This is a genomic window from Stenotrophomonas sp. SKA14 (genome assembly GCF_000158575.1).
GTDB classification, from domain to species: Bacteria; Pseudomonadota; Gammaproteobacteria; order Xanthomonadales; family Xanthomonadaceae; genus Stenotrophomonas; species Stenotrophomonas forensis.
In genome coordinates, this window is sequence record NZ_DS999412.1 from 2,454,321 (window position 1) to 2,511,991 (window position 57,671).

47 protein-coding genes (1 of these 47 only partly in view) are annotated in these 57,671 nt (G+C 64.7%); 34 read left to right on the top strand and 13 right to left on the bottom strand.

What is annotated here, in order from left to right; all coding sequences use genetic code 11:
* Positions 1 to 35 precede the first annotated feature (35 nt).
* The gene (locus tag SSKA14_RS11215) at positions 36 to 932 is read right to left on the bottom strand and encodes a LysR family transcriptional regulator (protein WP_008267144.1); all 897 of its coding nucleotides are present in this window, start codon (positions 930 to 932) and stop codon (positions 36 to 38) included.
* 105 nt (positions 933 to 1,037) lie between these two features.
* Here SSKA14_RS11215 and SSKA14_RS11220 point away from each other — a divergent pair, with 105 nt between their 5' ends.
* From SSKA14_RS11220 to SSKA14_RS11230, 3 genes are all read left to right on the top strand, one after another.
* The gene (locus SSKA14_RS11220) at positions 1,038 to 2,393 is read left to right on the top strand and encodes an MFS transporter (RefSeq protein ID WP_008265332.1); all 1,356 of its coding nucleotides are present in this window, start codon (positions 1,038 to 1,040) and stop codon (positions 2,391 to 2,393) included.
* Between the two features lie 2 nt (positions 2,394 to 2,395).
* Positions 2,396 to 2,779, top strand: a complete 384-nt coding sequence (locus SSKA14_RS11225) for a DUF4440 domain-containing protein (protein WP_008265212.1) — start codon at positions 2,396 to 2,398, stop codon at positions 2,777 to 2,779.
* A gap of 199 nt (positions 2,780 to 2,978) precedes the next feature.
* A complete protein-coding gene (locus tag SSKA14_RS11230) occupies positions 2,979 to 4,889 on the top strand; it encodes a CocE/NonD family hydrolase (RefSeq protein ID WP_008266754.1) in 1,911 nt (636 codons plus the stop codon).
* A 449-nt stretch (positions 4,890 to 5,338) separates the two neighbouring features.
* Here SSKA14_RS11230 and SSKA14_RS11235 read toward each other — a convergent pair whose 3' ends face one another.
* Positions 5,339 to 6,292, bottom strand: coding sequence for an AraC family transcriptional regulator (locus SSKA14_RS11235; protein ID WP_008266239.1), 954 nt, complete (start codon positions 6,290 to 6,292; stop codon positions 5,339 to 5,341).
* Positions 6,293 to 6,738: 446 nt separating this feature from the next.
* On the opposite strand from SSKA14_RS11235, the gene SSKA14_RS11240 reads away from it, so the two are divergent.
* The 7 genes from SSKA14_RS11240 (at position 6,739) to SSKA14_RS11270 (ending at position 14,609) form a co-directional block, all read left to right on the top strand.
* On the top strand, positions 6,739 to 7,497 hold the full coding sequence (locus SSKA14_RS11240) for an SDR family NAD(P)-dependent oxidoreductase (RefSeq protein WP_040007489.1): 759 nt from the start codon (positions 6,739 to 6,741) through the stop codon (positions 7,495 to 7,497).
* A gap of 122 nt (positions 7,498 to 7,619) precedes the next feature.
* Positions 7,620 to 8,072: an MgtC/SapB family protein gene (locus SSKA14_RS11245; RefSeq protein WP_008265586.1), complete on the top strand. Its 453-nt coding sequence runs from the start codon at positions 7,620 to 7,622 to the stop codon at positions 8,070 to 8,072.
* Between the two features lie 224 nt (positions 8,073 to 8,296).
* Positions 8,297 to 9,955, top strand: a complete 1,659-nt coding sequence (gene lldP, locus SSKA14_RS11250) for an L-lactate permease (protein ID WP_008266436.1) — start codon at positions 8,297 to 8,299, stop codon at positions 9,953 to 9,955.
* Positions 9,956 to 10,008: 53 nt separating this feature from the next.
* Entirely contained in the window at positions 10,009 to 10,773 is a 765-nt protein-coding gene (lldR, locus tag SSKA14_RS11255; RefSeq protein WP_008264563.1) for a transcriptional regulator LldR, read from the top strand.
* Between the two features lie 4 nt (positions 10,774 to 10,777).
* The gene (gene lldD / locus SSKA14_RS11260) at positions 10,778 to 11,917 is read left to right on the top strand and encodes an FMN-dependent L-lactate dehydrogenase LldD (RefSeq protein ID WP_008264550.1); all 1,140 of its coding nucleotides are present in this window, start codon (positions 10,778 to 10,780) and stop codon (positions 11,915 to 11,917) included.
* Positions 11,914 to 13,614 (top strand): D-lactate dehydrogenase, encoded by a 1,701-nt coding sequence (gene dld, locus SSKA14_RS11265; protein WP_008266294.1) that lies wholly within the window; start codon positions 11,914 to 11,916, stop codon positions 13,612 to 13,614. Before lldD ends, dld begins: the two co-directional genes overlap by 4 nt.
* Before the next feature lie 125 nt (positions 13,615 to 13,739).
* Positions 13,740 to 14,609 carry a hypothetical protein gene (locus SSKA14_RS11270; protein WP_008266055.1) on the top strand — a complete coding sequence of 290 codons (870 nt, stop codon included), beginning with the start codon at positions 13,740 to 13,742 and terminating at the stop codon, positions 14,607 to 14,609.
* 98 nt (positions 14,610 to 14,707) lie between these two features.
* On the opposite strand, the gene SSKA14_RS11275 is transcribed toward SSKA14_RS11270, so the two are convergent.
* From SSKA14_RS11275 to tssJ, 7 genes are all read right to left on the bottom strand, one after another.
* Positions 14,708 to 15,004, bottom strand: coding sequence for an I78 family peptidase inhibitor (locus SSKA14_RS11275; RefSeq protein ID WP_040009575.1), 297 nt, complete (start codon positions 15,002 to 15,004; stop codon positions 14,708 to 14,710).
* Positions 15,005 to 15,425: 421 nt separating this feature from the next.
* A complete protein-coding gene (locus SSKA14_RS11280; protein WP_040007493.1) occupies positions 15,426 to 15,992 on the bottom strand; it encodes a hypothetical protein in 567 nt (188 codons plus the stop codon).
* 2 nt (positions 15,993 to 15,994) lie between these two features.
* Positions 15,995 to 17,791 carry a peptidoglycan-binding protein gene (locus SSKA14_RS11285; protein WP_040007495.1) on the bottom strand — a complete coding sequence of 599 codons (1,797 nt, stop codon included), beginning with the start codon at positions 17,789 to 17,791 and terminating at the stop codon, positions 15,995 to 15,997.
* A gap of 9 nt (positions 17,792 to 17,800) precedes the next feature.
* On the bottom strand, positions 17,801 to 20,719 hold the full coding sequence (gene tssI / locus SSKA14_RS11290; RefSeq protein ID WP_008264661.1) for a type VI secretion system tip protein TssI/VgrG: 2,919 nt from the start codon (positions 20,717 to 20,719) through the stop codon (positions 17,801 to 17,803).
* A 10-nt stretch (positions 20,720 to 20,729) separates the two neighbouring features.
* Positions 20,730 to 21,524 carry a type IVB secretion system protein IcmH/DotU gene (icmH, locus tag SSKA14_RS11295; protein WP_006465477.1) on the bottom strand — a complete coding sequence of 265 codons (795 nt, stop codon included), beginning with the start codon at positions 21,522 to 21,524 and terminating at the stop codon, positions 20,730 to 20,732.
* Entirely contained in the window at positions 21,521 to 22,855 is a 1,335-nt protein-coding gene (tssK, locus tag SSKA14_RS11300) for a type VI secretion system baseplate subunit TssK (protein WP_008265165.1), read from the bottom strand. Before tssK ends, icmH begins: the two co-directional genes overlap by 4 nt.
* A 216-nt stretch (positions 22,856 to 23,071) precedes the next feature.
* Positions 23,072 to 23,695: a type VI secretion system lipoprotein TssJ gene (gene tssJ / locus SSKA14_RS11305; RefSeq protein WP_040007499.1), complete on the bottom strand. Its 624-nt coding sequence runs from the start codon at positions 23,693 to 23,695 to the stop codon at positions 23,072 to 23,074.
* Between the two features lie 253 nt (positions 23,696 to 23,948).
* Between tssJ and SSKA14_RS11310 the strand changes: the two genes are divergently transcribed.
* The 14 genes from SSKA14_RS11310 to SSKA14_RS11375 all read left to right on the top strand — a co-directional run bounded on the left by SSKA14_RS11310 (position 23,949) and on the right by SSKA14_RS11375 (position 42,881).
* Positions 23,949 to 24,557, top strand: coding sequence for a tetratricopeptide repeat protein (locus tag SSKA14_RS11310; RefSeq protein ID WP_232281380.1), 609 nt, complete (start codon positions 23,949 to 23,951; stop codon positions 24,555 to 24,557).
* A gap of 30 nt (positions 24,558 to 24,587) precedes the next feature.
* Positions 24,588 to 25,088 (top strand): type VI secretion system contractile sheath small subunit, encoded by a 501-nt coding sequence (gene tssB / locus SSKA14_RS11315; RefSeq protein ID WP_006465402.1) that lies wholly within the window; start codon positions 24,588 to 24,590, stop codon positions 25,086 to 25,088.
* A gap of 3 nt (positions 25,089 to 25,091) precedes the next feature.
* The gene (tssC, locus tag SSKA14_RS11320; RefSeq protein ID WP_040007501.1) at positions 25,092 to 26,582 is read left to right on the top strand and encodes a type VI secretion system contractile sheath large subunit; all 1,491 of its coding nucleotides are present in this window, start codon (positions 25,092 to 25,094) and stop codon (positions 26,580 to 26,582) included.
* Positions 26,583 to 26,728: 146 nt separating this feature from the next.
* Entirely contained in the window at positions 26,729 to 27,226 is a 498-nt protein-coding gene (locus SSKA14_RS11325; protein ID WP_006465355.1) for a type VI secretion system tube protein Hcp, read from the top strand.
* A 126-nt stretch (positions 27,227 to 27,352) separates the two neighbouring features.
* Positions 27,353 to 27,841: a type VI secretion system baseplate subunit TssE gene (gene tssE / locus SSKA14_RS11330; RefSeq protein ID WP_006465264.1), complete on the top strand. Its 489-nt coding sequence runs from the start codon at positions 27,353 to 27,355 to the stop codon at positions 27,839 to 27,841.
* Positions 27,841 to 29,676 (top strand): type VI secretion system baseplate subunit TssF, encoded by a 1,836-nt coding sequence (gene tssF, locus SSKA14_RS11335; RefSeq protein WP_008268648.1) that lies wholly within the window; start codon positions 27,841 to 27,843, stop codon positions 29,674 to 29,676. The genes tssE and tssF overlap by 1 nt, the downstream gene beginning before the upstream one ends.
* Positions 29,640 to 30,731, top strand: coding sequence for a type VI secretion system baseplate subunit TssG (gene tssG / locus SSKA14_RS11340; protein ID WP_006465179.1), 1,092 nt, complete (start codon positions 29,640 to 29,642; stop codon positions 30,729 to 30,731). The genes tssF and tssG overlap by 37 nt, the downstream gene beginning before the upstream one ends.
* A gap of 66 nt (positions 30,732 to 30,797) precedes the next feature.
* Positions 30,798 to 33,551 (top strand): type VI secretion system ATPase TssH, encoded by a 2,754-nt coding sequence (gene tssH / locus SSKA14_RS11345; RefSeq protein WP_008266876.1) that lies wholly within the window; start codon positions 30,798 to 30,800, stop codon positions 33,549 to 33,551.
* A 23-nt stretch (positions 33,552 to 33,574) separates the two neighbouring features.
* On the top strand, positions 33,575 to 33,925 hold the full coding sequence (locus SSKA14_RS11350) for a hypothetical protein (protein ID WP_008268344.1): 351 nt from the start codon (positions 33,575 to 33,577) through the stop codon (positions 33,923 to 33,925).
* 119 nt (positions 33,926 to 34,044) lie between these two features.
* Positions 34,045 to 36,786 (top strand): type VI secretion system Vgr family protein, encoded by a 2,742-nt coding sequence (locus tag SSKA14_RS11355; protein WP_008264638.1) that lies wholly within the window; start codon positions 34,045 to 34,047, stop codon positions 36,784 to 36,786.
* A gap of 3 nt (positions 36,787 to 36,789) precedes the next feature.
* Positions 36,790 to 37,641, top strand: a complete 852-nt coding sequence (locus tag SSKA14_RS23385) for a DUF4123 domain-containing protein (RefSeq protein WP_008268340.1) — start codon at positions 36,790 to 36,792, stop codon at positions 37,639 to 37,641.
* Positions 37,634 to 40,375, top strand: coding sequence for a T6SS effector BTH_I2691 family protein (locus tag SSKA14_RS11365; protein ID WP_008268645.1), 2,742 nt, complete (start codon positions 37,634 to 37,636; stop codon positions 40,373 to 40,375). The genes SSKA14_RS23385 and SSKA14_RS11365 overlap by 8 nt, the downstream gene beginning before the upstream one ends.
* A gap of 3 nt (positions 40,376 to 40,378) precedes the next feature.
* Positions 40,379 to 41,428: a DUF6708 domain-containing protein gene (locus SSKA14_RS23805; protein WP_157635936.1), complete on the top strand. Its 1,050-nt coding sequence runs from the start codon at positions 40,379 to 40,381 to the stop codon at positions 41,426 to 41,428.
* 613 nt (positions 41,429 to 42,041) lie between these two features.
* Positions 42,042 to 42,881, top strand: a complete 840-nt coding sequence (locus SSKA14_RS11375) for a DUF6708 domain-containing protein (protein ID WP_157635937.1) — start codon at positions 42,042 to 42,044, stop codon at positions 42,879 to 42,881.
* Positions 42,882 to 43,032: 151 nt separating this feature from the next.
* On the opposite strand, the gene SSKA14_RS11380 is transcribed toward SSKA14_RS11375, so the two are convergent.
* Positions 43,033 to 43,230, bottom strand: a complete 198-nt coding sequence (locus SSKA14_RS11380; protein WP_040007510.1) for a hypothetical protein — start codon at positions 43,228 to 43,230, stop codon at positions 43,033 to 43,035.
* Positions 43,231 to 43,283: 53 nt separating this feature from the next.
* Complete coding sequence (locus SSKA14_RS11385) at positions 43,284 to 44,333, bottom strand: hypothetical protein (protein WP_040007512.1); 1,050 nt, start codon at positions 44,331 to 44,333, stop codon at positions 43,284 to 43,286.
* Positions 44,334 to 44,400: 67 nt separating this feature from the next.
* Between SSKA14_RS11385 and SSKA14_RS23810 the strand changes: the two genes are divergently transcribed.
* The 3 genes from SSKA14_RS23810 (at position 44,401) to SSKA14_RS11395 (ending at position 46,675) form a co-directional block, all read left to right on the top strand.
* Entirely contained in the window at positions 44,401 to 44,544 is a 144-nt protein-coding gene (locus SSKA14_RS23810) for a hypothetical protein (protein WP_008266683.1), read from the top strand.
* Positions 44,545 to 44,578: 34 nt separating this feature from the next.
* Positions 44,579 to 45,625, top strand: a complete 1,047-nt coding sequence (locus SSKA14_RS23040) for a DUF6708 domain-containing protein (RefSeq protein ID WP_050413367.1) — start codon at positions 44,579 to 44,581, stop codon at positions 45,623 to 45,625.
* Between the two features lie 108 nt (positions 45,626 to 45,733).
* Positions 45,734 to 46,675 carry a DUF6708 domain-containing protein gene (locus tag SSKA14_RS11395; RefSeq protein WP_050413368.1) on the top strand — a complete coding sequence of 314 codons (942 nt, stop codon included), beginning with the start codon at positions 45,734 to 45,736 and terminating at the stop codon, positions 46,673 to 46,675.
* 39 nt (positions 46,676 to 46,714) lie between these two features.
* On the opposite strand, the gene SSKA14_RS11400 is transcribed toward SSKA14_RS11395, so the two are convergent.
* A complete protein-coding gene (locus SSKA14_RS11400) occupies positions 46,715 to 47,476 on the bottom strand; it encodes a hypothetical protein (protein WP_008268684.1) in 762 nt (253 codons plus the stop codon).
* Between the two features lie 197 nt (positions 47,477 to 47,673).
* Between SSKA14_RS11400 and SSKA14_RS11405 the strand changes: the two genes are divergently transcribed.
* From SSKA14_RS11405 to SSKA14_RS11430, 6 genes are all read left to right on the top strand, one after another.
* Positions 47,674 to 48,555 (top strand): M15 family metallopeptidase, encoded by an 882-nt coding sequence (locus tag SSKA14_RS11405; RefSeq protein ID WP_232281381.1) that lies wholly within the window; start codon positions 47,674 to 47,676, stop codon positions 48,553 to 48,555.
* Positions 48,556 to 48,657: 102 nt separating this feature from the next.
* Positions 48,658 to 48,918: a PAAR domain-containing protein gene (locus SSKA14_RS11410; protein WP_006451293.1), complete on the top strand. Its 261-nt coding sequence runs from the start codon at positions 48,658 to 48,660 to the stop codon at positions 48,916 to 48,918.
* 42 nt (positions 48,919 to 48,960) lie between these two features.
* Positions 48,961 to 50,397 carry a hypothetical protein gene (locus SSKA14_RS11415; protein ID WP_008265424.1) on the top strand — a complete coding sequence of 479 codons (1,437 nt, stop codon included), beginning with the start codon at positions 48,961 to 48,963 and terminating at the stop codon, positions 50,395 to 50,397.
* Positions 50,398 to 50,412: 15 nt separating this feature from the next.
* A complete protein-coding gene (gene tssM, locus SSKA14_RS11420) occupies positions 50,413 to 54,120 on the top strand; it encodes a type VI secretion system membrane subunit TssM (protein ID WP_008267670.1) in 3,708 nt (1,235 codons plus the stop codon).
* Positions 54,117 to 55,100 carry a type VI secretion system-associated protein TagF gene (gene tagF, locus SSKA14_RS11425; RefSeq protein WP_006451227.1) on the top strand — a complete coding sequence of 328 codons (984 nt, stop codon included), beginning with the start codon at positions 54,117 to 54,119 and terminating at the stop codon, positions 55,098 to 55,100. Before tssM ends, tagF begins: the two co-directional genes overlap by 4 nt.
* A gap of 2 nt (positions 55,101 to 55,102) precedes the next feature.
* On the top strand, positions 55,103 to 55,882 hold the full coding sequence (locus SSKA14_RS11430) for an OmpA family protein (protein WP_040007518.1): 780 nt from the start codon (positions 55,103 to 55,105) through the stop codon (positions 55,880 to 55,882).
* A 45-nt stretch (positions 55,883 to 55,927) separates the two neighbouring features.
* On the opposite strand, the gene tssA is transcribed toward SSKA14_RS11430, so the two are convergent.
* The gene (gene tssA, locus SSKA14_RS11435; protein WP_008267731.1) at positions 55,928 to 56,986 is read right to left on the bottom strand and encodes a type VI secretion system protein TssA; all 1,059 of its coding nucleotides are present in this window, start codon (positions 56,984 to 56,986) and stop codon (positions 55,928 to 55,930) included.
* A gap of 234 nt (positions 56,987 to 57,220) precedes the next feature.
* On the opposite strand from tssA, the gene SSKA14_RS11440 reads away from it, so the two are divergent.
* Positions 57,221 to 57,671: the start of a type VI secretion system Vgr family protein gene (locus SSKA14_RS11440; protein ID WP_050413369.1), read on the top strand. It continues 2,333 nt past the right edge of the window; the window shows 451 of its 2,784 coding nt (coding positions 1-451); the start codon lies at positions 57,221 to 57,223; the stop codon falls past the right edge of the window.

Consider the following 57,671-nt stretch of genomic DNA (forward strand, 5'->3'; position numbering starts at 1 on the left):
GCCATAAACGACTTGATTCCCTCCGTCCCCTTTTTTCATGCGGCGAACCAGTCGCGCAGGAAATCGATCAGCTGGCGGACCTTCGGCGAGGGCTGGGTGCTGTGTGGATAGACCGCGTACACGCTCTGCTGTGGGAAACGGTGGTGGCGCAGTACTGGCCGCAGCCGGTCCTGGGCCAAGTCGTCCTCGATCAGCCAGTGGGGAAGAACGGTGACCCCGGCACCGGCCACGGCGAAGGCGCGCAGGCTGCTGGCGCCATCCACACGTACCACTGCATTGGCCGGATTGGTGGCAAACAGCGCATCGCTTCCGTCCGGCGTGATCACCGGTACATCGGCCAGCCGTGGGTAGCCCAGGCGCGGCAGCATGCCGAGCTGCACCGGATCGTCCGCGGCATCAGCGGACGACAGGCGCGCCAGCAGCGAAGGTGCTGCCACCGCGCAGAGCGGGTGCTGTTCCAGCTCGCTGGCATGCAGGCCAGAGTCGGGCAGGCGGCCAAGACGAATCGCCAGATCAAAACGCTCGGGAATGAGGTCAGCCGGTGCCGGCGAGGTCGACAGATGCAGTTGCAGGGCCGGGTGGCGCGCGCGGAACGCCTCCAGTGCCGGGATCAGGCGCAGCTGTGCGTACTCCGGTGTGGTGGTCAGGCGCAGTACGCCCTGCAGTTGGTGCTGGTCGCGGCGCGCGGCATCGATCGCCGCCTGTGCAGCATCCAGTGCCTGCACGCAGTGCTGCAGGAACTGTTCACCGGCCTCGGTAAGGGCCAGGTGACGGGTGCTGCGCAACAGCAGGGTCACGCCCAGCTCCTGTTCCAGCCGCTTCAGGTTGAAGCTGACCACCGCGCGGCTCAGGCCGAGGCGGTCGGCCGCCGCGGTCAGGCTGCCGGCCTCGACCACAGCACGGAAGATGTCGAAGCGATCGAGGCTGACCATAGGCGTCAATTGTCAAAACAGATTTGACAGTGTTGCAGCTGTCGTCGTGTTTTTCCAACAACGCCTGCCGGGCATGCTGGCCGCTTCCCTGCTGGAGCGCCGTCGATGCCGTCCCCCCGCCTGCGCCATGAGGCGATCTTCCTGTTGGTGTTCGCCCTGGACCTGGTCAACATGTTCATTGCCACGGTGGCCTATCCGGCATTGGCGGCCGAGCTGCATGCCGACGTCGGTACCCTGGCCTGGGTCGGCACTGCCTACATGCTGGGCCTGAGCGTGGTGATCCCGTTGGCGCCATGGCTGGCCGCACGCTGTGGCGAGCGCCGCCTGCTGCTGGTGGCACTGCTGCTGTTCGCGATCGCCGCTGCGCTGGCTGGAGCCGCGCCGGGCATCGGTTGGCTGCTGGGGTGGCGTCTGCTGCAGGGGCTGGCCGGTGGCCTGCTGATTCCGGTGGCACAGGCGGCAGCGTACCGGCAGTGCACGCCCGACCAACGTGGCGCGCTGACCCGGCGCATCCTGCTGGTGGCGTTGCTGGTGCCGGCACTGGCGCCGGCGCTGGGCGGGCTGCTGGTGCAGTGGCTGTCCTGGCGCGGTGTGCTCTGGGCCAGCCTGCCGCTGGCAGTCATGGCGATTGGGCTGGTGCTGGCGTGGATGCCGGCCGACGTCCGTCGTACTGCGCCGCGCCTGCAGGCCCATGCGCTGTCCACCGCGATGACGGCGCTGGCGGCGCTGCTGCTGGCGTTGACCTGGCTGGGCGAACCCGGTCATCGTCTTGCCGGCAGCGGCTTGCTGATGGTCGCGGTGGTGCTTGCCGTCGTCCACCTGCGGCATGCACGTCGGCAGCCGCAGCCCCTGCTGCGCTGGTCGCTGCTGTCGCATCGCGGCCTGCGCCTGGCGATGCTGGTATATCTGGCGGTGCCGGGCGTGTTCATCGGCAGCCAGCTGGTCAGCACCCTGCAACTGCACCAGGCCGGTTACAGCGCCGCACGCATCGGCGCGCTGATGCTGCCGTGGGCGCTGGCCTCGGCCATTGCGATCACCGCCAGCAAGCGCTTGCTGGCCCGCTTCGGACCGGCCGCAGTGCTGCGTGCCGGCATGTTCCTGCAGGCCAGTGGCCTGCTGGCGATGGCGCTGTCGCCACAACCGGCGTTTGCGCTGGCCGGGCTGCTGTTCGCGCTGATGGGTGCTGGCGGCAGCCTGTGCAGCAGCACCGCGCAGACACTGGCCTTCCATGGGGTCGAGGGCGAAGCGCTGGGCGATGCCAGTGCGCTCTGGAATCTCAACCGCCAGCTCAGCTTCTGCCTGGGTACCGCCGCGCTCGCGCTGCTGCTGGCACTGGCCATGCAGTGGCTGCCGGTCCGCGCCACTGGCGTGGCGCTGGGCCTGGCCGCCGTACTGACCCTGCTGCCGATGCTGCTGTTGCGTCGGCCGAAGCAGCTTCTTCTTCCACACTCCGGGAATTGATGATGGATACCACCGCAGAACATGAAATCCACCACCTGCACGACAAACTGCAGGCCTGGTTCCGTGCCGAGGCCGGCATCGACGCACTGGATGATCTGATGGCGCATTTCTGCGCGGACTTCAGCATGGTCGGTATCGCCGGCCGTCGGCTGGACCGGCATGCCGTGCAGGCATTGTTCGCGGGTGCCCATGGCGCACGGGCAGGGCTGAAGATTTCCATCGAAGCCGTGCAGGCGGTGGAGGCGCCTTCACCGCTGGCGGTGCTGCGCTATCGCGAAGGGCATTCGATCGATGGCGGCGCACCCGCATGGCGGGAGTCGCTGGCGGTACTGCGGCAGGAGCAGGGGCGCTGGTGCTGGCTGGCGCTGCATGAGGTGGCCGCCTGATCGGTAGTGCCGGCCGCTGGCCGGCAACCGCGTACCGGCCCCAGGATCATGACCTTGCCGGCCAGCGGCCGGCACTATCGGGCGACGGCACATGTGCCATCAGTCCTGCCCGTATCCACCGCAGAATGCAAAGCCCGCCCACACTTCACGGCACATGGCAGGAGTAGGCTTGAGGCTTTCCTGCCGGAAGGGGTTGTCCATGCGTGTGCAAGCCGTTGCTGTAGCCATCGCCCTTTGCCTGTCCAGCAGCGTGCTGGCTGCCGATACCCCGCCGATGACCCCGGACATCAGCGGCAAGCCCTTCGTGGCGCCGGATGTCGGCCGCGACTACGACAAGCGCGTGGTGATGGTGCCGATGCGCGATGGCACCAAGCTGTACACGGTGATCGTGGTGCCCAAGGGTGCCCACAACGCGCCGATCCTGCTGACCCGCACGCCCTACGATGCCGCTGGCCGCGCCAACCGCAGCGATTCGCCGCGCATGCGCGACCTGCTGCCGCAGGGCGACGAGGTGTTCGTCGATGGCGGCTACATCCGCGTGTTCCAGGACATCCGTGGCAAGTACGGCTCCGAGGGGGATTACGTGATGACCCGGCCGCTGCGCGGGCCATTGAACAACACCAAGGTCGATCATTCCACCGACGCCTGGGACACCATCGACTGGCTGGTGAAGCACGTGCCGGAGAGCAACGGCAAGGTCGGCATGCTCGGTTCGTCGTATGAAGGCTTCACCGTGGTGATGGCGCTGACCGACCCGCACCCGGCGCTGAAGGTGGCCGCGCCGCAGAGCCCGATGGTGGATGGCTGGATGGGTGACGACTGGCTCAACTACGGCGCGTTCCGCCAGGTCAACTTCAACTACTTTGCGATGCAGACCGAGAAGCGCGGCAAGGGTACGCCGCTGCCCAGCCTCGGTTACGACGACTACAGCACTTTCCTGCGCATCGGTTCGGCCGGTGACTACGCGCGTTTCACCGGCGTGGACCAGCTGACCTGGTGGAAGAAGCTGGTCGAGCACCCGGCCTATGACGCCTTCTGGCAGGGCCAGGCGCTGGACGCGGTGATGGCCAGGACGCCGTTGAAGGTGCCCACCATGTGGCTGCAGGGCCTGTGGGACCAGGAAGACATGTGGGGCGCCAACCACGCCTACCAGGCGATGGAAGAACGCGACAGTGGCAACAACCGCAATTACCTGGTGATGGGCCCATGGCGGCACAGCCAGGTGAACTACAGCGGCAGCGAACTGGGCGCGCTGAAGTTCGATGGCGATACCGCGCTGCAGTTCCGCCGTGATGTGCTCAAGCCGTTCTTCGACCAGTATCTGGTGGACGGTGCAGCGAAGGCCGACACGCCGCCGGTGTTGATCTACAACACCGGCGAAAACCACTGGGACCGCTTGAAGGGCTGGCCGCGCAGCTGCGACAAGGGCTGTGCCGCCAGCAGCAAGCCGATGTACCTGCGCGCCGGCGGCAAGCTGGCGTTCCAGGCGCCGGCGGCAGGCGAGGGCGACTTCGAGGAATACGTGTCCGATCCGGCCAAGCCGGTGCCGTTCGTGCCGCGACCGGTGCGTTTCGGAGACCGTGACATGTGGACCACCTGGCTGGTCAAGGACCAGCGCTTCGTCGATGGCCGCCCGGACGTGCTGACCTTCATCACCGAACCGCTGACCGCGCCGCTGCGCATCGGCGGCGCGCCGGTGGTGCACCTGCAGGCATCGACCAGTGGCACCGACAGCGACTGGGTGGTGAAGCTGATCGACGTGTATCCGGACCAGGAAGCGTCGACGCCGGAGATGGGCGGCTATGAGCTGCCGGTATCGCTGGCGATCTTCCGCGGCCGTTACCGTGAGGGCTTCAGCGATCCGAAGCCGCTGGCCGCCAACCAGGTGCTGCCGTACCGATTCGATCTGCCCAACGCCAACCACACGTTCCAGAAGGGGCACCGGGTGATGGTGCAGGTGCAGTCCAGCCTGTTCCCGCTGTACGACCGCAACCCGCAGACCTACGTGCCGAACATCTACCTGGCAAAGCCGGGCGACTACCAGAAGGCCACGCAGCGGGTCTGGCACAGCGCCGCGCAGGCCAGCTACATCGATCTGCCGGTGTACTGAGGTTGATGAGGTACGCCGGGCACGCGATGCCCGGCGGCCGCGGTAGTGCCGGCCGCTGGCCGGCGTCGACGCTGATGCCAAAGCGTGTCGACCAAGGTCGACACCTACCAACACGGGGCCATGGCGCATTGGCCGTGGTCGCATGATGGCGGTAGTGCCGGCCGCTGGCCGGCATCGACGCTGATGCCAAAGCGTGTCGACCAAGGTCGACACCTACCAAAGCGGAGCCATGGCGCGTGGGTCGTGGTCGCATGATGCGGGTAGTGCCGGCCGATGGCCGGCATCTACGCTGATGCCAAAGCGTGTCGACCAAGGTCGACACCTACCAACGCGGGGCCATGGCGCGTTGGTCGTGGTCGCATGATGGCGGTAGTGCCGGCCGCTGGCCGGCATCTACGCTGATGCCAAAGCGTGTCGACCATGGTCGACACCTACCGAGGCAGAAGCTGCTACCCGACCTTTGACGGGCCGGTACGCCAGCGGCTGGGTACCAGACCGAAGCGCTTGCGGAATGCGGCGGCGAAGTTGCTGGGATGGCGATAGCCACTGGCGGCCGCAGCCTGCTCGACGGTCCAGCCGTCTTCGCGCAGGCCCTGTTCGGCGTGGCGCATGCGCTGCTCGTGCAGGTAGTCGAACACCGAGCAGCCGTACTGCTGGGCGAAATGGCGGCGCAGCGAGCTCGGGCTCATGCAGGCCAGCTGCGCCAGTTCAAGCAGGCTGTGGGCGTGGCTGGGATCATCGTGCAGGTAGGCGCGCACACGCTCCAGGCGCTCGCGCTGTCCCGCGCGCAGCGTGCGCACGTGGTCGGTCTGTAGATCCTCGGCCTGGAGGCCGACGGCCAGCAGCTGCAGGGCCACGCCCTCGCGCCACAGCGCATCGATGCCGTCCTGCCAGGGACTGTCGAACAGCTGGCCCAGCACCGGCAGCAGGGTGTGCGGAATCGCCCAGTGGCGGCACTCCAGGTGGGTGTTGAGCGCAGTCTGCAGTTGTGGCAGCTGGAACAGGTCTGGATCGATCTCGGCCGGCACCATCACGCTGACGCCGCGCATGCGCGTCTCGCCCGGATGTGCGCCGGTCATCTCGACCTGCTCGCGATGGTGCGCGGTCATCGCGGTGCCGGCACGCAGAGTGAAGCCCGCGCGTCGTGGCATGCGGACGTCGACCTGGCCCTGCAGCATCACGCGGATGGCCAGCCCCGGGCTCTGCTGGGCGGTGGCCACGTACGGGAAACGATTATGCACGTCGGACGCGATCAGGCTCATGCCGCCGCGCAGGAACTGCTCGTTGACCTCGCCGTGGCCGGCCCACTGGTCGTCGCGCAGGTGTTCCGGATCGGCGCGGTAATCAAAGCCGTGGCGGTGGCCGACGCGGCGGTAATCGGCAAAAGTGAAGTATCGGGACATTGCTCGGCACGTACGCAGGAGGTGGACGCTGGCAGTGCCTGGCCCATGCGCTCTGCGATGCAGATGCACGTCCGGTCGTGGCCTGTGCAGACCCGCTGCGATGCGGTGGCGACGGCATGCCGGATGGCTGGGGAAACGCCAGATTGGAATTCGTGTGTCGAAGAAACTGGAAACGTTTCCTATTGTCGCGCTGATTCATCTGCATTTGATTTCGAGATGGTCAAAACGATTGATCAATACGGCCAAGTTGGTTGTTGCACAGAACATACGGCGGCGTTTTGCATGCAAATCCATACGCAGATCCATACATCAACTTGAGTTGAGGTTTTATGGGTGGAACGATCGTTCGTGGACGCACTGTCTGCCGGGTCATCACAGGCAACGTCGTAGCGTGAGGGTTCAACAGCGGCCAGCCGCATCGATACCCCCACAGATGGAGAATGCAGATGATTGATTACCAGCTCACCGGCAAGACCGCGATCGTGACCGGAGGTGTATCCGGCATCGGTCTGGCAGTCGCACAGACCCTGGCTGCGTCCGGTGCGCGTATTTCAGTCTGGGATCTGAAACAGGACGCGGTGGATGCGACGGTGGCGCAACTGCAGGGCAGCGGTACGCAGGCGATCGGCATTGCGCTGGACGTGACCGATGATGCTGCCGTCGAGGCGGCCGTGCAGCGCACGGTGAAGGAACTGGGCGGCCTGCATGTGGCGGTCAACAACGCCGGTATCGGTGGACCGGCCGCCAGCAGCGGTGACTATCCGATCGATGGCTGGCAGCGCGTGATCGATGTCAACCTGACCAGCGTATTCCTGTGCCAGCGTGCGCAGATCCAGGCGATGCGTACAGCGGGTACCGGTGGCAGCATCATCAACATGGCGTCGATCCTGGGCCAGGTGGGCTATGCCGGTTCCACCGCGTATGTCGCGGCCAAGCACGGCGTGGTCGGGCTGACCCAGACCGCCGCCTGGGAACATGCGGGCGACGGTATCCGTGTCAATGCGGTCGGTCCGGGGTTCATCAGCACGCCGCTGCTGGAGAAGATGGACCCGAAGGTGCGCGCCACGCTGGAAGCACGGCACGCGCTGAAGCGGCTGGGCACGGCCGAGGAAGTCGCGGCGCTGGTAGCCTGGCTGGCCAGCGACGATGCCTCGTTCGCGACCGGCACCTATTACGCCATCGACGGTGGCTACCTGGCGCAATGATGGATTGATCGCCGATGGCGCCGGGCGCGGCCTGGCGCCACCGGGTGAACGAGCCGTGGTGCTGCCTTCACCCCCGTCCCACGCTGTGCACGCAACGCTGCCGGAAACACCCGGAGGCGGCGATGGAACTCACCCAGGATGTCTCGATCCTGCTGCGCGTGGGCGCGGCAATGCTGTTTGGTGGCGTGCTCGGCGTCGAGCGCGAAATGGGCAAGCATGCCGCGGGCCTGCGCACGCACATGCTGATTGCTGGCGCCGCTGCGCTGATCGTCGGCCTCGGTGATTCGGTGGCCGAGCATTTCCAGCAGGAGCGCTACCGCGATCTGCTGCAGGTTGATCCGGTGCGACTGATTGAAGCGGTGGTGGCCTGCGTCGGTTTCGTTGCGGCCGGCACCATCCTGCGCGGTTCGCGCGAGGACCAGGTCAGCGGATTGACCACTGCCAGTTCACTGATCATGGCCGCCGCCATCGGCATTGCCGTGGGGATCGGCAAGTATGTGATCGCGATCGGGGTCAGCGTGCTGTGCGTGCTGGTGCTGGCGGTGATGCGGCGGTTGGAGAGGCGGATTTCGTAGGGAATACGGGGTTGCCGGTCAGCGGGCGGCACTACCACAGTCATTCATAATGGTATGACCAATATGGCGACTAGCCCTATGGTCTAATAGGCTCTCCGCCGGGATGGCGGTTAAATCCGCTGCACGTGGCCTGATCGAAATTATTATTGGTAAGACCAATAATCGACAGCCTCGGCGACCCACCGCTTGCGGTGGAGCACATCCCGCCCCAGTCGAGAGCCTTCATGCAGCCCTGGCAACACCTGTACGACCCCGCCGGCAACCTGTGGTTGTCCAGCCTGATCGCGCTGCTGCCGATCGCGTTCTTCTTCATCGCCCTGGCCGTATTGCGGATGAAGGGCTGGCTCGCCGGCACGATCACCGTGGCCATCGCGCTGGGCGTGGCGCTGCTGTTCTATCGCATGCCGCTGACCCAGGCGTTGGGCGCAGCCGGCTTCGGCTTCGTCTACGGCCTGTGGCCTATCGCCTGGATCATCATCGGCGCGGTGTTCCTGTACAAAGTCTCGGTCAAGACCGGGCAGTTCGACATCATCCGTGCCTCGATCCTGTCGGTCACCGAGGACCAGCGCCTGCAGATGCTGATGGTCGGCTTCGCCTTCGGCGCCTTCCTGGAAGGTGCGGCCGGCTTCGGCGCGCCGGTGGCGATCACCGCGGCGCTGCTGGTCGGGCTGGGCTTCAAGCCGCTGTATGCCGCCGGCCTGTGCCTGATCGTCAACACTGCGCCAGTGGCATTCGGTGCGATGGGGATTCCGATCATCGTGGCCGGGCAGGTCACCGGCCTGGATGCCTTCGAGATCGGCCAGATGGCCGGGCGCCAGCTGCCGTTCCTTACGATCATCGTGCTGTTCTGGATCATGGCGATCATGGATGGCTGGCGCGGCATCAGGGAAACCTGGCCCGCAGTGCTGGTGGCCGGGGGCTCGTTCGCCATCGCGCAGTACCTGACCTCCAACTTCATTGGCCCGGAACTGCCGGACATCACCGCCTCGCTGGCATCGCTGGTGTGCCTGACCCTGTTCCTGCGTCGCTGGAAGCCGGTGCGGATCTTCCGCTTCGATACCGAAACCAGCGCCGAGGCGGCCGCACAGGCGCTGGAGGCACCGCGCTACAGCGTCGGCCAGATCGCCAAAGCCTGGTCGCCGTTCCTGATCCTCACCGCGATGGTTACGCTGTGGAGCATCAAACCGTTCAAGTCGCTGTTCGCGGCGGGCGGCCCGCTGGAGAACTGGGTGTTGAAGATCCCGGTGCCGGGCCTGGACCAGATGGTGCAGAAGATGCCACCGATCGTGGACGCGCCGCTCAGCTACGAGGCGATCTACAAGTTCGACTGGTTCTCGGCCACCGGTACCTCGATCATCCTCGCTGCGGTGATCGCCATCATCGCGCTGCGCATGCCGGCCCGTTCGGCGCTGCAGACCTTCGGTGAGACAGTGCGTGAGCTGCGCATGCCGATCTACTCGATCGGCATGGTGCTGGCCTTCGCCTTCATCGCCAACTACTCGGGCCTGTCGGCCACGCTGGCCCTGGCCCTGGCACACACCGGTGATGCGTTCCCGTTCTTCTCGCCGTTCCTTGGCTGGCTGGGGGTGTTCCTGACCGGCTCGGACACTTCGTCCAATGCCTTGTTCTCGGCACTGCAGGCCACCACCGCACAGCAGATCGGCGTGTCCGAGGTGCTGCTGGTGGCGGCCAACACCACCGGTGGCGTGACCGGCAAGATGATCTCGCCGCAGTCGATCGCCATTGCCTGTGCCGCGGTCGGCCTGGCCGGCAAGGAATCGGACCTGTTCCGTTTCACGGTCAAGCACAGCCTGATCTTCACCACGATGGTCGGCCTGATCACCCTGGCCCAGGCCTACTGGCTGACCTGGATGATTCCCTGAGCCATGCACGGTCGGCCGACCACCCGCTGCGCGCTTCGGGCCACAATGGCGCCATGAGCACGCAACGCATTTCGGACAAGGTGGCCGCGCAGCTGCGCGGCCTGGTGCAGGAACAGCGGCTGCAGCCGGGTGACCGGCTGCCGGCCGAGCGCGCCCTGGCGGTGCAGCTGGGTGTCTCGCGTACTGCATTGCGCGAGGCCATCGCACAGTTGGCCAGCCAGGGCCTGTTGACGGCGCGGGTCGGTGGCGGCACCTATGTGGCCGAACCGGCGGCGCGGGCGCGGCAGGCACTGGATGAACCGCTGGCACCGTACCTGCCGCTGTTCCAGGGTGACCCGGAATACCGCTTCGACGTGCTGGAGATCCGCCACGCACTGGAAGGTGCCACCGCCTGGCACGCCGCGCTGCGCGCCACTGACGAGGACCGCACGCGCATCGCGCAGGCGTTCCAGACCATGATGGATGCGCACGGCAAGGACGATCCCACCGGCGAAGCGGAGGCCGACGCGGCGTTCCACCTGTCCATCGCCGAGGCCTCGCACAACCTGGTGCTGCTGCAGGTGATGCGCGGCCTGTTCGAACTGCTGCAGACCAACATCTCGCAGAGCCGCGAGAAGCTCTACACCTCGGCGAGAACCTTCTCGCCACTGTCCGACCAGCACCGCGAGATGATGGACGCGGTCCTGGCCGGCGATCCCGAACGCGCGCGCGCCGCCGCGCATGCCCACCTCGAGTTCGTGCACACCACGCTGCGCACGCTTGATGACAACGAAGCCCGGCGTGCGCGGGCCTCGCGTCTACCTTCCCCACACGGTTGACCCCATGATCATCTCCGCCTCCACCGATTACCGTGCCGCAGCGCAACGCCGGCTGCCGCCGTTCCTGTTCCACTACATCGATGGTGGCGCGTATGCCGAGCACACGCTGAAGCGCAACGTTTCCGACCTGTCCGACATCGCGCTGCGCCAGCGCATCCTGCGCAACATGTCCGACCTGAGCCTGGAAACCGAACTGTTCGGCGAAAAACTGGCGATGCCGGTGGCGCTGGCGCCGGTTGGCCTGACCGGCATGTATGCCCGGCGCGGCGAAGTGCAGGCGGCGCGCGCGGCAGACAGCCGCGGCATCCCGTTCACCCTGTCCACCGTGTCGGTGTGCCCGATCGAGGAAGTGGCGCCGGCCATCCAGCGGCCGATGTGGTTCCAGCTGTATGTGCTGCGCGACCGCGGTTTCATGCGCAACGCGCTGGAGCGCGCGCAGGCTGCAGGCGTGACCACCCTGGTGTTCACCGTGGACATGCCGGTACCGGGCGCGCGCTACCGTGACGCGCACTCCGGCATGAGCGGACCGAACGCCTCGCTGCGCCGTATCGGCCAGGCCATCACCCATCCGCACTGGGCCTGGGACGTCGGCCTGCTGGGTCGCCCGCACGATCTCGGCAACATCTCCACGTATCGCGGCAACCCGACCGGGCTGGAGGACTACATCGGCTGGCTCGGCAGCAATTTCGATCCGTCCATTTCCTGGAAGGACCTGGAGTGGATCCGCGAGTTCTGGAAGGGCCCGATGCTGATCAAGGGCATCCTTGATCCGGATGATGCACGTGATGCGGTGAAGTTCGGCGCCGATGGCATCGTGGTCTCCAACCACGGTGGCCGCCAGCTGGACGGCGTGCTGTCCACCGCACGCGCACTGCCGGCCATTGCCGATGCGGTGCAGGGCGACCTGAAGATCCTCGCCGATTCCGGCATCCGCACCGGCCTGGACGTGGTGCGCATGCTGGCGCTGGGTGCGGACACCGTGCTGCTGGGCCGTGCCTTCGTCTATGCACTGGCTGCGCAGGGCGAAGCCGGGGTGGCCAACCTGCTGGACCTGATCGCCAAGGAGATGCGCGTGGCGATGACACTGACCGGTGCGCGCCGTATCGCCGACATCGGCCGCGACTCGCTGGTCAGCCTGCCGTGAGTGGCCACGATGCCGTGCTGGCGCAGTTGCGCGATGCGGTCGGCAGCCGGCATGTACTGACCGGTGACAAGGCCACGCGCCGCTTCCGCCGCGGATACCGTTTCGGCGACGGCCCGGTGCTGGCGGTGGTGCGGCCGGGCACGTTGCTGGAACTGTGGCACGTGCTGCAGGCGGCGGTGCAGGGCGGGGCGGCGATCATCCTGCAGGCGGCCAACACCGGCCTGACCGGCGGCTCGACCCCGGATGGCGACGATTATGGGCGTCCGATCGTGCTGGTCAGCACGCTGCGCCTGACCGGCATCCAGCTGTTGAACGGCGGCCGGCAGGTGCTGTGCCTGCCCGGCGCGACGCTGGATCGGCTGGAACAGACGCTGGCGCCGCTCGGCCGCGAGCCACATTCGGTGATCGGCTCGTCGTGCATCGGCGCGTCGGTGCTGGGCGGCATCTGCAACAACTCCGGCGGCGCGCTGGTGCGTCGCGGCCCGGCCTATACCGAACTGGCTCTGTATGCGCAGGTCGATGCACAGGGCCAGCTGCAGCTGGTCAACCATCTGGGCATCACATTGGGCGATACGCCTGAGCAGATTCTGCAGCGCCTGCAGGCCGGTGACTATACGGCCGCCGACGTCGGCGATGGCGATGGTCGCGCCGCGTCCGATCCGCGCTATGCCGAGGAAGTGCGCCGGGTCGATGCCGATACCCCGGCGCGCTTCAATGCCGACCCCAGTCGCCACTTCGAGGCCGCAGGATCTGCCGGCAAGCTGGCGGTGTTTGCGGTGCGCCTGGATAGCTTCGAGAAGGAGGCCGCCGAAGTCTTCTACATCGGCAGCAACCGCACCGACAGCCTCAGCGCGATCCGGCGCCAGCTGCTGACCGGCTTCGAGCGCCTGCCGATTGCCGGTGAGTACATCCACCGCGACGCCTATGACATCGGTGAGCGCTACGGCAAGGACAGCTTCCTGCTGATCGACCGTCTCGGCACTGCCCGCGTGCCGGCTGCCTTCGCGCTGAAGAGCCGTGTCGATGGCTGGTTCGAGCGGCTGGGCCTGCGCGGGGTCACCGACCGGGTGATGCAGGTGCTGACCGGCCTGCTGCCCTCGCACCTGCCACAGCGCATGGGCGAGTTCCGCCAGCGCTATGAACATCATCTGCTGCTGAAGGTGTCCGCGCAGGACGCTGCGCAGACCGAGGCTTGGTTGCGCGACTTCTTCGCAGGCCATGAAGGCGGCTATTTCCACTGCACGGCGGAGGAGGGCCGCAAGGCGTTCCTGCATCGCTTCGCGGTGGCCGGTGCCGCGGTGCGCTACCGCGAGGTGCACCGCGAGCAGGTGCAGGACATCGTGGCGCTGGACATCGCCCTGCGCCGTGATGACGCCGACTGGTTCGAGCAGTTGCCCGCCGATATCGATGACCGCCTGCTGCACAAGCTGTACTACGGTCATTTCCTGTGCCACGTGTTCCACCAGGACTACATCGCGCGCAAGGGTGAAGACCCGATGGCGATCGAGCATGCGATGTGGGCGCTGCTGGACCAGCGCGGCGCCGAGTACCCGGCCGAGCACAACGTCGGCCACCTGTACCCGGCCAAGCCGGCGCTGGCCGGGTTCTACAAGCAGCTGGACCCGAGCAATACCTTCAACCCTGGCATCGGCCAGACGTCGAAGGCGAAGGGGTGGGGTGGTTGCGATTGCGGCTAGACAACCGATCCAGGTAGCGTCGAGCTTGCTCGACGGCCTCTTTTGCCGGATTACATGCAGTCGAGCAAGTGCGACTCTACGGGGTAGCCGTTACCATCGGGGTTCCACACGCAGGAGCCACCCCGATGCCCATCACCGTAGCGCGCAGCGTGTTGTGTACCGCATGGCTGGCCACGCCGCTTCTGGCGCTGGCCCAGGGCTCGATCCTGCCGCAGCAGCGAGATGCGGCAGGCAACGTGATGGAGCCGCTGGGACAGGTGCTGGACGCGGCAGGGGTGCGTCATTGCACCGCCGATGGCGCATGGTGCGTGCGCGTGCAGCCGGTGGCCAACGATGGCGATCGGCCCACAACACTGGAGGTGTCGGAGCGGGGAGCCGCGAAGGGCGACCCGCATGTCTACCACGTCAGCATCGACGTGCCGCAGGAAAGCGAACTGAAGCTGTGGCCATGGATCGTGCGCCTGGCCCCCGGTGTGGGTAGCGATGCGATGGTGACCGACGCGCAGCAGCGCGCCCGCCAGAACGTACTGGTAGGGGGCATCGTCTCCTTCAGCAGCATGTATTCCGGCGGCGGTGCCGATGCGTCCACGCTGCAGTTGGCACGCGTGCGCCACCTGCAGGACGACATCCAGGTGGATGACGATGTACTGACCGTTCCGTGGCAGGGCAATGCGTCGATCCGGGCCTGTTTCAGCGAACAGGATGCGAGGCAACGGGCCGGGGCCTTCCATGATGAGTACAGTTTCTCGGCGAAACTGGGACTGGACCCGGTCGCGCAGGCCATGCCGGTGCTGCGCTACCAGACCGTGGCCACACGATTCCCTGCCGGCGCCTCGCGCTTCGAGGATTCACTGGCCAAGGGCCCGCTGAAGAAGAAAGACCTGCGCACCGAGCAGGACCCGGCGTGCAGTTACACACGTCTGTTCCGCTTCAGCGAAGGCATGTTCCATCCGGACCAGGCGCTGCCGGATTGCGCAGGCTATACCGAACCCTGAGCCCGGTAGAGCCGAGCCTGCGCTCGGCTGGCTTTCCGTGCAGCCTGAGCGGAGAGCAGTCGAGCATGGCTCGACTCTACAGAAGCCCGTGGCAGGGTTTACTCGCAGCGTGCGGCCGTGATGATGTTGTCCTTGTCCATGTAGACCCGCAGGCGGTCCGGGCGGATGTCCTTGGTGGTGATGGTGCTCGGGCCGATCGGATTGACCAGCCCGGCGCCGCTCTCACGCGACAGCCGACGCAGGTTTTCTTCGTTGCCTGGCTGGCCTACCGCCCAGCCCAGCTGACTGGCGTCGCAGCGGCCCGTTCCCTTTACTTCCGGACCGGGGGTGCTGACACAGGCCGACAGCAGCAGGGGCGCGGCAAGGGCGGCAACGGCGAGACGGGTGATGCTGATTCGGGTCATTGGAACGGCTCCAGGTGGGGCATGATGGCGCCACCATAGCACCGTGCCCATGGCGACGGCATGCGTTGGATCAAGCCGCAGGATTCATGGTAAGCAGGCGCTGTCGGGATCCAGGTATTCCGGCCCGCGAGAGCGGCCGTTAGCCCGCTCGAAGTGCAACGCAATCGTCTCCCGACTGTCCGGGCAGTCACGCGATGCCTCCAGCAGGCGCACACAGGTTCCATCCGCGCGCTCCGCGAGCGCCAATTCATAACCCAGGATTTCGCAGGTACCCCTGCGGATGCCTGTGCGCAACTTGACCGATCAGCTGTGACGGCAATTGCGGGGAGGGGTGTACACCGGGTTCTTTGTTTTCTGGCGTGGACAATGTCCCGCTTCCCGCTGCGTGCCGTGAGCACGCAGCGTACTTCGGTCAGTCGCCTTGAGCCTGGCAGGCCGCGGCCAGATTCAGGCCTGCAGGTCCACGATACCGTGCTGCCTTGCTATCGAAGGTCAGCCGGATCTTCTCGGTACGGACTGCACCACCGTGGCCCTGCGGGCAATTCCGCGTCGCTTCCAGTTCAGGCCACACGGCATGGGGCATGGCAGGTGCTGACAATGTCGTGAACTTTCCTTCCAGAAGACGGATGTAGGTTCCGTCCTTGCATTGGGCCAGGACCAGCTTGTCGGTCACGTCGATGTCGCCGTAACTGCTGCCGAAGTAGGTCAGGATGGCATCCTTCCGGCCATCCTTGTTCAGATCCGGTGTGTCGCTCAACGACGTTTTCCCTTGCTGACCGCTATAGGGGCAGCCTTCATCATCGCCGGGCGGGCAGGCGCTGACGTGCTTTCCTTCCAGAGGCAGCAGTTCGATCCGATCGTCAATGGACACTGCTGCGCAGGCGCGGTCCAGGACGTCGGCGACAGGCTGCTTGGCCGCGCAGGAGGTAGCCAGGCAAAGACCGGCCAGCAGCGGCGCGGCGCGAAGGACGTAAGGCATCGTCATATTCCCGTGGTATCGAAATGAAAGGAGCCGCGGCCATCGCGCAAGGCGCCCAACTCATTGTTGAGGGTGTAGTTGCGGCCGTTGCGCCCGGCATAGGTCGGCCAGTTGGCGAGGCGATCCTGCGTGTCGTTGACGGAAAGTGCGTCAGTGAGCAACTGCGCGGTGATCGCCTGCTCGTGTGCGTTGGTCCATTGCGCCGGTGCCGTCGACCAATTCAACTGGGCATGGCCGTTGATGGCACGGGTCAACGAATCCCTGACGCGGGCGCCGGTCACGTGGCCCGGACGGAAGATATGCCACCGAAGCAGGATCGCGACGGATTTCTCCGATGTGTAGATATCGCCCAGCGTGCCGTTGATATGGACGGCACCCACATTGACCGTGATAGGGGCTGAACGGATATCGCGGATACGGAAGCGCACCATATCCCACATCGCCTGCTGGAAGTTCGCGCAGGTGCGACCGATCATGGCCAAGCGATAGAACCAGTGCCAGGTCTTGAAATAGTTTGCTTCCAGGGTCGCCCGGTCGACCATGGGTAGCTGCGCCAGACCAGTGGCCGCCTGTGCAGGTTGCGTCTGTTCGTCGTGATGGCGGATCCAGCCCACGTACTTCCGGCCCGTACGGTCCCAGAGCGGCCCTGTGTTGACGCCTGCCCAGGCCGTCGCCGGATAAAGACCCAGATTCCCAAGATAGCGCTGGTAGTCGGCTTGATTGCGGTGCAGGAAGTAGGCCAGGAAGCCAGGCAGCTCGCCATTGTCGTAGCCGCCGGCAGGCATCAGGCCCATGGTCCAATGGCACGGGCCGAGAGAGACCAGAGCGTCATCGTAGGCATTGATGCTGTCGAACATGCCCATGCATTCCTGCTCGGCCGTGGCACGCACAACACGATAGGTGGACGCTGCGGCGCCGTTGGGTGTGGCGGCCAGGATTGCCGTGGTGGTCGCTGGACCGATCAAGCGTTCCGGCGTCATTTCCGCTTCGGCCCACGTATGGTTGGGCACTTCGCTCATCGGGCCGCCATAGGTCATGAACCGCGCGTAGCTGCCCAGCGACTGGTACTGATCATCACGGCGACCGTTGGGAAGCGTGTAGTGTCCGGTGAAGTCCCTGCTGAACATCCGGACGCGCGCGACCACCCGGTTGGAGGCATTGCGCACGGTGCCCTGCGTGATCTCGTCGAAGTTCCAGATGTTGATGCCATTGGTATACGGCGTAGTGCGCTGGTTGTTGCCGGTGGCAACCTGCCATGCCTCGATGACCACCGGGCAACGATAGTTGTTGCGCAACCAGTGTTCCATCGCTGTGCGCGTATTGGCGTTCATCACGCCGCTGATCGGGCCGGTGTAGCGCGATCCGTTGGCGACCCGGTCCAACGAGGCGACGTGATAGCTTTCCGGTGGATTGGAATTGGGGCGCAGTCCCAGTGCCATCACTTCCGGTGCGGTCAAGCCTGCCTGGGGTTGCCAGCCGTGCAGCCGTCCCTGGTTCAGTTGGGCGGCATTGGCCATGCTGGCATAGATCTGGAACTCTCGTACCGCCCACTCGGTGCCCCGGCCGAATCCGCCATCAGGTGTGCCGACGAACATGAAGCCCAGCGTGCGCAGGTCCTGCTGGAGCTGGCGTACGTGCTGCGGGATCGCCAGCGTCGCGCCGCCCTGGTTCTGCGGTGTCTGTGCGTTCGCAGGCGTGGGCGGGGGCGGGTTGTCGACGCCACCCCAGCGAGGCGGCCTGTTGTTCGCAGGCGTGCCATCGTGGTCGCCTCGTCGAAGATTGTGATTGCCGTAGATCATGCATCCGTCCTAGATGTCGTGGTCTTTGCCCAGCGAGGTGACGCCGGGAAGGCTGGGTGTATTGAGCCCAACCAGCTCACGTGCCTGGTGGAAGCGCTGCATGGCCATGCGGCTGAGCTGGCCGAAGTCGCCGTCGACCGCGCCATCGTAGAATCCAAGGTTCTTCAGGCGCGACTGCAACCCGGTGTGCTCGTCCGTCTGCTTCTGTGCGGCAAGATCGAGTGTCCATTCCCAGGGGTGGTTGTCGGCGCCGAACGGAAACACCTTCAGCTTGGCCTGCTTCGCGCCTTCGGGCATCTCATGCATCAGGCTGCCATCGGAGCCCAGCTCGCCTTCGAAGCGTTGCCCGCCGATGTCCAGTGTGTAGGGTTTGCCGGCCAGTCCTTGCAGCCCGAACTGCTCGACCAGGCGCAGCCCGAACTGCTGCGGTACCAGCTGCGTGCCTCGCGGAAGGTGCTCGGGAATGGCGGGGTTGGTATCGGCCCCCATGAACGGATGCTCGCCCGCCTTGACCTTGAACTCGCCCGGGCAGCTGAAGGTGATGTTGCCGCCCTCCAGCGTGATCGCACTGCTGCCGGCCTGCAGCACCACCTTGGTCTGCGCCAGCACGTCGATGCGCTCGTCGGTGGCGGTGATGGTCAGCGCCTGCTCGCTCAGCAGCTCCAGCTCGCCATCGTTGGCCTGCAGGCTGACCGGCCCCTGCGCGGCGATCACCCGCAGCGGGCCGCTCTGTGCGAACAGCGAAACATGCTCGCCGGACACGGTGGCGAGGGTCTCGCCGGCGCTGACGTGCAGGTCCTGCTGCACGGTCATCTGCAGGTTCTGCCCGGCATAGGCCACGGCGCTGGCCGCGGTGGTCCAGGCCACGTGGTGCGGCGCTTCGGCCAGCAGCAGCGGCGTGCCCAGCCGTTCCACCGGCTGCTCGCCGGGGCTGCGGCCGTCGCTGCCGGGCTTCATCGCGCTCTGCCCGTTCACGTCGCCGGTGTAGCGGCCCTGCGCCTGCGGGTCGATCTGCTCGCGCAGTTGCTTGGTGCGCTCAAATTCGGCCAGGCCCGGCACCTGCTGCTGGGCCAGGGTCTGCTGCATCTGTTCCAGGCTGCGTTCGGCGCCTTTGAGCTGCGCCACCACGCTGGCGTTGTCCATCACCGTGGATGCCGCGCGCTCCTGCAGGCTGGCCGACAGCAGCAGGCCTTCGCCGGCATGCACGTTGCCCCAGCCCTGCGTGGCCAGTTCGAAACCTTCGCCGCGCAGCGCGCCGCGGGCGGTGTCCTGATGTGCGATCAGGTAGCCCAGTTCCAGCCGGCTGTCGGCCAGCGAGCTGTGCAGGCGGGTGCGCAGCTGGCCCGGCGTATCGTCCATCACCCATTGCTGGGTGCCACTGCCGTCATGGGCCTGGGTGTGCAGGCCACTGAGCACGCCGGGATGGCGCGCGTTCTCGTCGATGCCACCACCGAAGGGTGGGGCGACCTCGCCGTTGTACAGCTGGCCGGTGATGCGCGGCTGGTCGATGTCGCCGTGCAGGAATTCGACCAGCACCTCGCTGCCCACGCGGGGCAGGAAGCTGGTGCCCCAGTTCGGGCCGGCCACCCATTCGGCCACGGCCACCCAGCTGCCGCTGGTGTGGTCGCCGGGGGCATGGCCGGGCTGGGCGCTGCCGGTGTCGGTCAGGCCACCGGGGTTGGGCGTGCTGCCGCGCTGCCAGCCGAACTGGATGCGCACCTGGTGCTCGCGGTTGGGGGTCACCGCCGCGTTGGCGATGCCGACCACGCGCGCGGTCTGCGGGCCGTGCAGGGTGGGCCGGTCCTGCGGCAGAGCGCGCAGCGGCACGCCACTGCCGGTGGCGATGAAGCTGTTGCGGTAGGCACCGCGCTCCAGTGCCGGGCTGCCCAGCAGCTCGGCGATGCCCTGGTCCAGGTTGTTCAGGGCCACGTGCTGCACCGCCAGCAGCTGGAAGGCCTGGCCTTCGTGCTGCGGATGCTGGGCCAGGCTGAAGGTGCTGCCGGCGGTCAGCTGGCGCTCGCTGCCGCTGCCGCTGTAGAGCACCTGGCCGACGCGCAGCGCATCCAGCCGCGCCTGCGCTTCGGCATCGGCCCAGCCGGACTGCGCGAAACGGCCGGCGCGCGGCTGCACATAGACCTCCAGCGCCGGCAGGCTGCCAGCGTCGGCACTGGACTGCGCGGCCACGGCACCGACCTGCTCGCTGTGCCAGCTGGCCACGGTGCTGGCGTTGGGCACCAGCTGCTGGCGCTCGGCGAAGGCGGTAATGCCATCGCGGGCCTCGGCCATGTCGGCGCGATGGAAGCGGAACGTGCCGCGGTCAGGCAGCTCGGCCCCCGGCTCGAACACCACCAGCGTGTGCGCAGCCTCATCGCCCTGCGCCTGCTCGATGCGCCAGGCCAGGCCGGCTTCGGCCAGCAGGCGGGTGACGAAGGCCCAGTCGGTCTCGCGGTACTGGGTGGTGATCGCACGGACCGGCAGTTCGGCCTGCACGTCGAAGCGGAACACTGCCTGCGGGTAGTCGGTGAAGATCTGTTCGCAGATGGCGCGGGTGTCCTGGTCCTGGAAGATCACTGCGTTGCGGCGCAGCCGCAGCAGCGCGGTCCACGGCTCCAGGATCAGCCGGTAGCGGGCCAGGCCGCCGTCGCTGCCCAGTTGCGCCGCCTCGGTGCACAGCCCGTGCCACTGCCGCAGCGCGCCGTCGGCCTGGCGCAGCTGCAGGGTCAGCGGCTGCTCCAGCCAGGATTTCAGTTCCAGGAAGGCGTCGGTGGCCAGGCAGTCGATCTGCAGGCGGTTGTCGCCGCAGACCGACTCGGTGCCTTCGAAGCGTTCGACGACCAGGCCTTCCTCGGGCCCCTTCAGCTGGATCAGGCGTTCGCGGTGCGACAGCGAGGCGAGGGATGCGAGCAGTGCGGAGCTTGGGATGTCCATATCATCAGGCTCATGGCAAGGTGATCGTGATGTGCGCGGTGCGTTCGGGCATCTGCACCACGTCGTTGTAGGCGGCCAGCTGCTGGCGCGTCTCGTGGCCCAGATAGGTGCGCATGCCGAAGAAGGCGACGATGCCAAAACAGCCGACCACCACCGCCGGCAGCCACAACGGCACCACGCGGCGCAGGCTGTGGCGCACATTGTCCGGCGGCAGCGCGTGAGGTGCGAAACCGTGGCGCTTGCCCTTCAGGTAGACGATCTCATCGCCCAGGCGGGCGGTCAGGTAGCCCAGCTTCTCGGTGCCTTCCAGCCGGTACTTGCCTTCGAAGCCCATCAGCAGGCAGTAGTGGTAGACCTCCAGCGAGGGCAGGCGCGCGGCGCCCTGTCGGCGCAGCTCTTCCAGGCGGTCGAAGAAATGCTCGCCGGCCAGGTGCTCACCGAACAGGCGCAGCTGCAGCGGGTTGCGTTCCCAGGTCTCGTGCAACGGCGAGGGCTGTGACAGGATCGCCTCGTCCACGGCAGCGCAGAATGCGTACTTGGCAGCGTAGACATCCTCGGACGCCACGCCCAGGCGCATCGCATTGCGCTCCACGCCATCGAGGAACTTCTGCACCGTCTGCACGAAGCTCTCCGCATCATGCGGCAGCTGCCCGCGCTTGAGCAGCAACAGCAGGTAGAAACCGTCGGACATCAGATCCTGCAGGCTCTGCGGGTTGGCGGCCTGCGGTGTGGGATTGGCCATCGCGCCATTGGCGGTCAGCGACGGCATCGGGCCCGGGGTCGGGGGCAGGGGGGAATTCATCATGAGGTCACCGCCACAAGTTCCATCTTCAGCTCGGCAATGCCGGCCGGCACGTAGATCATCACCGACTGCGACTTGAGCATGCGCTCATACAGCGCGCCGCGCGCGTCCAGTTCGAAGTAGTGGCTGCCAGGGCGCACCGGGATCGCAGCAGGCACCTGCGCGGCATGGGTCAGCTTCACGCCCGGCAACGCAGACAGCACGCACTTCTCCACATCATCCGGGGCGCCGACCTTGAATCGCACCGGCACGCTCTGGATCAGTTCCTGTGCCGGCAGCGACGCCGACACCGACAGGTAGAACGAGGCGTTGCCATCGATGCGCTGCGAGTCCAGCCGGCCCAGGTGGTAGGACGGCTTGATCTCGTTGAGCGCGATCTTGAAGTAGCGCGTGGAAATCACCGTATCCAGCAGTGCGCGCACGATCTCCAGCAGCTTGCGGAACGAGGCTTCCGGCTGATCGTGGCGATACACCGGCAGGTCGCCCAGCTGGTAGGCATTGGAGAAGGTGAGCAGTGCGCCTGCCATGCGCAGCAGTTCCTGGTGCAGGCGCTCGGGATGCAGCTGCGGATGATGCAGCAGATGCGCCAGCGCACTGAACGAGCTGTTGATGGTGTGCAGCAGCCAGAACGAGGCGATATCGCCGGAGCGGAACTCGATGATGTTCTGCGAGGTCTGCCGATGCAGGCCATACAGTGCGTCCACCTTGGCCTGCAGCGCGTCGAGCACCGCGCGCAGTTCGCGGTGCAGGAACGGCGAGGCCTGCAGCTGCGCGCACGGCGGAATGAACTCGTCGTCCAGCTCGAAGCCGCCGCTGGAGGTGCGCCGCACGCGTGCCACCGGCACGGTGGCGTAGGCATCGCGCGGCTGATCATCGGTCAGCAGCTTCACAGCCTTGCTGAGGAAGGCCAGTTCGGCCTCCACCGCGTCGGTGAACAGGTCCTGGGTGTCACGATTGGCCTGGCGGTAGCGGGCCAGCGCGGTGCCCTCGGCATCGGCGCAGTTGGCGCCGTCATCGCGCAGCAGTGGCAATGCCAGGTAGACCACGGTGGACTGCACGCCCGGCGGCAGATCCTGCAGCGACACCGCATCGGGCAGGCTGTCATGGGCCGGCGCGTCGTAGGTCTCGCCATCGGGAAACACGGCCGAGAGGTCGAGTGGGCGCAGCGTGCCGCCCGACAGCGCATGGGGATCGAAACGCACCCGGCGCGCACCCCAGGCATACGGATGCAGGGTCTGCGAAAGATCCTGCAGCCGCGCTTCGTGATAGGCGTCCTGACGCTGGAAATGCTGAGGGCGCAGGAACAATCCTTCACCCCAGAGAACCTTCGACATCCTGCTTACATAAGCCACGTTCAATCCTTGGAAATAGCTCGAAAATATCGTCCGCGAGGGCCGATCCCGCCATTCTCACCTTCCGCTGTGGCGAGAATCCCTATCCAGCAATGTGAAAGTGTGAGTTGGATCTCACATTAGACGCGCGGCGGCAAACGTTGCGTCAGGGGATACTATCGCATCGGCGAAATCGAGTGCCAGAATTCCGGCGCGGGATTACTTCGCACCCGCACAGCGGATCGATGCAAGACTGCCTGGATCGCCGGAAATCCGTGTCAACAAGGCCTTGCTGTCACTGGTCAGTGCACAGGCATGGATACCGATGGTGACGCCGTCCTGTGGGAGAGTCTTGCCCTTTGTGTCGAAGGCCAGTCGCCAGCGATTCTCGGCCGGGGCGCGGAACAGGGCGACCACCCCAAGCACTGCACTTCCTTCACTCAACTGCTCGGACAATTCCTGCCGGGCACCGGGGGTCAGTACGACTTCGTTGACCGACAGCAGGTCCGCACCCAGGGCCGCCTGCTCGCCGGCCTGGTCCAGGAAGGCGTTGAAGGGGGCCTGTTCGAAGCGTTGCAGGCTGCGCAGGTGGTAGATCTTGACCACCGCGGCAGTGGCCCGCTTGTCATTGCCGGCATTGAGGTTGCTGCCGGCGTACAGGCGAAGCGGGATGGTCGGGGGCGCCTGGGGCTTTTCCTCACGGATGCCGACCGCCTGCAGGGTCTTGTCCATCGCTTTACCCAACTTGCTGTCGCTTGCGCAACCTGCCAGGGAGCCGGACATAATCAGGGAGAAAATCGTGACGGAGATCACGCGGCGGAATCGGAAAAGTTGCGCATTCATGTGCAGTCGGCGGGCTCGGAGTGCGGGGTAAAAGGTGCGCGTATATGCGTTTTTGCTCGCGAATATCACATCGGGATGTGAAGAGTGTGTCTATCGGATTCGCCATATTCTTGACGAAATTCACTATACCGGCGCGTATTCGCGAATGTACACTGCCGCCGACAGGGGCAGGAATCCCGTGTGTTGTATCGGCGGAGATTCGGCTTCCTTTAGGAACTAATTTCGACGAGGGATCACTATGGAAGTGAAGGCAATGGGGAAGGCTGTGTACCGGCCGATGTTCGCGCTGATGATGTTCTCGGGCCTGGCGGCCTGCGCATCGGCACCGAAGAAGGCCGAGGTCGTGCCGTTCGAAACCACGCTGAGCAACGCGGAGGCGCAGGTCACCGCTGGCGGTGCCGATGCCGCGATCAGTGCGTTCGAAGTGGCGGCCAAGGCCGACCCGACGCGCAAGGAGCCGTGGGTGCGCATCGCACAGCTGCAGTTCGATCAGGGCCAGTACGCCCGCGCGATCGTCGCGGCGGAAGAGGTGCTTCAGCGCGACCCCAATGATCTGGTGGCCGATGGCGTGATCACCGTTGCCGGTTTCCGCGTTGCCAACCAGTCGCTCACCCGCCTGCAGGGACGTGGTGCACTGGCGTCGGACACCGCACGCAAGGAAGCACAGACGCTGGCCACCACCCTGCGCAACACCATGGGTGACGCGATTCTCGATCCGACGCCCAAGCCCAAGCCGCGCAGCCGCGCCCGCGCAGGTCGTGCCGTCGCACCGGCCGCCAACGCGCAGCCCGCCGCCACGCAGCCGGCCAAGCCCGCTGCCCGCTCGAACACCTCCGATCCGTTCCAGAACATCGGCAACTGATCCGGAACCGGCCCCAGTCAGGAGACACTCATGGCCAAGAAGGAAAGCATCCAGAAGCGGCTGCAGAAGATCCGCCCGCCGCGCGTCCAGCTCACCTACGATGTGGAGAAGGGTGACGCGATCGAGCAGAAGGAACTGCCGTTCGTGGTCGGCGTGATGGGCGATTTCAGTGGCAACCCGGAGCAGCCGCTGCCGAAGGTGAAGGATCGCAAGTTCGTCAACGTCGATCTGGACAACTTCGATGAAGTGATGGAAGGCATCGCGCCGCGCGCGGTGTATCGCGTGCCGAACAGGATCAGCGACGAAGGTGGCGAGTTCGGCGTCGAGCTGAAGTTCAATTCGATCGAGGATTTCCGCCCCGAATCGGTGGTGGAGCAGATCGAGCCGTTGCGCCGGTTGCTCGAGTCCCGTACCAAGCTGGCTGATCTTCGCAACAAGCTGGCTGGCAACGAGAAGCTGGAAGACCTGCTGACCGATGTGCTCAACAACACCGAGCAGCTGAAGAAGCTCGGCGTGACCAAGGAGGACTGACCCATGTCAGCTGAAGCCAGCCAGTTGGCCGCCCAGGCCGTCGAAACCGAAGAGGTGGGCCTGCTCGACCAGATCGTCGAGAAGAGCAAGGTCGCCAAGTCCAAGACCGAGCATGATCGCGCCAAGGACATCATCGCCGCCCTGGCGAAGGAAGTCCTCGACGGCACCGTGGTGGTCTCCGACAACCTCAACCTGACCCTTGACGCACGCATCGCCGAGATCGACCGGATCATTTCCGAGCAGCTCAGCGCGGTCATGCATGCCGAGCCGTTCCAGAAGCTGGAAGGCAGCTGGCGGGGCCTGCATTACCTGTGCCAGCAGACCTCCACTGGCCCGAACATGAAGATCAAGGTCTTCAATTCGCCGCAGAAGGACCTGGTCAAGGACTTCAAGTCGGCCATCGACTTCGACCAGAGCGCGTTGTTCAAGAAGGTCTACGAGGAAGAATTCGGCACCTTCGGCGGTGCACCGTTCGGCGCACTGATCGGTGACTACTTCCTGGGCCGCCAGCCGGAGGACATGTACTTCATCGAGCAGATGTCGCACGTGGCCGCAGCGGCGCATGCGCCGTTCATTTCCGCCGCCGGCGAAGGCATGTTCGGCCTGGAAACGTTCACCGACCTGGGCAAGCCGCGTGACCTGGCCAAGGTGTTCGACACCGTCGAGTACGCCAAGTGGAAGTCGTTCCGCGAGAGCGAGGACAGCCGCTACGTGGGCTTGACCATGCCGCGCTTCCTCGGCCGCCTGCCGTACAACCCGAAGGACGGCACCACGGTCGAGGGGTTCAACTTCGTCGAAGAGATCGAAGCAGCCGACCACAGCAAGTTTCTGTGGTGCAACACCGCCTACGCGATGGGCGCGCGCCTGACCCAGGCGTTCGAGAGCTTCGGCTGGTGCGCGGCCATCCGCGGCGTGGAGGGCGGTGGCCTGGTCGAAGACCTGCCGACCCATACCTTCCGCACCGACGATGGTGAAGTGGCGCTGAAGTGCCCGACCGAAGTGGCGATCACCGATCGTCGTGAAAAAGAGCTCAGTGACCTCGGCTTCATGCCGCTGGTGCACTGCAAGAATACCGACTACGCCGCGTTCTTCGGCGCACAGTCGGCGCAGAAGCCGAAGAAGTACAACACCGATTCGGCCAATGCCAACGCGATCCTGTCTGCACAGCTGCAGTACATCTTCGCGGTCTCGCGCATCGCCCATTACCTCAAGGCGATGATGCGCGAGAAGATCGGCAGCTTCGCTTCGGCGGGCAACGTCGAGGAATTCCTGAACCGTTGGATCGCCCAGTACGTGCTGCTGGACGACAACGCGTCGCAGGAAGCCAAGGCGCAGTTCCCGCTGCGTGAAGCCTCTGTGCAGGTTTCGGAGGTGCCGGGCAAGCCCGGTGTCTACCGCGCGGTGGCCTTCATCAGGCCGCATTTCCAGCTCGATGAGCTGTCTGTTTCGTTGCGTCTGGTCGCCGAACTGCCGGCGTCCGCGAAAAAGTCGTAACGATTTGCTTCAACTGAAGCGTCCAGGGGAGTCCGCTCCCCGGATTGCAGTGACGCTTATTTCAAGAGGGCGTAGCCCCCCTTAACCGCCAGGCCCGCGCCTGGCACATCAAATCTCACGGAAGAACGGAATTTAGGAGACCAGATATGCAGCACGCTTTCCTCTCGATTGACACCATCAAGGGCGAGTCGCACGACGACAAGCACAAGGACTGGATCGAAATCCAGTCGTTCTCGCAGGACCTGTTGCAGCCGCGTTCGGCCACCGCGTCGACCTCCGGCGGCACCACCGCAGCCCGCGTGAACCTGTCCCCGATCGAAATCACCAAGTCGATCGACCTCGCTTCCACGGCCCTCAACCAGGCCGCCTCCAACGGCACCACCTTCCCGAAGGCGCAGATCCAGTTCATGCGCGCCGACAAGGACGGCAACGCGATCAATTACTACACGGTCGAGCTGCTGAACGTGCTGGTCCACCGCGTCACCACCACGGTGGACAAGGAAGGCATGCCCCAGGAAGTTGTTCAGTTGAGCTTCGGCGCCATCAAGTGGACTTACCAGCAGCAGAAGCCGGAAGGCGGAGTTGGTGGCAAGACCGTCGCGCAGTGGAGTGCAACCAAGAACATCCCGAACTACACCGTGTGATGTTGTGTCGCTGCGATGGCGCCTCGTGCGCCATCGCAGTCTGATCGCCGGGCAAGGCCAGGAACGGCCTTGCCTTTGATGCACCGCTGCCGCCCGCACGGATGCCGAACCTGAGTGGATCGACCAATGAAGGGACTCGAACCCAGCCTGCTGGAAAAACTGTTCGACGACGCCCCCAAGCAGACGGGCGCCGGGCCGGTCTTCAAGTCCGTCTCGCTGGAGCAGTACAAGGAATCCATCGCCCGCGACCTGGAGGGGCTGTTGAACTCGCGCGCCGCGTTCCAGGAAGGCGACATGAAGGAATTCCCCAATTGCCGGCAATCGCTGCTGACCTACGGGTTGGCGGACTTCTCCGCGATGAGCCTGGCCAACGCCTACGATCGTGCTGCCATCTGCCGCTCGCTGGAGCAGGCCGTGGCGCGCCATGAGCGCCGCCTGCGCAACGTCAACGTCCATCTGGATGCGGGCAACCAGTTTGCCGGCGGGCTGCATTTCACCATCCATGCGCTGCTCGACCTGGAGCCTGCGCGCGAGCCGGTCAGCTTCGATGCGATGCTGCAACCCTCGACCCTGCAGTACCAGGTCACCCGCGCACGTCGCACGCAGGCCGCCTGATGCAGGACCTGCTGCCTTACTACGAACGCGAGCTGGGCTACCTCCGCCGTTACGGGCGCGAGTTCGCCGAGCGCTACCCGAAGATCGCCGGTCGCCTGCAGCTCTCCGCCGAGGGCAGCCAGGACCCGCATGTCGAGCGCCTGATCGAGGCCTTCGCGCTGCTCAGTGCGCGCGTATCCAAGCGCATCGAGGATGACTATCCCGAGTTCACCGACGCACTGCTGGATGTGCTCTATCCGCACTATCTGCGGCCGTTCCCCTCCTGCTCGATCGCCCATTTCGATACCGAAGGGGTGGCCTCCAAGCTGAGCGCGCCGGTACGCGTGCCGCGTGGAACCGCCGTCCAGAGTCGTCCGGTCCGGGGCGTGCCCTGCGATTTCCGTACGGCCTACGATGTGGTGCTGGCGCCGGTCGGCGTGCAGCAGGTGGTCTATCGCAGCGTCGCCGATGCGCCAATGGCGACGACCCTGCCGGCCGGAACCGGTGGCCAGATCTCGATGGGCTTCCAGCTGCTGTCCGATCAGCTGGGTTTTCACCAGCTGGGTACCGATCGCCTGCGCCTGTTCCTCGATGGCGAGCCGTCGGTACGGGCTGCGCTACGCGATGCCCTGATGCTTGGCGTGAAGGCGGCCTACGTCGAATCCGATGGCGACGGACGCTGGCGGCGCCTGGACAGCGTGCCGTTGAGCCCGGTCGGGTTCGCCGACGATGAGGCCCTGATCGACTTTCCGGCGCGCTCGCACCCGGCCTATCGGCTGTTGACCGAACTGTTCGCCTATCCCGAGAAATTCGGCTTTGTCGACCTGCACCTGCCGTCGGTGACGGCGGGTGCGAGCCGACGCTTCACCCTTCACCTGGTGCTGCACGCCCAGGGCCAGGATCGGGGCAATGCGATGGTCCTGGAGGAGCTGGGCGCACACAACGTGCGCCTTGGCTGCACGCCCATCGTCAATCTGTTCCGCACCAGCGGCGAGCCGATCCGTGTCACCCATCGTACGGTGAACTACCCGGTGCTGGCGGATGCACGCCGCGCGTTCGCCTATGAAGTGCATTCAATCGACTCGGTGCACCGCATCCGGCAGACGCCGCAGGGCGAGCTGATCCAGGCATTCCGGCCGTTCTATTCGCTGCATCATGGCGAAGACCCCGAGCGCACCGGCCAGTACTGGGTGGCGCGGCGGGACGAAGACATCGCGCGGCAGAGCCCGGGTTTCGAAACCGAGATCAGCTTTGTTGACCTGTCGTTCAATCCGGTACTGCCGCAGACTGATACGGTCAGCCTGGAGCTGACCTGCAGCAATCGCGACCTGCCCAACCAGCTGGCGTTCGGCGTCGCCGGAGGCGACCTGACCATCGAGGGCGGCAGCCCGGCCAAGGCGATCAGCCTGCTGCGCAAGCCGACCAAGCCGCTGCGATTCCGCCATGGCCGCAACGCACAGTGGCGCCTGATCTCGCACCTGTCGTTGAACCAGCTGTCGCTCACTGCCAGCGGGCTTCCGGCACTGAAGGAGATGCTGCGCCTGTACGACCTGTCCGGCAGCAATGTGTCGGCCCGCCAGATTGACGGCATCCTCGAACTGCAACAGACGCCGGTGACCACCTGGATGCACGGCCGCCAGTTCGCCTCGGTGGTGCGTGGCCTGGAAATCCGCTTGACCATCAATGAGGCCCATTTCGTGGGAACCGGCGTGGCCGCCTTCGCCCAGGTGATGGACCACTTCTTTGCACTCTACGTGCATGCCAACAGCTTTACCCGACTGGTGCTGGTATCCGGCGACAGCGGAGAGGAGATCGTCCGATGCCCAGCGCGCAGCGGCGAATCGATCCTGGCGTAGCCCAGCAGCTGCTGGCCGAACCACACCGCTTCGAGTTCTTCCAGGCGGTGCGCCTGCTTGAACAGGTGTTCCAGCGCCAGGGCGTCAAGCCCGGCCAGGCGGTGCCGATGCGCGTGCGCTTCCGCAACTCGCTGTCGCTGGGGTTTCCGGCCACCGAGTTGTCGGCCGAGGGCGAGGTGTATTCGCTCAAGGGTGAGCGGCTGTTGGACCGCGAGGCCGTGGAACAGGCGCTGCATGGCGAGGAGCTCGCCGAGGTCCACCTGACGCCGCAGTTCATGGGCTTGCTGGGGACGGCCGGTGCACTGCCCCTGCACTACACCGAAACCCTGCAGCTGCGCGAGCTCTACCAGCGCGACCGGACCGCGCGGGCGTTCCTGGACATCTTCTCCACCCGTGCGGTGTCACTGCATTACGCCGCCTGGAAGAAACATCGCCTGGCGCTGCAGTACGAGCTGGACCGCCGTGAGCGCTTCCTGCCGCTGGTGCTGTCGTTGCTGGGCATGGGCATGAGCGAGCTGCGCGACCGCTTGCACGAGGGCGACGGCGAGATCTTTGACCAGGCGGTGGCCTATTACGCCGGCGCGGTGCGGCAACGACCGGTCTCGGCGGCGCTGATGCAGCGCGTGCTGTCGGACTATTTCCAGGTACCACTGCACCTGGAGCAGTTCGTGGGCGCGTGGTACCGGGTGCCGCCGGGGCAGGCGACCCGCCTGGGCCAGGCCAATGCGGTGCTGGGTGCCAGTGCGCTGGCCGGTGATCGGGTGTGGCAGCGCGACCTGCGCCTGCGCCTGCGCATCGGGCCGCTGCGCCGCGACCAGTTCGATGCGTTCCTGCCGGGTGGCAGTGCCGCCGAAGCGCTGTCCAAATGGCTGTCGCTGCTGACCGGCGGCATTCTTGAGTATGAAGTTCGCCTGGTGCTGCGCGCCGAGGATGTGCAGGGCAGCGCACTCGGTAGCGCAGGGAGCGTCCGCCTGGGCTGGGACAGCTACCTGTGCACCCGGCCGCAGGATACCTCGCGTGAGGACACCACCTATGGCATCCACACATTGCAATGACACTGCGCCGATGGCGTCCGCGCCATCGGCCCCCGAACGGTTCCAGCAAGGAGTGCGCGTTTCCGCATGAGCATCAACCTCAAGACCCTGATCAGCAAACTGGACGACACCTGCCGGCAGGCCGCCGAACGGGCGGCGAACCTGTGCATGGCACGCGGCAACTACGAGGTGGACCTGGAACACCTGTTCCTGGCCCTGCTGGAACAGCCGCAGAGCGATTTCGTGTTGATAGCACGGCGCAGCGGCATCCTGCCCGAGTCGCTGGAACGCGATCTCAACGATGAGATCAGCCAGTTCAAGACCGGCAACAGCCGCACTCCGGTGTTCTCCCAGCACATTCCCAAGCTGTTCGAGCATGCCTGGCTGATCGCCTCGCTTGACTCGGAAACCACCCGCATCCGCAGCGGCCATCTGCTGCTGGCCCTGCTGACCGAACCCGACCTGGCGCAGCTGGCTTACCGGGGCTCCAAGCTCTTCGTGCGCTTCAAGCGCGACGAGCTCAAGCACGACTTCGCCAAGCTCACCGAGGGCTCGCAGGAAGCGGTGCAGACCGTGCGCTTCGCCGATGCCTCCGCCGCCGGTGAAGCGGGCGAGGACGAGGGCGCGGTACCGGGCGAGGCCAAGGGCGGCCTGTCCAAGACGCCGGCCCTGGACCAGTTCACCACCAACCTGACCCAGCGGGCGCGCGATGGAAAAATCGACCCGGTGATCGGCCGCGATGGCGAGATCCGCCAGGTGATCGACATCCTGATGCGCCGCCGCCAGAACAATCCGATCCTTACCGGCGAGGCCGGCGTCGGCAAGACCGCCGTGGTCGAGGGGCTGGCCCGCCGCATCGCCGACAAGGACGTGCCGGACGTGCTGCAGGGTGTGGAGCTGCACACTTTGGACATGGGCCTGCTGCAGGCTGGCGCCAGCGTCAAGGGCGAATTCGAGAATCGCCTGAAGAACGTGATCGACGAGGTCAAGAAGAGCCCGCATCCGATCATCCTGTTCATCGACGAAGCGCACACCATGATCGGTGCCGGCGGTACCGCCGGCCAGAACGATGCAGCCAACCTTCTGAAGCCGGCACTGGCTCGCGGCGAGCTGCGCACCATCGCCGCCACCACCTGGGGCGAGTACAAGAAGTACTTCGAGAAGGACGCCGCGCTGGCGCGCCGCTTCCAGGTGGTGAAGGTCGAGGAACCGAGCGAGGCGCTGGCTGCGGCGATGTTGCGTGGCATGGTCGGGCTGATGGAGGCGCACTTCAACATCCGCGTGCTGGATGAGGCGGTGACCGAAGCAGTGCGCCTGTCGCACCGCTACATCAGCGGCCGCCAGCTGCCGGACAAGGCAGTCAGCGTGCTCGACACCGCGTGTGCGAAGGTCGCGCTGGGGCAGAGCGCCACTCCGGCGATCATCGAAGACACCCGCAAGCATCTGGACCGGCTGCAGGCGGAGATTTCCGCACTTCAGCGCGAGACGGCCGGTGGCAGCGACCAGCATGGCGAACGCCTGGCTGAACTGCATGCACAACAGGCCGAAGCGCAGGCCGTGCTGACCAGCAACGAAGAGCGCCTGGGCCGCGAACGTGACCTGGCCGGCCGCATCGCCGTACTGCGCCAGCAGATGGAGCAGGGCGAGGCTGCATCGGGCGATCCCGAGCCGTCCAACGACGACAACGAAGGCGATGTTGCCGTGGCCAAGCCGGCTGCCAAGCGCGGCAAGGCCAAGGCCGAACTCTCGCCGCAGCATGCCGAGCTGGCGCGGTTACAGGCAGAACTGCGTGAGCTGCAGGGCGAAACCCCGATGGTGCCGTTGCAGGTCGACGGCACCGTGGTGGCCGAAATCGTTTCGGCCTGGACCGGCGTGCCGCTGGGTCGCATGGTCAAGGATGAAATCCGCACCGTGCGTACGCTCGGCAATCTGTTGGTCGAGCGCGTCATCGGCCAGGACCATGCACTGGATGCGATCGCCCAGCGCGTGCGCACCGCGACCGCCAAGCTGGAAGACCCGAACAAGCCGCGCGGCGTGTTCATGTTCGTCGGCCCGTCCGGCGTCGGCAAGACCGAGACCGCGCTGGCCCTGGCCGACATCCTGTATGGCGGCGAGCGCAAGCTGGTCACCATCAACATGAGCGAGTACCAGGAAGCGCACAGCGTGTCCGGCCTGAAGGGCTCGCCGCCGGGCTACGTGGGTTACGGCGAAGGCGGCGTGCTGACCGAAGCCGTGCGCCGCAACCCGTACAGCGTGGTGCTGCTGGATGAAGTCGAGAAGGCACATCCGGACGTGCTGGAAATGTTCTTCCAGGTGTTCGACAAGGGCATGATGGATGATGCCGAAGGTCGTGAGATCGACTTCCGCAACACGCTGATCATCCTCACCTCCAACATCGGTTCCTCGCAGATCATGCAGGCCTGCCTGAACAAGCCGGCCGAAGAGATCCCGGGTGCAGAGGCATTGTCCGACGCGCTGCGCCCGGTGCTGATGCGCACCTTCAAGCCGGCCTTCCTCGGTCGCCTGAAGGTGGTGCCGTATTACCCCATCAACGATGACGTGCTGGCGCAGATCATCACGCTCAAGCTCGGCCGCATCCGCGACCGCGTCATCGCCAATCACAAGGCCACCTTCAGCTGGGACGACAGCCTGGTGGAGGCCGTGCTTGCACGTTGCACCGAAGTGGACTCGGGTGCGCGCAACGTTGACCACATCCTCAATGGAACCCTGCTGCCGGAAATCGCCGAGAGCGTGCTGGCGGCAATGGCCGAAGGGAACCGGATCAACGCCATCAAGGTCACCGCCGGCAAGAAGGGTGACTTCAAATACAAAGTGTCATGACACTGAGCAGAAGGAGAACGCTGATGGAATTCTATGGATTTGACCGCGAAGCGGCCCTCAACCACTGCGACAGCCTGGAACTGGGGCTGGGCCGTGAACTGGACCGCGTGCGTGCCTGGAACCGGCTGCGCCCGGAGCACGTGATCGAACTGCTGGATACCGCCGTACCGGCGGCCCGCCAGGACGCCCGCAACATCGCCGCACAGATCAGCCGCGGTTCCTGGCGCATCCACATGGACGCCCCGGTGGTCGGCAAGCCGCAGCTGGTGAGCAACGTACGCGAACTACAGATCACCGCCGGCGGGCGCGACTACCGCCTGAAGATCAGCGAGGGCGTGCGCCTGCAGCTGGAAGAGATCGTCCAGGCTGCCTGATGGCCGTGCGTGCCTGCGCCCCGGTCGGGACGCAGGCCGCGCGGGCGCGGGAAGCGGAGTACACCGATGCGCATGCCGCATGCAGACCACCTTGAGGCACGGGAAGTAGGGGAAGCACCATGGATCTGGTAAACAACCTGCGGGCCGCGCTGGCCGGCCCTTCGCACGCCCAGCGCTTCCTGCGGCTGCACACGTCGCTGGGGAGCGATGTGCTGGTGGCCGAAACCCTCGATGGCGTCGAGCAGATCGACGGCATCGGCTTCCAGTGGACGATCACCGCACTGTCGCTGGATGCCGGCCTGTCACTGGCGCCGCTGATCGGGCAGGGCGCACTGCTGCAGCTGCAGCAGGCCGACGGCAGCCTGCGCCCGTTGCACGGTCGCATCACCGCCGCCGAGCGGCTGGGCAGCAATGGCGGCCTGGCGCGCTATCGGCTGCGCCTGCAGCCGTGGCTGGCGTTCCTGTCGCAGCGGGTGGACAGCTACGTCTTCCACGACAAGACCGTGGTCGAGATCGTCGAAGACCTGTTCGCCGACTACAGCGGGTTGGCGCCGGCCTGGCGCTGGTCGCTGGGTGACGCCAGCCAGTACGCGCGGCGCAGCCTGACCACGCAGTATCAGGAAAGCGATCTTGCCTTCGTCCAGCGCCTGCTGGCCGAGGAAGGCATCTATTACTGGTTCGAGCATGCCGGCGAGCCCGGCGGCGCGGACTTCGGCACGCACACCCTGGTGCTGGCCGACCACGGCAACGACACCACCGAACTGGGCCGCGTGCGCTTCCATCGCCGCGACGAGAGCGAGCGCAGCGACAGCGTGCAGCAGTGGTCCGCCGCGCACCGCTGGCGGCCGGGCAAGGTCGAGCGTACGACCTGGGACTACCGCACCCTGGAGCGTCGCCAGGCCAGCGCCGAGGCCGGGCAGGGCAACGACCTGGGCATTGTCGACCGTGATACCTGCGGCCCGTATGGCTGGCAGGACAACGCACGCGGCCAGCGCCGCGCGCAGCAGCATCTGGACGCGCTGCGCGTGCGCGCCCATACCATCGATGGCGCCGGCCAATGGCGCGCACTGGCGCCCGGTGCGCGCTTCGGCCTGTCGCAGCACCCGCAGGTCGGCGAGGACGCACAGTTCCTGTGCCTGTCGGTGCTGCACCAGGCGCGCAACAACCTCGATGCCGACGTGTTCGACGCTCTGGAACAGACCCTGGGTCCGTCCAGCGTGGCCGTGCCGGCGCTGCCGGACGCGCTGTCCGGGCTGGCCTATGGCCAGGCGCCGGGCGAGGTGTCCACTGCGTTCTACGACAACCGCTTCGTCGCCATCCCGGCCGAAGTGAACTACCGGCCACAGACCGAGGACGGCCACGGCGCGCACCTGCATCCGCGGCCGACCATCACCGGTACGCTCAGCGCGATCGTGGTCAGCGACGGCGACCCGCTGCTGTCCGACCGCGACCATCGCATCAAGGTGCAGTTCCCGTGGCAGCGCGGCGGCAACGCCAGCAGCGGCCTGGCCCATCCCGGCGGCGACGACAACGCACCGGCCAATGGCGGCGCCTGGACCTGGGTGCGGGTGATGACCCCGTGGGCCGGCGACAACTGGGGCGGCGTGGTGCTGCCGCGGCGTGGGCAGGAAGTGCTGGTGGCGTTCCTGGAAGGCGACATCGACCGCCCGGTGGTGGTCGGTGCGGTCTACAACGGCCGCGGCCAGCAGGACGCACAGCACAACCAGATCAACGGCGGGGGCGCCACCGCCACCGGCAACGCCGCCGCCTGGTTCGAGGGCAACGACCACGCCGCGGTGTACACCGGCTTCAAGAGCCAGGCGCTGGCCGACAGTCAAGGCGGTACCGGCGGCTACCAGCAGCTGCGCTTCGACGACACGCCCGGGCAGGGCCGCGCGCAGCTGTCCACCACCCAGCACGAGACCACGCTGACCCTGGGGCATCTGAAGGGCGGCCAGGACAATGTGCGCGAAGGCGAGCGGGGATTCGGCGTGGAGCTGTCCACCCAGGCCCAGGGCGCACTGCGCGCCGGCCGCGGCCTGCTGCTGACCACCGAGCAGGGCACGCCGCAGATGGCCGCGCCGCAGGCGCTGAGCCAGCTGCAGGAAAGCCAGCAGCTGCTGCAGCAGCTGGCCGAATCGGCCGCCAACCAGCAGGCGCAGCTGCCCGGCGAGCCGACCGAGCTGCCGGTGGACACCACCCTGACCGAGCTGCAGGAGACGCTGCGCGCCACCCACAGCGGCAGTGCCGCCGGCAGCATCGCCGGTGGCGAAGGTGAAGCACCGGGCTGGAGTGCACCGGTGCTGCTGGGCAGCGGCGTGGCCGGCGTGCTGAGCCTGACCCCGGCCGACCAGGTCTGGGTCAGCGGCACCCACACCACGCTGGCCAGCGGCGTGGCACTGAACTGGATGACGCAGGGCTCGTTGACGATGGCGGTGGCCGGCGGTCTGGTGCTGTACACCGCCGGCGTGCAGCCCAGCGGTGAAAGCCCGAACCAGGAGCGCGGCATCGCGCTGCACGCCGCGCAGGGCAAGGTGAGCGCGCGTGCGCACAAGAACCAGATGATCGTGGCGGCCAAGACAAAGGTACGCATCGCCAGTACCGAGGCGGACGTGCAGCTGTCGGCACCGAGCAAGCATCTGCTGGCGACGGCGGCAGGGGCCTATATCCGGATCGAGGGCGACAACATCGAGCTGGGCGCGCCGGGCAAGGTGGAGTTCAAGGCCAGCCAGCGGGATTGGGTGGGGCCGGCGAGTGTGGGGGGGGAGGCGAAGATGCCGACTGGTACACACAAGGCGTGTGAGTTCCGAGTGCGAGCCGCCGAAAAGTCTGGCGCTGGCCTGGTTCCGCTCGGTGGCTGACTGATGCAACTCGACCATCGCCTGTTCGAGGCCCACCAGTACGCGCTGATCAACCCATTGCAGATTGATCGCCGAATTGCCCAACTGTGGCCGTGCGAACCAATCGTGCCCAAGGAACTACGAGGGCAGGAGCATCTGTTCCCGTATCTGCTGCGACTGGGCGAAATGTCTGCCGATACCCGCCTTGCAGCTCTGGATGAAACTGTCCACTACGCCCGGGAACATGACAGGGTCCCATTCTCTGCCCTGCTGGTCAGCGATGCGGGACCGGAGCACGTCCGAAATCAACTCGCGCGCGGACTAGTGAGGAAGGTAGATGGCGAGCGCATGTTGTTCAGGTACTACGACCCTCGCGTCTGGAGTGCGTTGACTTGGATTCTATCCACCTCGCAATTGGATGCCCTCTTGGGGCCTGTTCAGTCCTGGACAGCTCCAAGCGCAAAAAGAGACATCTGGCGTACTTATGAAAGCAGAGGAACAGGCAATGATGGATTGCCTCTCGCGCCAGGCCAGATGCATGCCATTTCCTCGTTGGCATCTATCAATAGAGTGATTGATAGGCTGCTCCGCGTAGACCATGGGATCGATGATCACAGTGTCTCCAAGCAGGTATACGACGAAATTTTGAGTGCCGACGCACTCGGATTGTCCGATGCCGATGACCAGGAGGCATTTGCATTCGTTTCGATCACGCAGCCGCCAGGAATTCATGAAGCGCCTATGTACCAGGAAGCCATCCGCATAGCTCGCCTTGAGCCCGGTGCATACAGAAGCATTGTCACAGCCGCGCTTGAAGATGATGAGAGCGAGCCACCGTTGAAGCAGCAGGATCAAGGAGTTTGGCAGCATGGATAAGAAGCCGACGCAGTCGTGCGACCCTGCAAAAAAATGTGAAATCTGTGATCAGGTCGGCCTGCCGATTCTCCCGCTGCGATACGCGATCAGCCGTACCGACGTGAAGGAGATGTGGCAGGGTCCTGCTCTGGGCGGAGCCTTCGGCAAGGACGTTACAAGTATTGCCCTGCCTCCGAACGAAGCGCGCTATACCCTCCGGCTCGCTCGCCAGGGCTACCTTTACGTGTTCAACGAAGTTCGTGGGGAGTGGAAGGGCTACCAGATCACCAGTGACTCCTACCTGCTGGAGTTCGACCCGTATGCTGCGCCCCCACCGCTTGAAGAATTTCAGCCAACCTGTGCTCGAATGGCTGACTCGCAGGTTGCTCGTTTCGTAACTATTCCGGATCCGAAGCGTGCCGGAAAAGTCTGGTTCGGCTTCACTGAAGCTCCGTGGCCCAAGGAAATACTGGAGCGAAATCGTCGCTCGGGTGAGCGCAAGAAGCACATGCGTTGCGTTGACGTACAGGCGTGGCTCAAGGGTAAAGCGTTGGACCATGCAGGAAGTGTCAGCGGTGCCCTGGCGTTGGTCAGCGAATTCAAATTCGGCAGAAAAATCCGCGAGCAGCAGGAGGTGACGATCCCTCTGTTGCCGCCGGTCACGCCTGCGCCACCAGCTAAGGCACAGGGCCAAGGTGCAGATGACATAATTACAAGAACGCTTGAGTCGGTTGAGGTATATGCTAACCCCGGCTTCTCCTTCTCGTTTGTGCCATTTGTAAGGTGCAAGCAGGATGTTCCTGGAATGGAAGCTTGGCTTGCAAAGAGTGCGGCCGACTCTCGTCCAATGATGCTCGCCTTGAATGATCCTGCCGGACTCACGCAGGAGCTCTCAGCCCTGATCCGGCAGAAAACCAGGGAGTTTGAGGAAGAGGATGACAGGGCCTGGAAACACGCCACGTCTGTCGCCATTCGCGGTATCCGGCAGGCGATCGAGGATCAGGCGGCTGCCGATAAACTAAGCAAGGTTCGCGCCAGTGCCTACACTGGCCGCGCCGCAATGGAGCTCTATGCTGCGGGCATCACGAAGATGCGTGAGGAGCTGACTGCTGAAGAAGATAGAGATGCCAGGGACTCCGCGTGGGACCGATATCGGGATGACTACAGCCAGGAAAAGCTTGACCAGTTCGATACCAACTTGGTGCCGCAAATGGAGCGCTTTACCTCCACTCATTTGACTCCGATCGCCCAGAGCTTTGTGCTCTGGTACAAGGATGATGGTTTTAGAACATGGTTGGCATGCAACCACCATGACGAGCTTTCCTACAGTTCCATGAGATTGACTGAAATCGTAGACAGCACGCTTGATGGCGTCGTTGGCTTCGACTGTGTGCAAGGTGCAGTCCTTGCAGATCTGGCTGGGCGTTTTCAGGACATCAAAAACTGTACGGTTCGAGCGTTGACCCTGAATGACAAGATCGCCGCAGACGTGATCGAAAGGGAGTCAAAAACTTTCCTGAGCAACGCAGACAATGCTGGGGCGTGGTCAAATATCTTCAAGGCCTACGGGCATGTTTTGGACCGCGGAGGCAGCCGGCCTCAGGAACTCCAACACGGTTTGGGGTTGGTTGCGGGACTTGTCTTCAAGACTTCTGGAGTGATCGTCACGGCGTTGTCAAAAGCCGGATCGGCAATCGTGAAAGCCGGAGTGAACATATCCATCTCTGCCGCTACGAGAAATAATTTGGTTGGCCTCCTCGGGGTGCTTTCCGGAAAGCGCATTCAGAGGGTTGGTATTCGTGCGTCTGAGCGTGAAATGGCGCACTTCCTGGTAGAAGCGCTTAGCGAAGGGCAGGTCGGAGTAAACAAGCGCGAGCTGAGGGCGCGTGTCGATCAGCATCTCCGTCAGGAGCTCAGTGAGCGTAGCGGCGCACGCGTAGCTACAGGTGATCGCAACGCCCGGGGTAGGAAGGTCTTTGAGTGGGCCGTTTTCTGGGACAAGGAGGCGATGGCGGCCGTCCGGAATGGACAGCCGGGGGCGATGGCAAATATGCTGATGAGCGAAGAGCAAGTGAGGGCGCTGGTGAGGAATCGCGCCGCGCAGTACACCGCTCCGCATGTCAGCTTGGACGTGCGCTTGGGCGTTGTCGGACTGATCCTGGACGCTTGGAACGTTGCGGATTCGTACGGCAAGTTGGATGTGGAGAAGGAGGGGCCGGCTGGTCGTAGGCAATTGAGTCTTGCTTCTGCACTCGTCGGATTTGCGGGTACCAGTGTTGAATTGACGGGCATGGCCTTGGCCAAGACGTCGTGGGGAAGAACGGCTTTGGCGGCCGAGATCAGATTTGGTGCAATTGAAGTCACAAACATGGCGGGACTTGTGGGCTTTCTCGGCAAATTGCTGGGCACAGTCGGTGGATTACTAGGCGCTGTTGTTGATGGGTGGAAGGCGTATGAGTCAATAAAGTCCGGAGATATTCCGATGGCTGTTTTCTACGGAACAACGGCTGTTGCAGGCGCGGTGGTGGCCTATCTCATGTTCGTTGGTGCCATGACGGCGGGTGTGGGCTTCATTGTACTTCTGGTGCTAGGGTTGATAAGCATGTTGGGCGAGTGGATTATTAATCTTATTCGTGATGACAAGGTTGAGAGGTGGCTTGATATGACGCCGTTTGGAGTGCATGAGCATGGTAGGTTCGAGTCGCCTGAGGCGCAGGGTGAGGCATACAGCGCAATGCTTCCTGCGGGAGCGTGAGAAGTGAGTCAGTTTGCAGGTTGGCTAGCCCAGCGGTATCGCAATAATCGTCCATTGACCGAGTATGAGAGGCGCGCAGATCTGCGCCAGTTTGACTCGTCCACGTTCACCCCGATCGATAAGGGGATAATATACATTGATGATAATTGTATTGAGTATGTAGATCGTCACTTTCGATATCGAGGGTGGGCGTTAATGGGTGCCAGTGTGTTTATTTCGCTTGGCATTATATTTATTGTGGCAATCTTGCATGCAACGATGTCCTTGGTCGATCGAGTTGGTTCGCTCGCATCAGGCGATACATATGCGATTGCAGGCTTGATCGCTGTGGTTCTCGGATTCCTGGCATTCGTCTTCTGGAAGTTGCTGTTGCGTGATATTCTGCGATATCAGTACTATCCAGTAAGATTTGATCGAATTTCACAACAGGTCCATGTGTTTACTGGTAAAGGCGCCAAAGTAGTTTCGGCGTCATGGCAGGACGTAAAATTTATTATCGGCAGGGACAAGCCAATGGGGCCTGGCGAAGGATATACCTATGATCTGAGAGGCTTGGTGATGCGCGGCGATCAAGTCGTTCACACCTTTGCCGTTGGGTCTGACAGTGGTCGTGATCCTGCGATTACGCTTGCACAATGGGAAATGATCCGGCGCTTCATGGAAGAGGGGCGTTCCGCACTGCCTTTCCCGCCGCTGCAGCTCTACACCTCGGTTGAGCCCAGTTTCCGCAATGCGTTCATCATCCACGTGTCATCTGCAGGTGAAGGTTTGATGTTGATTGCGCTTCCACTGACGGTGCCTTGGGCGCTGTTCCGCTTCCTTGCGATGAAACTGTGCCGTAAGCCGGTTTGGCCTGCGGCAGTGCTAAGACATGGAGCCTCTGCAAATTCTGGAGCGCCTCCGCTCCGTGCGCCTGCTGTGTATGGGCGCGTGAATCGAGAAGGGGGGCGGGTGGATGAGATGGAGCGCTTTTGGAAGGAGTCGATTGCGGCCGCGAAGGCTCGCAATGACGAGGTGCGTGAGCAACTCCAGAAGGGTTCAATCAGCGTTTGATGTAGCGAGCGCGTGCACCTTCAACTGGAAGCGACCGTGCGGGCCGGGTGATCGTCGTGCGCGCCTGCGACCCGGTAGGGCCGCAGGCCGCGCGGCAGCGGGAAGAACAAGGAGTCGATGCGGATGTCACTTGCAGACCATATAGAGGTTCGCGGCGCCCAGGAAGCGCCATGGACCAAGTATGCATCCGGTGGGCACTGAATGTTGGATTTTGAATCTTCGCCAATCGATGGAAAATGAAGCGCTGATATTCGCAAATCTCACTTATCTTGGATAAATTGACGCTGATTTCCGGATGCACGGTGCAGTACGATTTAGCTTCGCCCTCCACTGCACTGAGAAAAGGCGAGCATGGCAATCCGCTGCATCTGATTGCTCACCATGACATCCGCACTAGAGTTCAACATTCGACTGCGACGCTCAGGTCGTGTTTAAGTGCGGGGGAGGCCATTACGTTGCAAATTGGTGCGCGATGCGGGATGATTCAGCTGTGCCGTCTTCTGCGCTGAAGCTTCCCGAGAGGAATCACCAAGCATCTTCGCGAGCTTCCACGAATGGGGGTGTCCTCGACGTTTACGAGTTTGGGATCTCGTTTGTCGATCAGATGAGTGCCATGCGCGGTTATGCCAGCAGCGGAGGCTGGGTTGGCCTATTCACCGTAGGGTTTGGTCTTTACATCTCTTTGTTTGTAATGGGCTTCAGTTGGGTGGCAGTTCTTGAGTTGGTTTTGCTCTTGATTGTACTGGCGCTTATACAGAGCGACTGGGTCGGCTATCGGGCCGAGCCCGTTTTGTTTGATTGCCGCGCAAGGAAGGTCCACATATTCAAGTCAATTGGGCTCCCTTGGTGGCAGTGGTGCTGGAATATTTTTGCGCGACCTCGTTGCGAAGTGCAGTCTTACGACTGGGAGTGCGTAAGCGCGGAGGTTGTCAGCTATACGATCTTTACCGGCCAAGTACCTCGCCGAGAAGCGAGCCTGGTGATTACGATCTCGGATCGCCCCGGTAGCCCGGTGGAAATCCAACGTGTTGGCGTTGGCCCGAGTTTTGGCTTTGGTAACCAGTCCGGCCCTGTAGAGCGCTGGGAGTACATACGCCGCATGATGGGGGGTGTCGGTCCCGTCTGGACGCCCGGTGAGTCGCGATTTCAGGATTTTGCGGTAAGCCTGGGCGAGGCGTTGACAATTGCGCAGCCTCTGATCGGCCCGGGTTCCCATCAGTACTGGAAAAAGGGGCCGGCAATGTGGCTGCTGGGTACGATCAGCCTGATCGCGCTGCCCTTGACTGCGTACATCGGACTGAACCGCTACGTCAGTTATCGGTTGCAGCGGAAGCCGCGATGGCCGGCTGAAGTATTGCATTCAGTGGGGGCCGGTCCATTCACTGACGCTACTCTGAGGGAGCGACTCAGCCTGGAGAAGCCGGGGGCGGGTGGTACGAAGCGGCGCAGATAAGGGTTTCGACGTGCCCCGCCATCCGCATTGACAGCGGGCAAGCTTGGGCATCTGCCTTGCCTGTGTCACGTTGCATCCGCATCTCGGCGCATGACGGTCTTACGCGTACCTGGCCAGCCAGAGATCACGGGCGCTCAGATTCCCCGCCATCTCACTTCGTGCTGACAAAGATCACAGTGAAAAGCACCAGTGCGATGCCCGCAATCAGCGGACTGATGGCAAGCCATCGCTTGCTCCTGGACTGCCAGCCGTTAAACCGGCCAAGGTAGTGATAGATGGAGTGCGCAAGGAGCGCGATGAGTCCAATGGACAGCGCAATGTAGAAAAGGTCTCCAAAAGAAATCGTCATTGTGCAATCGGATACGTACTGATGAGGGACAGCAGCAGGCAGAGAACGCGTTGTCAGCTGCGCAGGAAAACAAGCGAGTAGATGATGAAGCTCCAGCCAATCAAGCTGATAAGGCAACTCAAGCTGCACACCACCGCGACCTGGAGGGCAGCCTTTCTCCTTCCGGCAATGTCTTCCGGGCTGGAGCGCAGGATGGAGTAGTGCTCGCTGCTGCCGCGCGTCGAGTTGCTGGCAAAAAGGTCCATGGGTGGCGCTACGGGGCGCTTGAACCGGGCATAGAGCATCTGTGACAAGGGTTCTGGCCAGAAGATCAGCCATAGCAGTACGTTCCCCAGATACTGCGGGACAGCGAAGACGTTCCAGTTCATGGCGCGGATGCGTTCAATCATCTCCTTGCCCGCGCCACCGGCAGAGAGCGGTCCCCGCTCCAGCAAGGATGTCGTCCAGTGCGATGGATCAACCAGAAAAGTGGGGGGCATCGCTTCGGGCGCTTCATCCATATAGCGCCGGATCAGCTCCCATGCCTGCTGGCAGGCCTCCCGGTCTGGAAGGGGGCCATCGACAGTAAAGCGCAGGCGCCACAGTTCAGGAGTCTCAGGATAGATCTCCATGAGGTCGAGAGCCATCATCAGCGGCGCCCCGGGCTGGGCCGAGCCGTGGCCGACGCGGGCATAGGGCCTGACGTTGTTCCAGTCCAACAGGCATTGCTTGCCGTCGACAACACAGAAGACTTTCCGGGTCCTGCGGAAGAAGTACAGGTCGCTCTGTCTGCTGCCGATACTCAATTTGACGCAGAGAAAGGCGACTGCTGCGAGTGCCGCGACCCCAAGGCCCGCGCTCGCCGATACGAACACACGCATTCCCATGCTTTCTGTGGGTTCAAGCGCCGCCATCACCCCCATGTAACCCAGGCCGATGGCCATGCACAGCATCACCAGTGCAGCGACCGGCATGATGGATTCCATCCGCGAAGCAGCATTGCTTTCCGACCAGACCATGGCCTCGTCATCAAGGCGCATCACGTCACGCACGGAGTAGGCCTGCGGAGTTGCATCAGGGGGCAGGGCGCCTTCAGTAAGGCGGAGATCCTGTTGGGTCTGCATGCAGCGACATTTGCTTTGAATGCGAGCTCCATCGAGGCTATGCCCGGAATAGTGCTGACGCAAGCCCATGACGCTGCTGGGCATGAGCATCACTGTGCTGGGGTTGTTTCGAATGGCGGAGTCGGTCGACAGCGAGGCGGGAGGAGCGCTCACCGGCGGCAACGTTCCCGTGCATGTCGCAGGGCCGCACGACACCACGTTGTTGCAGTAGGATCGTTCATGGACTGGGTTGGAGTGGTGAGGTAATGGACTACGCTGGAATCGATACCAGAAATCTTCGCTTTGCGGTCAATCGTCCCCTCACGGCCGCTGAGGAAGATCAGCGACTGGACGTTTCGGCCTCAGTAGGAGTGCCCGCACGGAGCGGGCTGTCCGTGATCAGGTTCAGCTCGACCTGCCTCGAGCTGGTGGATCGCTGGTACCCGGTGAAGGGCTTCAATGTCTGGCTCTCGGTCATGGGCGCACTCGCGTTCGTGCCCACGTCGTCCTACCTCTTCGTGAACCTGATTGTCCTGGGTGAGCCATTCCGGGAGGACGAACGCTGGATCCTCTGGTGCTTCTGGCTCTTCATTGCGCCCGTTTCACTGTTCATTCTTGCCGGCATCGTGTGGCTCTTTAGAAGCGAGTGCTTCCGATGGACGCACTATCCGATCCGATTGGATCGCATGAATCGCAAGGTGCACTTCTTCCGCCAGGACGGTACGGTCGCCAGTGGTGACTGGGACCGTTTGTTCTTCTTCATCGGCGAGTCAACGACCCCACCCATAGGGCGAACCCACGACATCCGCGCGCATTTTCTCTCCGATGACCGCAAGACCGTCCTGGAGACGTTCTCGCTGGGCTACGAGTACATGGGGGAGCAGTCGGATCTGCTGGGGTTGTGGGAGTTCATCCGGATGTACATGCAGGGCGGGGACGCGGCGCTTGAGCATCTTTGCGGGGAGGTGGGTTTCTACTTGCCCATCCATGACAGGAAAGAGGGATTCGTGTTTGGCGTGGTCCGGACCTTTGCCGGCCTGGTTCACTGGCCTTGGTTGCACGTAGTTCTTTGCTTGCCTTTCAGCTTCATTGCCTTGGGCCGATGGTTGGCGATGACGACCAGCCGCATCCCTGCGTGGCCGACCGAAGTGGAGGGCGGCGCCAGTGTCGACCGAGCAGACAAATGGCAACGTGATTGGCGCGACAATCCGCGTCTGGGTTTCCTGGACAAGGCTTGGCCGATGATCTGCACTGCGACTGGTGTCGTGATGGGCGTTGCCATCGTGTGTGCGATCACGCGGTCGACCGGCTAGCTGTGACGGTCAGGGCCCCGGCGCTCCGACGGCGTGTCTCCTGGGCCCATCCCTGTTGCGCGGGAGGCGGTTAACATGCACTCCAGGACAGTCGTCAAGGATGCGGTGATGTACACCGGATGGATGCAGAAGTTTCCCGTGGGACAGCCGCTCTCTCCAGAGGAGAGTCGCTCTCGTTTCGATGTCCATGCAGCCCAAGTCGCAGCGCCCGACGAACGCGCCTCACTGGTCCGCTTCAACTCAACCTACATCGAACTGATCGACCGGCGTTTCAGGCTGCGCGGCATGGTGTCGACCACCGTGGTCCTGCTGGGCACCATAGGCCTGTTCCTGCTCGGCTTTTTCCTTCTCTTCACGCTGGTGATCCCCAATCTTGAGGGCGACGTCTGGGACTGGGTGATGTACGCAATGGTGGCCGTGTGTGTGATCGGCGCGCCGGTCTTGTTCTGGCACACGACACTCAAGTACGAGTTCTTTACGTACGTCTGGTATCCGACCCGATTCAATCGTCGCAACCGGATGGTCTATTTCTTCACCGGCGGCAAGGAAGGGGCCGTGGCAGTGCCTTGGGATGAAGCGGTGTTCTATATCGGACGAGGGACCAGCCAGGCGTTCCTGCGCGATCTCCGGTGCAGCATCATCGATGAGCGCGTGGTTCAGCGTACCTTTGCCGTGGGCCATTACTTCGATGACGAGCAGGCGATCAAGGGACTCTGGGAATTCGTCAGGCGCTACATGCAGCAAGGGCCGGCGGACGTGGTCGACACGATCGAGGGCCGGCAGATGAACCTTTCGGTCAATCCTTCCTTGCGCAATTGCTACCTGTTTGTGGTCGCCAGCCTTGGCCCAGCCATGCTGGGCGCCCGCTTCGTGCTGATGCCGTTGCTGCTGCCGCTGGTGCTGTGCCGCTGGCTGGTCCTGCTGTCCTGCCGCATGCCGGAATGGCCGCAGTGGGTGGAGGATGCCTGCAAGGTCGATCCGAATGATCCGCTGAGACTGGCCGAGCCTGAGGTCATGGCGCAATCGCAGGCGGGTCGGCAGTCCATCTGACCGGGAGAGTCGAGCAGGGCTCGACTCCAAGGTCCTGGCTTACATCGCCGGGCAGGCCGGGTCCTTGCCGCTCACCGCTGCGCAGATCCGGCGGCGGCAATCCACGCCCTTCAGCGACGCGGGGCTGGGGCAGGTACGCAGCTGAGCCTGGATGTTCGACTCGGTCGATGCGGACTTCTTGCTGGCCACGCGCTCGAAGGCGGCGCGCTCGTCTTCGGTGCGCTTGCGCTGGTCGGCCTCGATCTGTGCGATCAGGTCGTCCATGCTTTGCGGTTGGGCATTGGCCTTCGTTTTGGCCTTGGCCTTGTCCTCTTCCTTGATGATGCCGAGCAGGGTGCCGAGCAGGTTTTCATCGCCCTTGCTCTTTGCGTCGCTCTGCGTTGCGGCACGCGAAGCGCGTGCGGCAGGCGCAGGACTGCGTGCGGCCGCCCCGCTCGCCGCAGTCGCCGCCGATGGGGCCGCAGCGACCGAAGCGGCATCAGCGGATGCAGGCGCTGTGTCTGCGGCAGGTGCAGGCAGGGCCGGCTCACCGGCGGTGGCCGGCGCATCGACGATCATGGCAGCGCCGTCACGCGGGGCGCCCGCCGGAATGTCCGGGTGCCCGGTGGCATGGGCCGGATCCGGTGTGAGCGAATACTCGCTCGGTTCCGGATAATCGCTGCTGCCGGAGAAGCCCCAGGCGGCCAGCCCGGCAAGGGCGACGACAACGGCGCCGATGCCCAGCCATAGCCCCAGGCGTCGATTGCCACCGGCCGACGCGCGCGCAGCACGAGCGGACGCGGTTGCCTGCCGGCCCTCCATGTCTGCCAGAATACGGCCCGAATTCGGGGCCTGGCCCTTCGCCTGCGCTCCCCCTGAGAGCAGACTTGGCCGATTGATTCCGCCATTATTCAAGTGCATCCAGCCCTTGGTTTGACTCGGCATCTGCCGAAGCGAATTTCCGCATTCTTAGTGAAAGGCGGTGGGGCGTCAACCAGATGACGAGTCAAGGAGGACCGGTGTTGCCAATCGTGGTTGCTGCCATTGCCGTTGTCGCACTTGTGGCGGCGGTGTGCTGGGTGTTGCTGTTTCCCGAGACCGTGGAATCGCTGCGCCAGGCACTGTCGCGCCGCTTGGGCGGATTCCGTCGCAAGGCGGGTCGGGTGAGCGATAAAGTCGGTCATGGGGTTACCCGGGTGCGCAGTGGGGTTCGTGAAGAAGCCGGCGCTGCACACAGTGCCCTTCGGCGGCATTGGCCGATTATGGCGATTGCGGCAGCGGCGCTGCTGATTCCTCCAACTGTGATATTGATCACACGTCAGACGGTGGTGCTCGAAGATTTTCGCGGCGATGATCTGGCGGAGTCGAGTTCGATGGTCGCCCAGCTGCTGCGGGGGGAGCGCCTGACCCCGCCGCCGCCGCCGCCGCCGGAAGTCTTCACCACCGCCGAGGTGCGCCGCCTGCGGCCTGAAATCGTGACGGCAGACCGCAAGTGGGATCAGATCGATGCCGATCTGCAGCAGCGCGTGCTGGCCATCTATGAGGTGATGCGCCGCCAGTACGGTTACGAGATGGTGCTGATCGAGGGTTACCGCAGTCCGCAGCGGCAGGCCGAGTTGATGGCCGGAGGCAAGGCGACACGTGCCGGCGCCTGGCAGAGCTGCCATCAATATGGGCTGGGCGTGGACAGTGCACCGATCCGGGATGGCAAGCTGCAGTGGGACATGAACGACGAGTGGACCAAGCGTGGTTACTTCCTGTACGGCGAGCTGGCTGAACAGGCAGGCCTGGACTGGGGCGGAAACTGGCGCAGCATCAAGGATTATGTTCACGTGGAAATGACAGCGCGTTGCCGCGCGGCCCGTGCGGCCAAGCGTGAAGAACTGTCACGCCAAGGGTGATAACCGCATGGCGGTGCTGGTATGGTTACCGCGATGATCTGGGTCGCCGGGGAACAGGGGGCGATGGAGCGCCAGGTCACACAGGATCAAGGAGCATGATGGATGGCACGACCGTTTATCGTCGTCGGTGACAAGCTCAGCCACGGAGGCAGCGTGGTGGCAGGCACCGGCCAGACCGATATCAATGGCAAGGCGGTGGCCCGGGTGGGCGACCGTGCAGTCTGCGCCGTGCATGGCGCAACCTCGATTGTCAGTGGTGACGCAACCGTCGTGATCGATGGTCAGCCGGTGGCGCGCGATGGCGACCGCACGGCGTGCGGAGCGACGCTGATGGCGTCACAGGCCACCACTGGCCTGCGCTGAACGACGCGGTCGACGGGAGCAGCGCATGGAGCACGGCAACTGATGGCGGGATGGCTGGGCAAGGCAGCGTCGGTGGTGATGGTCTTCATCGCCACCTGGGGCGCGACGATTCTTTACTGGCGCAACAGCGGCACGGTACCGACCGGCATGCAGATGCTGGCCTATCTGGGACTGCTGCCGGTGGGGCTGAGTGGTGCCGGCTTCATGCTGCGCAACGCCGCGCGGCGCGGCGCCGATATGGCGTTGCAGAAAGCCGGTGAGGATCGTTCCGGCCCGGCCCCGGCCGAACGCGAGAGTGTCGCTGGCGCCCCGTCGGGCGTGCCTGCCGTTGCGTTGCTGGCCGGCCACCTGCGCCTGGGCATGGACCTCGATGCGCAGGCCCTGCTGGCGGCTGCGGCGGCGCCACCGCGCCCGGTGCTCGACGGGCGTTTCCGCGACAACTACAACCTGCCGGTGCGGATGAGCGCAGCACCGGATCTGGACGAATTCGAAGTCCTGCAGGTGCGCCAGGACGGTATCGATACCGCCGCGCACGAACGGCGTGCACTGGCGCTGCTGCGGCCGGTGCTGGAACGCCTGCTGGAGGCCGCCTTCACGGCCCTGCCGGAGATCGAAGCCTCCGAAGAGGTGGTGGTGGCCGGCCTGCGCCGCCGCGATGAGCAGCGCGTTGAGAATATCCTCACCCTCGAATTGCTGGTGCCGGGCAGCTGGTCCGATGGTTTGCGACCGTGGGTACAGGAGTGGCTGCAGCAACAGGCGCGTGATGCCGGCCTCGATGCGCGCCGCTTCGACGTGCGCATGACCGTGCTGGATGACGCGCGCGAGGTGTGGCCGCATGTGCAACGGGTCATCGATGCGCTGGTGTCGTCGCCGACGCCACGCTGGCACCTGCTGTTGGCGGCCGCGTCCAGCATCGATGCAGGCATCGTCTCGGCCTGGCAGTCGGCCGGGGTGCTGGCGACGGCGCAGCGCACCGATGGCCACGTACCCGGTGAAGGCGCAGCGGGCGTGTTGCTGGCCAGCCAGGCTGCTGCACGTGAAGGCGACGCCCGGCTGTGGCGACCCCAGCTGGTCAGTGCCGAGCAGGTCGAGGGGCAGCGCCCGGCAGAACAGCGTCGGCAGCTGGCGGCGCTCGCCACCCAGTGGCATGCATCACTGGCGACCGATGGCGCCCAGGCCCAATTCGTACTGCACGACGCTGACCACCGGGGCGACCTGATGGTGGATGCCGCTGCCATCGCTGCCACCCTGGCACCCGATCTCGATTTCAGTCCGCAGAGCCTGGCGCTGGCCATCAGCGCCGGCGAACTGGGCCCGGCGCTGCCGCTGGCCCAGCTGGCGCTGGCCCACGCGCAGCTTCAGCGCCAGAGCGAACCTGTGCTGCTGCTCGGTGTCGCCGACAACCAGCAGCGCCTGTTCGGGCTGGTCGATCCTCTTCCTTCCCCGACGCTGACGGCCGAGGCGCCGTCCGCTCCCTGACCCCTGGATCCCTGCATGAGTTTGAGCAATTTCAGCTACTACCTGCGCGACTACCGTCTGTGGATGGTGATCGGCCTGGTCGGTGCCGCTGCGCTGGCCCACTACGGCGAGGCCGAGGCACGGCAGATCGGCATCTGGGTCGCCATCGTGCTGGCCGGCCTGCTGGTGCTGGCGCTGCTGGTCTGGGTCGTCAAGCGGATGCTTGCCCGGCGCGCCGCCAAGCGCGTGGAGGCGATGGTCAAGGACGAGGCGGACAAGGCGGTAGCCAGCGCGCAGCCGGCACAGCGCGCCGATACCGAAGCGCTGCGTACGCGCATGATGGATGCGGTCAAGCAGATCAAGTCCTCGCGGATGGGGGTGCTGAAGGGCAACGCCGCGCTGTACGAACTGCCCTGGTACGTGATCATCGGCAACCCGGCGGCCGGCAAGAGCACCGCGATCCTCAATTCGGGCCTGCAGTTCCCGTTCGAGGACAACCGCGGCAACGTCGTGCAGGGCATCGGCGGTACCCGTAACTGCGACTGGTACTTCACCACCAACGGCATCGTGCTCGACACCGCCGGCCGTTACTCGGTCAGCGTCGAGGACCGGCTGGAGTGGCTGACCTTCCTCGGCCTGCTGAAGAAGAACCGTCCGCGTGCACCGATCAATGGCGTGATCATCGCCGCCAGCCTGGCCGAGCTGTCCGGCAGCAAGCCGGAGTTCGCCATCGAACTGGCCAAGAACCTGCGCCAGCGCGTGCAGGAAATCACCGAGCGCCTGGAAGTATTCGCGCCGGTGTACGTGCTGTTCACCAAGGCCGACCTGATCGCCGGTTTCAGTGAATTCTTCCGCAACCTCGATCCGGGCGAGCGCGAGCATGTGTGGGGCGCGACGCTGCCGTTCGACGTGCAGCAGCAGGGTGACGCGCTGGCCGCCTTCGACAGCCACTTTGATGAGCTGGCCGAGGGCATCAAGGAAATGAGCCTGACCCACATGGCGATGCAGCGTGGCCGTGAAGTCTCGCCGGGCCTGCTGTCGTTGCCGCTGGAGTTTGTCGGCATCAAGCCGGCGCTGCGCACCTTCATCGCCACCCTGTTCGAAGACAACCCCTACCAGTTCAAGCCGGTGTTCCGTGGCTTCTACTTCTCCAGCGCGCTGCAGGAAGGGCGCTCGGTGCATCACGCCTCCGAGCGCGTCGGCCGCCAGTTCAACCTGGAGCGCGGCTCGAACGTGGACGAGGCGCCGACCGGGCATACCGCGTTCTTCCTGAAGGACCTGTTCCGCAAGGTCATCTTTGCCGACAAGGAACTGGTGCGGCAGTATTCCAGCCCGCACCAGAACCGCCTGCGTTATGGCGTGTTCCTGGGCGCGGTGGGCGTGCTGGCGCTGGCGCTGGGCCTGTGGACGTGGTCGTACACCACCAACGCGCAGCTGGTGGCCAATGCCACGAAGGACCTGGACCAGGCTGTGCGCGTGCAGAAGGACCGCATGGACCTGAAGTCACGTATCGATGCGTTGCTGCTGCTGCAGGATCGCATGGAGCAGCTGGACCGCTATGGCAAGGAAGGGGGCATCACCACCCATCTGGGCCTGTACCAGGGCACGGCCATCCGCGAGAAGCTGCTGCGCGAGTACAACCACGGCATGCAGCAGGTGATGCTGGCGCCGACCGTATCGAACCTGGAGAACTATCTGGGCCAGGTGGTCGCCGAGCGCGACAAGCTGGGGCAGGGCACCAGCAGCGCTGCCGAGAGCGAGGTGCTGTACCAGAACGCGTCGCCGACCAGCACCAACGATGCCTACAACGCGCTCAAGACCTACCTGATGCTGGGCAACCCCAAGTATGTGGAGGGTGCGCACCTGTCGCAGCAGCTGACCCTGTTCTGGCGCACCTGGCTGGAAGCCAACCGCGGGCAGATGAGCCGCGAGGAAATGGTCCGCGCGGCTGAGAAGCTGATGACCTTCTACGTGGCGCAGGCGGGCCAGCCGAGCTGGCCGCAGGTGCAGAACAAGGTCACCCTGGTGTCCGACACGCGCCAGGCACTGGGCCAGGTGATGAAGGGCCAGCCGGCGATGGAGCGCGTGTACGCGCAGATCAAGGCCCGCGCCGGTGCACGCTTCACCACCACCACGGTCGACAGCCTGATCGGCGTCGAGCGCAACGGCCGCATGATCAACGGCAACTACGCCATTTCCGGTGCGTTCTCGCGCAAGGCGTGGGAAGAGTACGTGCAGGATGCGATCAAGGAAGCGGCCAACACGCAGCTGAGCACCACCGACTGGGTGCTGGGGACCACCGAGCAGAGCGACCTGTCGCTGGCCGGCAGCCCGGAGCACGTCTCGCGCGAGCTGGTGAACCTGTACAAGAACGACTATGCCCGCGAGTGGACCCGGTTCCTGCAGGGCCTGAGCGTGGCGGAGTTCAGCACCTTCGACGAGGCGGTGGCACGCATCAACAAGCTGGGCGATGCCAGCAATTCGCCACTGCGCGTGCTGCTGGAGCGCATCAACGAAGAGACCGTGTGGGACAACCCGCAGGCGCTGGCCCGCTCCAGCAAGGCGCGCAAGGGCTTCGTCGCCTGGTTCCAGCGCACCATCCTGCGCAAGGACCCGGCCGCCGCGGCTGCGGCACAGCCGGTCGGCCCGATCGGCAAGGCGTTCGAGGGCATTGCCCGCTTGACCAGCGAGCGCGGTGACCAGCCGGCCGTGATCACGGCCTACTTCGACACGCTGGCCAAGCTGCGCGCGCGTCTGAACGCGATCAAGAGCCAGGGCGAAATCGGGGTCGCTACCCGCAAGCTGATGCAGGACACCTTCAGCAACGAAGGTTCCGAACTGAGCGTGGGCCTGGCGCTGGTCGATGAGCAGGTGCTGACCGGGCTGGACGAGAAGCAGCGTGAAGCGCTGCGTCCGCTGCTGCTGCGCCCGCTGACCCAGACCTTCGGCACGTTGATCGCGCCGACCGAGAATGAAGTCAACAAGACCTGGAAGGCACAGGTCTATGATCCCTTCAAGGCACGCATCGGCCAGCAGTACCCGTTCAACCTGAACTCCGACGTCGATGCGGCGCCGAGCGACATTGCCGGCATCTTCGGCGCCAGCGGCAGCATCGCGGCCTTCAACAAGGAGGCACTGGGCACGCTGGTGATCCAGCGTGGCCCGCTGCTGGAGACCCGCCGCTGGGCCGGGCAGGGCGTGAACCTGTCGGCCGAACTGGTGGCCAACTACGGCAACTGGGTGAGTGGTTCGGCGGCCGGTGCGGCGCAGGACACCACGATCTTCGAGATCCTGCCGGCACCGGCTGCCGGCGCGCTGGAATACACCATCGAGATCGATGGCCAGGTGCTGCGCTATCGCAACACGCCACCGCAGTGGACGACCATGCAGTACCCGAACGTCGGCCAGGTGCCGGGCGTGAAGATCACCGCGGTGACCGGCGATGGCAGGACGGTGGAAGTGTTCAGTGCGCCGGGTTCGAACGGCGTCAACCGCTTGATGGGGGCGGGCCAGGTCGAGCGCCTGGATGACTCCAGCCGCATCACCTGGACGGGCAACGGTGTGTCGGTGCCGGTGGAGATGCGCATCGTCCGTCGTGCCGGTGAGGCCGCACAGGGCGGAGGTGACTGGCAGCGCGGGCTGCAGTTGCCCGAACGCGTTGCCGGTGGCGAGCCCGCGGCGCAGGCGGCACCCGCTGCTGCGCCGGCAGCGACGCCGGCTCCGGCCGCTGGAGGCGCCCGATGAGCCGGGTGGTCAGCGCGGGCGTGTCCTATTTCGGCAAGGTGCCCTCGCGCGGCGATTTCGTCCGCGCGGCCGACAACCACCAGCTGCTGGGCTGGCTCGACCGCTGGGCCGGCGAGAGCCTGGAACTGCTGAGCCAGAGCCCGGACTGGAAGCAGCGCTACGACGAAGCGCCCGAGATCCACTACGCCTTCCTGGGCTCGCGCAGCAAGATGGTGTTGTGCGGCCACTTCCTGGCCAGCCGCGACGCGTCCGAGCGGCGCTTCCCGCTGCTGTCGGCGTTGCGCCTGGATGCGCCTGAGCCGTTGCCGTTCATCGGCCGCAGTCCGTTGGCGATGTCCAACGCCTGGTCGGGCCTGGCCAGGCTCGCACGCCAGGCCTACCAGGACAGCGACGCAGCGCAGGCGCTGGCACAGCTGGCCGACGCCCGTTTCAGCATCAGCACCGACCCGGGTGACTACAACGGCAGCTTCCAGGATTTCCTCGAGAACACCACGGTGGCCGACCTGGAGCAGCGCCTGCGCGAGTCCGGCCACGGCGACGTGGCACTGCGCCAGGTGCTGCCCGCGTTGGGCCTGCTGCTGCAGCCGGTGCTCAGTGGCGGCGACGTCAACATCGACAAGGCGCTGGTGTTCCCGCTGGTGCGTGATCCGGCCTACCGTCCGCTGGTGGCAGCGTTCTGGCTGGACCTGCTGTCAAGTTTCGTCGCCCGTGGCGATTTCGAACTTGCCGTATTGATCCGCAACGACGCTGCGCCAAGCATGATCGTCGGCTTCAACGGCGCTGATCGCCAGGTGCTGCGCGCCGTGCTGGATCCGGCCGAGGCCGGCGACTTCCTGATCCGCATCCAGCATTCGGAGTGGGTGGACGACTACCTGCGCGGCGACTACAACCTCAACCGCTTCGGCAGCTTCCTCGACCGTGACGACCTGGCCCTGGCCACCGCACGCAAGCTGTTCGGCGAGACCTTCCTGGGAACCTGACGATGCGCCTGTGCAAACCTCTCCATCTCATGCTGCCGCTGCTGCTGGTGGCCGCGCCGCTGGCCGCGCAGAACGCGCCGGCAGCGGCCGCCGGCGAGCGTCCGGTGGTCATCGAAGGCGTGGTGCCTGACCAGGCGACCAAGGCCAAGCTGCTCAACAACCTGCGCGCGGTCTATGGCGCCGAGCGGGTGGTCGACCGCATCCAGGTGGAAACCATCGCTACGCCGCCGAACTGGGGCGACTATGTTTCCGGCATGATCAATCCGGGCCTGAAGCGGGTGTCGCCCGGAAAGCTGGAGGTCAATGGCCAGGCGGTGCGCATTACGGGTGAAGTCGGCAACGAAGCCCTGCGCCAGCAGGTTGCCAGTGACCTGAGCCTGGCCAGCAACACCAGTTACACGGTGACCAACGCGCTGAAGGTGGGCTCGCAGCAGAACGTGCTGGACCAGACCCTGGCCAACCGCATCATTGAATTCCAGAGCGGCAGCGCGCGCCTTACGCCGTTCGGCATGAGCATCCTCGACGAGATGGTGGCGAAGATGGCGCAGATGCCGGACAGCCGGTTCCTCATCATCGGCCACACCGACAATGTCGGCCAGCGTGAGTCCAATCTCACGCTCAGCCATGCACGTGCGCTGGCGGTGAAGAACTACATGATGTCCAAGGGCATCCCCGGCAGTCACATGGACGTGCTGGGCAAGGGGCCGGATGAGCCGGTGGCGGACAACACCAGCAACGACGGCCGTGCGCGCAACCGCCGGATCGAGTTCAAGATCCAGTAACTGCGCCCGGGGAGCCGGTCAGGCTCCCCGGCCCTGGCGCGCAGCTCAGTCTTCTGGATTGACGTCCAGCATTTCTTCCATCTGTTCCAGCGTGCCGTGGTCCTTGATGACCCGCTTGAGCCAGACGTGCAGCGGCATCTCGCCCCAGCGCGCTGCCTTTTCCGCCAGATAGGCGACCGGGCTGTGCGGCTCGGTACGGCGGAAGAACTCGGCGACCTGGCGAAGCTGCTGCAAGGCTTCCTTGCGCGAACCCGGCGCACCGGCGGGACCGCGCGAGGGCGCAGCCGGCGTCGTCTCGAACGTGGGTGCGTCTTCGGCGAAATGGCTGTCACTGAACGGGTCTTCCACCGCCCCGGTCTCGCCATCAAGCAACACTCCGGCCTCGCGGGCGAAGCGCAGCACGGTGCGCTGCAGATGCTCCAGCTGTTCGCGTACGGCGCTGAAGCTGGGGCCGTCCAGCCCCAGCCGGTTGTCCACCGCCGCCTGCAGTTCGGCCAGGGCCTGGCTGCAGTCGGGCAGGTCATCCGCCAGCTGGCGGTAGAACCCGTGCTGGGTGTCGCGGCGGGCGGCAGTGAGGATGTCCAGGCCGGGCCGGCCGTCATCGTCCTCGCCACTGTTGGCGCGGGCGTGGGCATGCTCGAAATCGGTCAGGCTGAAGCGCCCCTGCGGGGCGACGATGATCGGCACCGCCCGCAGCCACTGCAGCGAATTTGTCAGCAGCCAGCTGAGGTTGCCGATGCGTTCTTCGAAGTCGCCGTCCGGAGCCTGAGGATGGACCTCATCCCAGAAGCGATCGCACAGCCCGGCGGTGACCCGGTAGCCAGCAGCCAGGCCCTGGAAGCCTTCCAGCTGGGTGGCCGCCTCGCTGAGCCAGCCGGCCAGTCGCAGGTCCTTGGTGCGGGTCTGCAGCAGGCTGTCGGCCTCGCGCAGCACACTGCTCCAGTCGGCGTACTTGATGTCGGTCTGCCACGCACCCTGGTCGAGGGTCGGGTCGTCGGCACGACGGTTTTCGATGATCCGATCGAATTCCGCCGAGAACGACAGGTCTTCACCGGTCGGGGCGTTTTCCGAAATCGGGGCCAGCAGGGCTTCCTGATCCAGCATGGCAGGTCTCGTTGGGGACTGCGGACGATTCTAGCCTTTGAATGTGAACGCGATTACGGGAACCGGGCAAGTGCCTGTAGCTGAATACGTTATTCCGTCGGTTATGTGACGCAAAGCGCAGTTCGTTGCGCAACAACGCGCCGTGATTTTGACGAACACGCTGTTCTGGTAGATTCGGGAACTGGAAACCGACGCCATTCCGCATGGATCTGGCGTCTTCACTCTGGAAATGGCATGGATCAGCTGAATTACCTGATGACGCAGGTTGCAGGTCTTGGCGATGCGCAGCGCCTGTATCGTCTGCAGTCGGAAGCATTCACGGGATGCACCGTGGAGCGCTGGCGTGGACGTGACGCACTGGGCGAACACGCATGGACCGAGGTCGAGGTGCTCTGCACTGATGCTGGCCTCGAACTGGGGTCATTGCCTGCCACCCGCGCAACGTTGATCACGCAGCTCGCCGACGGCGGGCAATGGCAGCGCAGCGGGCTGGTGGCCGATGCCGCGCGGCTCGGGGGCGACGGTGGGCTGGTGCGCTACCGGTTGCACCTGGTGTCGTGGACCTGGTGGCTGCAGCATGCGCGCCACAGCCGCGTGTTCCAGGAACAAGGCATCCGCGCCATTGTCGATGCGGTGCTTTCCGCACACGCCGACATCGCACGCTGGCGCTGGGCCGAAGGCGTCG

Bases quoted from the DNA above. Each gene is read 5' to 3' on its own strand.
- SSKA14_RS11245 (WP_008265586.1), top strand. From the start codon at position 7,620: ATGGAACTCACCCAGGATGTCTCGATCCTGCTGCGCGTGGGCGCGGCA.
- SSKA14_RS11400 (WP_008268684.1), bottom strand. From the start codon at position 47,476: ATGGAGGGCCGGCAGGCAACCGCGTCCGCTCGTGCTGCGCGCGCGTCG.
- SSKA14_RS11225 (WP_008265212.1), top strand. From the start codon at position 2,396: ATGGATACCACCGCAGAACATGAAATCCACCACCTGCACGACAAACTG.
- icmH (WP_006465477.1), bottom strand. From the start codon at position 21,524: ATGATGAATTCCCCCCTGCCCCCGACCCCGGGCCCGATGCCGTCGCTG.
- SSKA14_RS11240 (WP_040007489.1), top strand. From the start codon at position 6,739: ATGATTGATTACCAGCTCACCGGCAAGACCGCGATCGTGACCGGAGGT.
- SSKA14_RS11215 (WP_008267144.1), bottom strand. From the start codon at position 932: ATGGTCAGCCTCGATCGCTTCGACATCTTCCGTGCTGTGGTCGAGGCC.
- tssB (WP_006465402.1), top strand. From the start codon at position 24,588: ATGGCCAAGAAGGAAAGCATCCAGAAGCGGCTGCAGAAGATCCGCCCG.
- SSKA14_RS11220 (WP_008265332.1), top strand. From the start codon at position 1,038: ATGCCGTCCCCCCGCCTGCGCCATGAGGCGATCTTCCTGTTGGTGTTC.
- SSKA14_RS11375 (WP_157635937.1), top strand. From the start codon at position 42,042: ATGCGCGGTTATGCCAGCAGCGGAGGCTGGGTTGGCCTATTCACCGTA.
- SSKA14_RS23040 (WP_050413367.1), top strand. From the start codon at position 44,579: ATGGACTACGCTGGAATCGATACCAGAAATCTTCGCTTTGCGGTCAAT.
- SSKA14_RS11280 (WP_040007493.1), bottom strand. From the start codon at position 15,992: ATGCCTTACGTCCTTCGCGCCGCGCCGCTGCTGGCCGGTCTTTGCCTG.
- SSKA14_RS11270 (WP_008266055.1), top strand. From the start codon at position 13,740: ATGCCCATCACCGTAGCGCGCAGCGTGTTGTGTACCGCATGGCTGGCC.
- SSKA14_RS23385 (WP_008268340.1), top strand. From the start codon at position 36,790: ATGCAACTCGACCATCGCCTGTTCGAGGCCCACCAGTACGCGCTGATC.
- tssA (WP_008267731.1), bottom strand. From the start codon at position 56,986: ATGCTGGATCAGGAAGCCCTGCTGGCCCCGATTTCGGAAAACGCCCCG.
- SSKA14_RS11350 (WP_008268344.1), top strand. From the start codon at position 33,575: ATGGAATTCTATGGATTTGACCGCGAAGCGGCCCTCAACCACTGCGAC.
- SSKA14_RS11285 (WP_040007495.1), bottom strand. From the start codon at position 17,791: ATGATCTACGGCAATCACAATCTTCGACGAGGCGACCACGATGGCACG.
- tssJ (WP_040007499.1), bottom strand. From the start codon at position 23,695: ATGAATGCGCAACTTTTCCGATTCCGCCGCGTGATCTCCGTCACGATT.
- SSKA14_RS11355 (WP_008264638.1), top strand. From the start codon at position 34,045: ATGGATCTGGTAAACAACCTGCGGGCCGCGCTGGCCGGCCCTTCGCAC.
- tssC (WP_040007501.1), top strand. From the start codon at position 25,092: ATGTCAGCTGAAGCCAGCCAGTTGGCCGCCCAGGCCGTCGAAACCGAA.
- SSKA14_RS11230 (WP_008266754.1), top strand. From the start codon at position 2,979: ATGCGTGTGCAAGCCGTTGCTGTAGCCATCGCCCTTTGCCTGTCCAGC.
- tssE (WP_006465264.1), top strand. From the start codon at position 27,353: ATGAAGGGACTCGAACCCAGCCTGCTGGAAAAACTGTTCGACGACGCC.
- tssH (WP_008266876.1), top strand. From the start codon at position 30,798: ATGAGCATCAACCTCAAGACCCTGATCAGCAAACTGGACGACACCTGC.
- tagF (WP_006451227.1), top strand. From the start codon at position 54,117: ATGAGCCGGGTGGTCAGCGCGGGCGTGTCCTATTTCGGCAAGGTGCCC.
- lldP (WP_008266436.1), top strand. From the start codon at position 8,297: ATGCAGCCCTGGCAACACCTGTACGACCCCGCCGGCAACCTGTGGTTG.
- tssG (WP_006465179.1), top strand. From the start codon at position 29,640: ATGCCCAGCGCGCAGCGGCGAATCGATCCTGGCGTAGCCCAGCAGCTG.
- SSKA14_RS11235 (WP_008266239.1), bottom strand. From the start codon at position 6,292: ATGTCCCGATACTTCACTTTTGCCGATTACCGCCGCGTCGGCCACCGC.
- SSKA14_RS11365 (WP_008268645.1), top strand. From the start codon at position 37,634: ATGGATAAGAAGCCGACGCAGTCGTGCGACCCTGCAAAAAAATGTGAA.
- SSKA14_RS11395 (WP_050413368.1), top strand. From the start codon at position 45,734: ATGTACACCGGATGGATGCAGAAGTTTCCCGTGGGACAGCCGCTCTCT.
- SSKA14_RS11430 (WP_040007518.1), top strand. From the start codon at position 55,103: ATGCGCCTGTGCAAACCTCTCCATCTCATGCTGCCGCTGCTGCTGGTG.
- SSKA14_RS11385 (WP_040007512.1), bottom strand. From the start codon at position 44,333: ATGCAGACCCAACAGGATCTCCGCCTTACTGAAGGCGCCCTGCCCCCT.
- SSKA14_RS11325 (WP_006465355.1), top strand. From the start codon at position 26,729: ATGCAGCACGCTTTCCTCTCGATTGACACCATCAAGGGCGAGTCGCAC.
- SSKA14_RS11380 (WP_040007510.1), bottom strand. From the start codon at position 43,230: ATGACGATTTCTTTTGGAGACCTTTTCTACATTGCGCTGTCCATTGGA.
- tssI (WP_008264661.1), bottom strand. From the start codon at position 20,719: ATGGACATCCCAAGCTCCGCACTGCTCGCATCCCTCGCCTCGCTGTCG.
- tssF (WP_008268648.1), top strand. From the start codon at position 27,841: ATGCAGGACCTGCTGCCTTACTACGAACGCGAGCTGGGCTACCTCCGC.
- SSKA14_RS23810 (WP_008266683.1), top strand. From the start codon at position 44,401: ATGACGCTGCTGGGCATGAGCATCACTGTGCTGGGGTTGTTTCGAATG.
- SSKA14_RS11310 (WP_232281380.1), top strand. From the start codon at position 23,949: ATGGGGAAGGCTGTGTACCGGCCGATGTTCGCGCTGATGATGTTCTCG.
- SSKA14_RS11415 (WP_008265424.1), top strand. From the start codon at position 48,961: ATGGCGGGATGGCTGGGCAAGGCAGCGTCGGTGGTGATGGTCTTCATC.
- SSKA14_RS11410 (WP_006451293.1), top strand. From the start codon at position 48,658: ATGGCACGACCGTTTATCGTCGTCGGTGACAAGCTCAGCCACGGAGGC.
- tssM (WP_008267670.1), top strand. From the start codon at position 50,413: ATGAGTTTGAGCAATTTCAGCTACTACCTGCGCGACTACCGTCTGTGG.
- lldD (WP_008264550.1), top strand. From the start codon at position 10,778: ATGATCATCTCCGCCTCCACCGATTACCGTGCCGCAGCGCAACGCCGG.
- tssK (WP_008265165.1), bottom strand. From the start codon at position 22,855: ATGTCGAAGGTTCTCTGGGGTGAAGGATTGTTCCTGCGCCCTCAGCAT.
- lldR (WP_008264563.1), top strand. From the start codon at position 10,009: ATGAGCACGCAACGCATTTCGGACAAGGTGGCCGCGCAGCTGCGCGGC.